Origin of the sequence: Pseudomonas sp. 1 R 17 (assembly GCF_900067035.1) — a bacterium.
GTDB classification, from domain to species: Bacteria; Pseudomonadota; Gammaproteobacteria; order Pseudomonadales; family Pseudomonadaceae; genus Aquipseudomonas; species Aquipseudomonas marginalis.
Genome location: NZ_FKLB01000029.1, coordinates 1 through 57,671, shown reverse-complemented (window position 1 = coordinate 57,671; position 57,671 = coordinate 1). Strand labels below are relative to the sequence as shown.

General features: G+C 60.2%; 48 protein-coding genes (1 of these 48 running past the window's edge). 23 read left to right on the top strand and 25 right to left on the bottom strand.

Going from position 1 to position 57,671, the window contains the following annotated elements:
* A protein-coding gene (locus tag BFP99_RS08895; RefSeq protein WP_027604836.1) for an aldehyde dehydrogenase family protein crosses the window boundary here: on the bottom strand, positions 1-872 show its 5' portion. It extends 574 nt beyond the left edge of the window; the window shows 872 of its 1,446 coding nt (coding positions 1-872); its start codon is at positions 870-872; its stop codon lies off the left edge, out of view.
* A gap of 54 nt (positions 873-926) precedes the next feature.
* The gene (gene kdgD / locus BFP99_RS08890; protein ID WP_027604837.1) at positions 927-1,838 is read right to left on the bottom strand and encodes a 5-dehydro-4-deoxyglucarate dehydratase; all 912 of its coding nucleotides are present in this window, start codon (positions 1,836-1,838) and stop codon (positions 927-929) included.
* Positions 1,839-2,080: 242 nt separating this feature from the next.
* Between kdgD and BFP99_RS08885 the strand changes: the two genes are divergently transcribed.
* Positions 2,081-3,235, top strand: a complete 1,155-nt coding sequence (locus BFP99_RS08885) for a phospholipase (protein WP_065947111.1) — start codon at positions 2,081-2,083, stop codon at positions 3,233-3,235.
* Positions 3,236-3,510: 275 nt separating this feature from the next.
* Positions 3,511-3,753: a hypothetical protein gene (locus tag BFP99_RS08880; RefSeq protein ID WP_065924309.1), complete on the top strand. Its 243-nt coding sequence runs from the start codon at positions 3,511-3,513 to the stop codon at positions 3,751-3,753.
* Positions 3,754-3,789: 36 nt separating this feature from the next.
* Here BFP99_RS08880 and BFP99_RS08875 read toward each other — a convergent pair whose 3' ends face one another.
* The 8 genes from BFP99_RS08875 to rplM all read right to left on the bottom strand — a co-directional run bounded on the left by BFP99_RS08875 (position 3,790) and on the right by rplM (position 9,582).
* A complete protein-coding gene (locus BFP99_RS08875; protein ID WP_027604839.1) occupies positions 3,790-4,536 on the bottom strand; it encodes a FadR/GntR family transcriptional regulator in 747 nt (248 codons plus the stop codon).
* Between the two features lie 157 nt (positions 4,537-4,693).
* A complete protein-coding gene (locus BFP99_RS08870) occupies positions 4,694-5,113 on the bottom strand; it encodes a ClpXP protease specificity-enhancing factor (protein WP_065924310.1) in 420 nt (139 codons plus the stop codon).
* A 17-nt stretch (positions 5,114-5,130) separates the two neighbouring features.
* On the bottom strand, positions 5,131-5,748 hold the full coding sequence (locus BFP99_RS08865; RefSeq protein WP_027604841.1) for a glutathione S-transferase N-terminal domain-containing protein: 618 nt from the start codon (positions 5,746-5,748) through the stop codon (positions 5,131-5,133).
* Between the two features lie 148 nt (positions 5,749-5,896).
* Complete coding sequence (locus BFP99_RS08860) at positions 5,897-6,676, bottom strand: cytochrome c1 (RefSeq protein WP_027604842.1); 780 nt, start codon at positions 6,674-6,676, stop codon at positions 5,897-5,899.
* Complete coding sequence (locus tag BFP99_RS08855) at positions 6,676-7,887, bottom strand: cytochrome b (RefSeq protein WP_003171746.1); 1,212 nt, start codon at positions 7,885-7,887, stop codon at positions 6,676-6,678. The genes BFP99_RS08860 and BFP99_RS08855 overlap by 1 nt, the downstream gene beginning before the upstream one ends.
* Positions 7,887-8,480, bottom strand: a complete 594-nt coding sequence (gene petA / locus BFP99_RS08850; RefSeq protein ID WP_027604843.1) for a ubiquinol-cytochrome c reductase iron-sulfur subunit — start codon at positions 8,478-8,480, stop codon at positions 7,887-7,889. Before petA ends, BFP99_RS08855 begins: the two co-directional genes overlap by 1 nt.
* Positions 8,481-8,746: 266 nt before the next feature.
* A complete protein-coding gene (gene rpsI / locus BFP99_RS08845; RefSeq protein ID WP_003171743.1) occupies positions 8,747-9,139 on the bottom strand; it encodes a 30S ribosomal protein S9 in 393 nt (130 codons plus the stop codon).
* A 14-nt stretch (positions 9,140-9,153) separates the two neighbouring features.
* Positions 9,154-9,582 carry a 50S ribosomal protein L13 gene (gene rplM, locus BFP99_RS08840; protein WP_003171742.1) on the bottom strand — a complete coding sequence of 143 codons (429 nt, stop codon included), beginning with the start codon at positions 9,580-9,582 and terminating at the stop codon, positions 9,154-9,156.
* Between the two features lie 248 nt (positions 9,583-9,830).
* On the opposite strand from rplM, the gene BFP99_RS08835 reads away from it, so the two are divergent.
* Positions 9,831-10,871: an NADP(H)-dependent aldo-keto reductase gene (locus BFP99_RS08835; protein ID WP_065924311.1), complete on the top strand. Its 1,041-nt coding sequence runs from the start codon at positions 9,831-9,833 to the stop codon at positions 10,869-10,871.
* A 60-nt stretch (positions 10,872-10,931) separates the two neighbouring features.
* Here the strand turns inward: BFP99_RS08835 and BFP99_RS08830 are convergent, their stop codons facing one another.
* Positions 10,932-12,068: an acyl-CoA dehydrogenase family protein gene (locus BFP99_RS08830; protein ID WP_065924312.1), complete on the bottom strand. Its 1,137-nt coding sequence runs from the start codon at positions 12,066-12,068 to the stop codon at positions 10,932-10,934.
* A 220-nt stretch (positions 12,069-12,288) separates the two neighbouring features.
* Here BFP99_RS08830 and BFP99_RS08825 point away from each other — a divergent pair, with 220 nt between their 5' ends.
* Entirely contained in the window at positions 12,289-13,209 is a 921-nt protein-coding gene (locus BFP99_RS08825) for a GlxA family transcriptional regulator (protein ID WP_169899207.1), read from the top strand.
* Positions 13,210-13,339: 130 nt separating this feature from the next.
* On the opposite strand, the gene zapE is transcribed toward BFP99_RS08825, so the two are convergent.
* The 3 genes from zapE to BFP99_RS08810 all read right to left on the bottom strand — a co-directional run bounded on the left by zapE (position 13,340) and on the right by BFP99_RS08810 (position 16,523).
* A complete protein-coding gene (zapE, locus tag BFP99_RS08820) occupies positions 13,340-14,434 on the bottom strand; it encodes a cell division protein ZapE (RefSeq protein WP_065947110.1) in 1,095 nt (364 codons plus the stop codon).
* Between the two features lie 79 nt (positions 14,435-14,513).
* The gene (locus BFP99_RS08815) at positions 14,514-15,869 is read right to left on the bottom strand and encodes a tryptophan--tRNA ligase (RefSeq protein ID WP_065924313.1); all 1,356 of its coding nucleotides are present in this window, start codon (positions 15,867-15,869) and stop codon (positions 14,514-14,516) included.
* 24 nt (positions 15,870-15,893) lie between these two features.
* A complete protein-coding gene (locus tag BFP99_RS08810) occupies positions 15,894-16,523 on the bottom strand; it encodes an alpha/beta hydrolase (protein ID WP_065924314.1) in 630 nt (209 codons plus the stop codon).
* A 147-nt stretch (positions 16,524-16,670) separates the two neighbouring features.
* Between BFP99_RS08810 and BFP99_RS08805 the strand changes: the two genes are divergently transcribed.
* Positions 16,671-17,108 carry a YhcB family protein gene (locus tag BFP99_RS08805; RefSeq protein ID WP_003171734.1) on the top strand — a complete coding sequence of 146 codons (438 nt, stop codon included), beginning with the start codon at positions 16,671-16,673 and terminating at the stop codon, positions 17,106-17,108.
* 114 nt (positions 17,109-17,222) lie between these two features.
* On the opposite strand, the gene BFP99_RS08800 is transcribed toward BFP99_RS08805, so the two are convergent.
* The 3 genes from BFP99_RS08800 to BFP99_RS08790 form a co-directional block, all read right to left on the bottom strand.
* Positions 17,223-18,947, bottom strand: a complete 1,725-nt coding sequence (locus BFP99_RS08800) for an ABC transporter ATP-binding protein/permease (protein ID WP_065947109.1) — start codon at positions 18,945-18,947, stop codon at positions 17,223-17,225.
* A 97-nt stretch (positions 18,948-19,044) separates the two neighbouring features.
* On the bottom strand, positions 19,045-19,605 hold the full coding sequence (locus BFP99_RS08795; RefSeq protein ID WP_010565532.1) for a response regulator transcription factor: 561 nt from the start codon (positions 19,603-19,605) through the stop codon (positions 19,045-19,047).
* Entirely contained in the window at positions 19,598-20,860 is a 1,263-nt protein-coding gene (locus BFP99_RS08790; protein ID WP_027604851.1) for an ATP-binding protein, read from the bottom strand. The genes BFP99_RS08795 and BFP99_RS08790 overlap by 8 nt, the downstream gene beginning before the upstream one ends.
* Positions 20,861-21,108: 248 nt before the next feature.
* On the opposite strand from BFP99_RS08790, the gene BFP99_RS08785 reads away from it, so the two are divergent.
* The 11 genes from BFP99_RS08785 to BFP99_RS08735 all read left to right on the top strand — a co-directional run bounded on the left by BFP99_RS08785 (position 21,109) and on the right by BFP99_RS08735 (position 38,012).
* Entirely contained in the window at positions 21,109-21,819 is a 711-nt protein-coding gene (locus BFP99_RS08785) for an SIMPL domain-containing protein (RefSeq protein ID WP_065924316.1), read from the top strand.
* 190 nt (positions 21,820-22,009) lie between these two features.
* On the top strand, positions 22,010-25,315 hold the full coding sequence (locus BFP99_RS08780) for a dermonecrotic toxin domain-containing protein (protein ID WP_256098112.1): 3,306 nt from the start codon (positions 22,010-22,012) through the stop codon (positions 25,313-25,315).
* Between the two features lie 95 nt (positions 25,316-25,410).
* Complete coding sequence (locus tag BFP99_RS08775; protein ID WP_065947108.1) at positions 25,411-27,012, top strand: ABC transporter substrate-binding protein; 1,602 nt, start codon at positions 25,411-25,413, stop codon at positions 27,010-27,012.
* A gap of 258 nt (positions 27,013-27,270) precedes the next feature.
* Entirely contained in the window at positions 27,271-28,899 is a 1,629-nt protein-coding gene (locus tag BFP99_RS08770) for an ABC transporter substrate-binding protein (RefSeq protein ID WP_027604854.1), read from the top strand.
* A gap of 364 nt (positions 28,900-29,263) precedes the next feature.
* Positions 29,264-30,808 carry an ABC transporter substrate-binding protein gene (locus BFP99_RS08765; protein ID WP_370671244.1) on the top strand — a complete coding sequence of 515 codons (1,545 nt, stop codon included), beginning with the start codon at positions 29,264-29,266 and terminating at the stop codon, positions 30,806-30,808.
* A gap of 171 nt (positions 30,809-30,979) precedes the next feature.
* Positions 30,980-32,377 (top strand): OprD family outer membrane porin, encoded by a 1,398-nt coding sequence (locus BFP99_RS08760; protein WP_065947107.1) that lies wholly within the window; start codon positions 30,980-30,982, stop codon positions 32,375-32,377.
* Positions 32,378-32,457: 80 nt separating this feature from the next.
* Entirely contained in the window at positions 32,458-34,053 is a 1,596-nt protein-coding gene (locus BFP99_RS08755; RefSeq protein ID WP_027604857.1) for an ABC transporter substrate-binding protein, read from the top strand.
* 76 nt (positions 34,054-34,129) lie between these two features.
* Positions 34,130-35,140 carry an ABC transporter permease subunit gene (locus tag BFP99_RS08750; protein WP_003215992.1) on the top strand — a complete coding sequence of 337 codons (1,011 nt, stop codon included), beginning with the start codon at positions 34,130-34,132 and terminating at the stop codon, positions 35,138-35,140.
* A 10-nt stretch (positions 35,141-35,150) separates the two neighbouring features.
* Positions 35,151-36,062, top strand: a complete 912-nt coding sequence (locus BFP99_RS08745; RefSeq protein WP_027604858.1) for an ABC transporter permease subunit — start codon at positions 35,151-35,153, stop codon at positions 36,060-36,062.
* A gap of 10 nt (positions 36,063-36,072) precedes the next feature.
* Positions 36,073-37,041 (top strand): ABC transporter ATP-binding protein, encoded by a 969-nt coding sequence (locus tag BFP99_RS08740; protein ID WP_065938502.1) that lies wholly within the window; start codon positions 36,073-36,075, stop codon positions 37,039-37,041.
* The gene (locus tag BFP99_RS08735; protein WP_016971590.1) at positions 37,041-38,012 is read left to right on the top strand and encodes a peptide ABC transporter ATP-binding protein; all 972 of its coding nucleotides are present in this window, start codon (positions 37,041-37,043) and stop codon (positions 38,010-38,012) included. Before BFP99_RS08740 ends, BFP99_RS08735 begins: the two co-directional genes overlap by 1 nt.
* Before the next feature lie 208 nt (positions 38,013-38,220).
* Here BFP99_RS08735 and BFP99_RS08730 read toward each other — a convergent pair whose 3' ends face one another.
* Together BFP99_RS08730 and BFP99_RS08725 are read right to left on the bottom strand one after the other, a co-directional pair.
* Entirely contained in the window at positions 38,221-38,466 is a 246-nt protein-coding gene (locus BFP99_RS08730; protein ID WP_065924323.1) for a hypothetical protein, read from the bottom strand.
* A gap of 132 nt (positions 38,467-38,598) precedes the next feature.
* Entirely contained in the window at positions 38,599-40,182 is a 1,584-nt protein-coding gene (locus BFP99_RS08725) for a peptide chain release factor 3 (protein WP_053131660.1), read from the bottom strand.
* Between the two features lie 331 nt (positions 40,183-40,513).
* Here BFP99_RS08725 and BFP99_RS08720 point away from each other — a divergent pair, with 331 nt between their 5' ends.
* The 5 genes from BFP99_RS08720 to BFP99_RS08700 all read left to right on the top strand — a co-directional run bounded on the left by BFP99_RS08720 (position 40,514) and on the right by BFP99_RS08700 (position 45,600).
* The gene (locus BFP99_RS08720; protein WP_027604862.1) at positions 40,514-41,230 is read left to right on the top strand and encodes an ABC transporter permease; all 717 of its coding nucleotides are present in this window, start codon (positions 40,514-40,516) and stop codon (positions 41,228-41,230) included.
* Between the two features lie 20 nt (positions 41,231-41,250).
* Positions 41,251-42,144: a glycine betaine ABC transporter substrate-binding protein gene (locus BFP99_RS08715; protein ID WP_065947106.1), complete on the top strand. Its 894-nt coding sequence runs from the start codon at positions 41,251-41,253 to the stop codon at positions 42,142-42,144.
* Between the two features lie 12 nt (positions 42,145-42,156).
* On the top strand, positions 42,157-42,810 hold the full coding sequence (locus BFP99_RS08710) for an ABC transporter permease (protein ID WP_027604864.1): 654 nt from the start codon (positions 42,157-42,159) through the stop codon (positions 42,808-42,810).
* Positions 42,807-43,964, top strand: coding sequence for an osmoprotectant ABC transporter ATP-binding protein OsmV (locus BFP99_RS08705; RefSeq protein WP_053131666.1), 1,158 nt, complete (start codon positions 42,807-42,809; stop codon positions 43,962-43,964). The genes BFP99_RS08710 and BFP99_RS08705 overlap by 4 nt, the downstream gene beginning before the upstream one ends.
* Positions 43,965-44,436: 472 nt before the next feature.
* Positions 44,437-45,600, top strand: coding sequence for a type III PLP-dependent enzyme (locus BFP99_RS08700; protein WP_014716890.1), 1,164 nt, complete (start codon positions 44,437-44,439; stop codon positions 45,598-45,600).
* 49 nt (positions 45,601-45,649) lie between these two features.
* On the opposite strand, the gene BFP99_RS08695 is transcribed toward BFP99_RS08700, so the two are convergent.
* Together BFP99_RS08695 and BFP99_RS08690 are read right to left on the bottom strand one after the other, a co-directional pair.
* Entirely contained in the window at positions 45,650-46,399 is a 750-nt protein-coding gene (locus BFP99_RS08695) for a tetratricopeptide repeat protein (protein ID WP_065947105.1), read from the bottom strand.
* Between the two features lies 1 nt (position 46,400).
* Positions 46,401-47,081, bottom strand: coding sequence for a Fe2+-dependent dioxygenase (locus BFP99_RS08690; RefSeq protein WP_065947104.1), 681 nt, complete (start codon positions 47,079-47,081; stop codon positions 46,401-46,403).
* A 206-nt stretch (positions 47,082-47,287) separates the two neighbouring features.
* On the opposite strand from BFP99_RS08690, the gene BFP99_RS08685 reads away from it, so the two are divergent.
* Both BFP99_RS08685 and BFP99_RS08680 read left to right on the top strand, forming a co-directional pair.
* Positions 47,288-49,591 (top strand): TonB-dependent receptor, encoded by a 2,304-nt coding sequence (locus BFP99_RS08685; RefSeq protein WP_065947103.1) that lies wholly within the window; start codon positions 47,288-47,290, stop codon positions 49,589-49,591.
* A 132-nt stretch (positions 49,592-49,723) separates the two neighbouring features.
* Entirely contained in the window at positions 49,724-52,249 is a 2,526-nt protein-coding gene (locus BFP99_RS08680) for a PepSY domain-containing protein (protein ID WP_065947102.1), read from the top strand.
* A gap of 55 nt (positions 52,250-52,304) precedes the next feature.
* Here BFP99_RS08680 and BFP99_RS08675 read toward each other — a convergent pair whose 3' ends face one another.
* The 4 genes from BFP99_RS08675 to ptsP all read right to left on the bottom strand — a co-directional run.
* Positions 52,305-53,846 carry an alkaline phosphatase D family protein gene (locus BFP99_RS08675; RefSeq protein WP_065947101.1) on the bottom strand — a complete coding sequence of 514 codons (1,542 nt, stop codon included), beginning with the start codon at positions 53,844-53,846 and terminating at the stop codon, positions 52,305-52,307.
* 44 nt (positions 53,847-53,890) lie between these two features.
* On the bottom strand, positions 53,891-55,606 hold the full coding sequence (locus tag BFP99_RS08670; protein ID WP_065947100.1) for a PTS fructose-like transporter subunit IIB: 1,716 nt from the start codon (positions 55,604-55,606) through the stop codon (positions 53,891-53,893).
* 11 nt (positions 55,607-55,617) lie between these two features.
* Positions 55,618-56,538: a 1-phosphofructokinase gene (pfkB, locus tag BFP99_RS08665; RefSeq protein ID WP_065924095.1), complete on the bottom strand. Its 921-nt coding sequence runs from the start codon at positions 56,536-56,538 to the stop codon at positions 55,618-55,620.
* Positions 56,539-57,671: phosphoenolpyruvate--protein phosphotransferase (gene ptsP, locus BFP99_RS08660; RefSeq protein WP_065947099.1), on the bottom strand; the 1,133-nt coding region annotated here is incomplete at its 5' end.

Here is a 57,671-nt window from a genome sequence, read left to right as displayed (position 1 = left end):
ATCAGGCGGCTGGACGCCGTGCAACGCTGGCCGGTGGAGTAGAACGCGCTCTGTACCGACAACTCGACGGCCTGCTTGAGATCGGCGTCGTCGAGAATGATCTGCGGGTTCTTACCGCCCATTTCCAACTGCACTTTGGCTTGGCGCGATACGCAGCTGACAGCGATCTGGCGACCCACACCGACGGAGCCGGTGAAGCTGATGCCGTCGACTTTCGGGCTGTTGACCAGCACATCGCCCACCACACGGCCGCTGCCCATTACCAGGTTGAACACACCGGCAGGGAAACCGGCCCGGGAGATGATCTCCGCCAGGGCCCAGGCGCAGCCCGGTACCAGTTCAGCCGGCTTGATCACCACACAGTTGCCGTAGGCCAGGGCCGGGGCGATTTTCCAGGCGGGAATGGCGATCGGGAAGTTCCACGGGGTGATCAGGCCGACCACACCGAGGGCTTCACGGGTGACTTCCACGTTGACGCCCGGGCGTACCGACGGCACGTAGTCGCCGGACAACCGCAGGCATTCACCGGCGAAGAACTTGAAGATGTTACCGGCGCGGGTCACTTCGCCGATGGCTTCCGGCAGGGTCTTGCCTTCTTCACGGGCCAACAGGGTGCCGAGTTCTTCGCGACGGGCGAGGATTTCGCTGCCGACTTTATCCAGGGCATCGTGGCGAGCCTGGATCCCGGAAGTGGACCAGGCCGGGAATGCGGCACGGGCGGCGTCGATGGCGGCGTTGACCTGGGTGACGTCGGCCTTGGCGTATTCACCAATGACATCGGACAACTCCGACGGGTTGAGGTTGACGCAGTAGTCGGCGCCGGCAACCCATTCACCGTTGATGTAGTTCTCAAAACGCTTTACTTGGGACACGAATCTTCTCCTGACGCAAAAGGCCGCTGATTGCTCAGCGGCCTTGTGGATAATTTATTGCGGACCTTGCTTGTCGATCAGCGCGGCCAGGGCTTCGTATTCTTCCGGCAGCAGATCGGTCAGCGGCGTGCGCACAGGGCCTGCGTCATAGCCGACGATTTTTGCACCCGCCTTGACGATGCTCACGGCATAACCGGCCTTGCGGTTACGGATGTCCAGGTACGGCAGGAAGAAGTCGTCGATGATCTTGGCGACGGTGGCGTGATCGTCCTTGGCAATGGCGTGGTAGAAATCCATCGCGGTTTTCGGGATGAAGTTGAACACCGCCGAGGAGTACACCGGTACGCCCAGGGCCTTGTAGGCAGCGGCGTAGACCTCTGCGGTCGGCAGGCCGCCGAGGTAGCTGAAACGATCGCCCAGACGGCGGCGGATCGACACCATCAACTCGATGTCACCCAGGCCATCCTTGTAGCCGATCAGGTTCGGGCAGCGCTCGGCCAGACGTTCCAGCAGCGGAGCGGTCAGGCGGCACACGTTGCGGTTGTAGACCACCACACCGATCTTGACCGATTTGCACACCGCTTCAACGTGGGCGGCAACGCCATCCTGGCTGGCTTCGGTGAGGTAGTGCGGCAGCAGCAGCAGGCCTTTGGCGCCCAGGCGCTCGGCTTCTTGCGCGTACTCGATGGCCTGGCGGGTCGAACCACCGACACCGGCGAGGATCGGCACGCTGGTAGCGCAGGTATCAACGGCGGTCTTGATCACTTGGGAATATTCGCTGGCGGCGAGGGAGAAAAACTCACCTGTGCCGCCCGCTGCGAACAAAGCAGTGGCGCCGTAGGGGGCCAGCCATTCCAGGCGCTTGATGTAGCCCGCCTGGTGGAAGTCACCCTGGGCGTTGAAATCGGTCACCGGGAAAGACAGCAGACCGTGGGAGAGGATGGACTTCAGTTCTTGTGGATTCATTATTCGAACACCCTGGGCGAAGACTTTCTATTGAAAGGTTGTTGGTTTTGTTGATGTCGTACGTCATCGTACAACTATAAATAATTTCGTCAACTGCAATTCATCGGCGTTGTGCACTTGAGGGAGTTGAAAGGCTTGGGCAGCGGTGTTCTTGACGTAGGAAATTATTCCTCTATGCTCGGCATGACTGTATATACATACAGTCATCAAGGAAGATTCCTACGACATAGCAAGGAGCTAACATGTCAGGCCCTGAACTTGCGGCACCCCAAAAAAAACCGCCTACCCTGCGCTTCGAAGGCGGTGAACACACCGCCATCGGCGACGATACGTTGTTGCGCTTCAGCAAGGACGCCCCGGCAATCCCCGCGCGGCAAGTCGAACTGCACCTGCCCAACGGGCTGGCACTGACCTACGGCCAAGTGATCGCCCTGGGCGGTGACTTTTATGGCATCCCCGGCCAGCCTATCAACGAGGGCACCTCACCTGCCGATCGTGTGCAACGCTTCAGCGCCGCGTTCAACTCACTGGCCGTGCTGCCAGCCGCGCGGGACGAAGCGCCGAAGATCCTGGCGGTGATGCAAAAAGAGATCAACGCGGTCAACCAGGCGATCAAGGATGGCAAGCAAGCCCATGAAGCCTATGATGCCCTGGCTGATACATTGTCCGAGGAATGGAACCGCATCACCGGTGGCGGCAGCGCGGTGTCGGCATTGATCCCACTTGGACGCTACCTGAAGCTGGCGGCGGACAACGCCGACCACTTCGGCGAATGGGCGATGGCGGCCTACCTGGCGGGGCATACAGCCGCCTTGCAACAGGCTGTAGTGGCCCACCAGACCGGTACCGATCAGGCATTGGAACTGGCCTACGCCATGAACGGCTTTGCCGATCACTTCTTGACCGATCTATTTTCTGCCGGCCACCTGCGCGTGCCGCGCAAACAGCTGGCGGCGGTCGTCACTCCGGGCGAACTGGGCTCGCTGATCAGCCGCTTCATGCACGATGAAGACAGCAAGTTCGGGCTCAAGGTGCGCAATGCCATGGGTGACGAGTGGCATGCCTATGGCGACAAACGCTATTTCGACAGTATCGACGCAGCCAATCGGGCACAGGTCAAACGCGCCGTTCAGGCATCCGCTGATGAGATCTTCGAAACCTTCATCAGTGGCGTTGCGCCCTCCCCGGCCAACTTCAAGGCACCGCTGTATGTGCCGGATCTGAATGCCGCGCAGAACCCGGCGAATAACTTTTCGCCGCTGTTCAAGATGGAGGGAGACAAGGTGCTGCGTCGCAAGGACGTGAATGACCTCAACGACAAGCACTGGACCAATGATTGGTGGGGGTGGAGTACGTATTTGTTGCTCAAGGATTACAAGCCGAATACGCCGGCTTGAGCGGTACCGCCTGTCGATACTGTGAGTTCTAACAGTTATGTACCGTTCATCAAGGGCGGATAACACACCTCAGGGGGCTTAGAAATTGGCTCCTGAGGCGATTTGTTGCAGCACTCCTGATGCCTGAAGCGTCAGGCCACCGCACCATAGGCCGACAAGGGAACGGCCCCCAGGAAAATCAATGCGACTGAATATCAAGGACCCTAACGTTGCGCCAGCTCCGGTCTGTGCTTGATTTTTGCTTCTTTTACTAAGGTTGATGAGAGAGGTGCGTCATGAAAACCACTGATGAAATTTTCGGCCTACTGGCCTCCAGTTTCGAAGCCCATCGGGACAATAAAGATCAAGACTTTGATCCCGATATGCCTTTGGCCGAGCTGATTGCTGACGAGAACGAAAGGCGTCGTGTGATTGACACGTCCGTGAAGGCGCTTCAGTTGAACCTTCCTGATGACGTGGCGAAGAAAGCGACACTGGACTCGTTAGCGTCCTACATCCAATCAATGCAAACGTCATAGAAAACGCTGAACGGCACATAAGCCACCTGCTGACGATCAGCCTGCCCTTTCAGCCTCTTCATGAGCATGGCGCAGCCGCTCACGGCTATTGGTCAGGTGCAAGCGCATCGCCGCCCTCGCCGCATCCGAATCCTGGCGGGCAATCGCCTCATAAATTTCTTCGTGTTCGCGGCTCAGGCGCCCCATGTAGTGCTGGTGGTCATCATGGGCCAGGCGTGCCGAGTTCAGGCGCGTACGCGGGATGATGCTGGTGCCCAGGTGGGTCATGATGTCGGTGAAGTAGCGGTTGCCGGTGGACAACGCAATTTCCAGGTGGAATGCGAAGTCCGAGGCCACTGCATCACCGGCGTGCGCCGCGCTTTCATTCAGGGCATCGAGGGCCGCGCGCATGGCGGCCAGCTGTTCATCGCTACGGCGCAGTGCGGCCAGCCCGGCGGATTCCACTTCCAGGCTGATACGCAGTTCGAGAATCGCCAGCACGTCACGCAAAGTGACTACCGTAGCCGGGTCGATTCGAAAGCCGCTCGGGCTCGGCGTGTCGAGCACAAAGGTGCCGATACCATGACGGGTTTCCACCTGCCCCGCCGCCTGCAAGCGGGAGATGGCTTCGCGGACCACGGTGCGGCTGACGCCATGGGCGTCCATGATCGCCGATTCGGTGGGCAGCTTGTCGCCACGCTTGAGTTGGCCGTCGCGGATCTGCTCGGACAACACCGTGACCAATTCCTGGGCAAGGCTGCGGCGCTTGCGGGGAAGACGAGGGGCGGTGCTGGCGTTTTCCATTTGGAGTCATCTATCTCGGTTGGGTAAAGAGGCATCATAGCCCATGGTGGTTGTACGATCACCGTTCAGTCGCGACTTTCACTCATATCCTGCGTGCAAAAAAATGCCTCGATACGGATCGAGGCATTTTTCCAGCGCACCCGAAGGCGAACGCCGCTTACTTCACCACTTTCAGACTCGGCCGACCGCTTGGACGCGGTGGCTCGCTATCCGGTGGCGGCACATCATCGCCGTCTTCCTCTTCAATCACTTCGTCGTCCTCGAAAGGCGACTCCAGATCGAACACCATGCCTTGGCCGTTCTCCCGGGCATAGATGCCGAGGATAGCGCCAATCGGCACGTACAGCGTGTGCGGCACACCGCCGAAACGCCCTTCGAAGCTGACCGCTTCATTGTCCATGTGCAGGTGGCGCACGGCACTGGGTGATACGTTCAACACAATCTGCCCGTCACTGGCAAACCCCTGCGGTACCTGAACCGCAGGAAACTCGGAATTGACCAGCATGTGCGGGGTGCAATCGTTATCCACAATCCACTCATAGAGCGCGCGGACCAGGTAAGGTCGACTGGAGTTCATCAACGGCTCCTTAAGCCTTAGCGCATATCGCGTTCGACACCAGACAGACTTGCCTGGAAAGCCTCACGCGCAAACTGGCGCTCCATGTAATCAAGCAACGGCTTGGCCGGCCGTGGCAGTTCAATGCCCAGAATCGGCAAGCGCCAGAGTATGGGTAATAGGCAGCAATCCACCAAGCTTTGTTCCTCACTGAGGAAAAAAGGTTTATCAGCGAACAACGGCGAAACACCGGTCAGGCTCTCGCGCAATTCCTTGCGCGCCTGCACCCGAGCGGCTTCTTTGCTGCGGGTATCCAGGATCAAATCCACCAGCCCGCACCAATCTCGCTGGATCCGATGGATCAGCAGGCGGCTGTTGGCACGGGCCACCGGATACACCGGCAGCAAAGGCGGATGCGGGTAACGCTCATCCAGATATTCCATCACCACGGTTGACTCCCACAACGCCAGGTCACGATCGACCAGGGTGGGCAAGCTGCCGTAAGGGTTCACTTCGATCAGTTTCGGCGGATGACGACCCACCTCCACACTGATGATCTCGGCGCTGACACCCTTCTCTGCGAGTACGATGCGTACTCGGTGGGAATAGTGGTCGGCGGGGTCGGAGTAACAGGCCAACCGATTGGTCACGCCCATGGCGGTCCTCCTCGCTTGTTGAAATTATGGAAAGCTCAAAAACGAGCGCGCCCAGAAAGCATCTCTGCAGCCTCTGGAAAGTCCAGGTCGCTACGGGTTAGAGATGCCGCTGGGCGCGCAAGATTAACAGCAATTGCTTACGGTTGGATCAATGCACATCCTTCCAGTATTCGCGTTTAAGCAGATAAGCGAATACGAAGAAGAAAGCCAGGTACAGCAAGACATACGTCCCGATGCGCTGGTGTTGCAGTTTGACGGGGTTGGCCGAATAGGCCAAGAAGGTCACAAGATTCTTGACCTTCTCGTCAAACTGCTCGTCAGTCAACGAACCAGGGGTTTCTATCTTCAGTTGATCGCACGCTTCATGAGTCAAAGGCGTCCCGGTCAACGGATCATATTGCTTCTTGCCGTCTTCGACGACCTGAACCTGCTTGCATCCTACCACTTGCTTGCCTTGCAGGCCGACCAGAACGTTAGGCATGCCGACGTTCGGGAACACACGGTTGTTCACGCCATAAGGGCGCGCCGGGTCCTCGTAGAAGGATTTCAGGTAGCCGTAGAGCCAGTCGGTGCCGCGTACACGTGCCACCAGCGTCAAGTCAGGCGGCGCTGCGCCGAACCAGGTCTTGGCGTCGGCAGGCTTCATGCCGATATTCATGTGGTCGCCGATCTTGGCACCGGTGAACACCAGCTTCTCCAGCATCATTTCATGGGGGATACCGAGGTCATCGGCCACCCGCTCGTAACGCTGGAACTTGGCGCTGTGGCAGCCCATGCAGTAGTTGGCGAACGTACGCGCGCCGTCTTGCATAGCCGCCTTGTCAGACACGTCGATATCGACTTTTTCCAGTTCCGGGCCGCCGTGTTCGGCAGCGAAGGACAGTAGCGGCAGCGCCGCAAGCATCAATGCAACGAATAATTTTTTCATCAGCCAGTCACCCTTTCCGGAACCGGTTTGGTCTTCTCGAGCCGGGTGTAGAACGGCATCAGAATGAAGTAGGCGAAGTACAGGAAGGTGCAGACCTGCGACAGCAGCGTACGCTCAGGGGTCGGCGCCAATACGCCCAACACGCCCAGAATCACGAATGCTATGCAGAACACCCACAGCCAGATTTTGCTCAGCCAGCCTTTGTAGCGCATGGACTTGACCGGGCTTCGGTCGAGCCACGGCAACACGAACAGCACCGCAATGGCCGCGCCCATGGCGATGACGCCCATGAGTTTGTCGGGGATCGCCCGCAAGATCGCGTAGAACGGCGTGAAGTACCAGACCGGGGCAATGTGCTCAGGTGTCTTGAAGGCGTTCGCCTGTTCGAAGTTCGGCTTCTCGAGGAAATAACCACCCATCTCCGGGAAAAAGAACACGATCGAGCAGAACACGAAGAGGAACACGACCACGCCGACAATGTCTTTCACGGTGTAGTACGGGTGGAACGGGATGCCATCCAGCGGGATGCCGTTCTCGTCCTTGTGCTTCTTGATGTCAACGCCGTCCGGGTTGTTGGAACCCACTTCGTGCAGCGCCAGGATGTGCAGCACCACCAGGCCCAGGATCACAATCGGCAGCGCCACGACGTGCAGGGCGAAGAAGCGGTTCAGGGTGATACCGGAGATCAGGTAGTCACCACGGATCCACTGGGTCAGGTCGTTGCCGATGACCGGAATGGCACCGAACAGCGAGATGATCACCTGGGCGCCCCAGTACGACATCTGGCCCCATGGCAGCAGGTAGCCCATGAAGGCTTCCGCCATCAGCGCCAGGTAGATCAGCATGCCGAACACCCACACCAGCTCGCGGGGCTTCTGGTACGAACCGTAGAGCAAGCCACGGAACATGTGCAGGTAGACCACGATAAAGAACGCTGAAGCGCCGGTGGAGTGCAGCAGGCGCAGGATCGAGCCGTACTCGACGTCACGCATGATGTATTCGACGGAAGCAAACGCCTCCTCCGCCGACGGGGTGTAGCTCATCGTCAGCCAGACACCGGTGACGATCTGGTTGACCAGCACCAGCAGTGCCAGGGAGCCAAAGAAGTAGAAGAAGTTGAAGTTCTTCGGGGCGTAATACTTGCTGAGATGGTCTTCCCACATTTTAGTAGCGGGGAAGCGTGCATCGACCCAATCCATGAACTTGCTCATCACGCGTTCTCCTTATCGAGGCCAATGACAATGAGGTCGTCAGTTTCGTAGGTATGCGGAGGCACGGGCAGGTTCAAGGGAGCGGGCTGGGACTTGTAGACGCGACCCGCCAGATCGTAGTGGGAGCCGTGGCAGGGGCAGAAATAACCACCGACCCAGTCTTTACCCAGATCGACTGGGGCAACTTCCGGGCGGAAGGTGGGTGAGCATCCCAAGTGGGTACACAGGCCGACCAGCAGCAGAATCTCTGGCTTGATCGAACGTGCTTCGTTTTTGGCGTAGGCGGGTTGGTCGGATTTCTCAGATTTGGGGTCAGACAGCTGGCCTTCGATCTTTTTCAGATTTCCCAGGATTTCCTCCGTACGACGAACAATGAATACCGGCTGGCCGCGCCACTCAGCAATCATCTGCTGGCCTGGTTCGATCTTGCTGATATTCACCTTCACCGGTGCACCTGCGGCTTTCGCCTTGGCACTGGGAAACCATGACCCCACGAACGGGACCGCAGCCCCCACCGCTCCTGCAGCACCCACCACGGATGTGGCTGCTACCAAGAAGCGACGCCGGCCTGCATTCACGCCGTCATTGCTCATTCAGTCCTCTCCCATCAGCTTTTTGGCCTGTTAAATCAGGCGTCTACTAAGTATTAAATCTGAACTTATAAAAATTTTGCCGAATGGTAATGAAAAGCCCCACGTCTGACAAGGGAATTGCCCGGGGCTCCGCCTCCAGGCCTTGTAGTATAGGGGGTCTACGGATGTGGCAAGTTGTCACGGTGAAAAATGTGCATAAATCGCAGGCAATAAAAAACGCCCAGCTCCGTAAGGAGGCTGGGCGTTTTTGTGGAACGTAAAGCGAATTAACGCTTCGAGTACTGCGGACGCTTACGCGCTTTACGCAGACCGACTTTCTTACGTTCAACTTCACGGGCATCACGAGTCACGAAGCCAGCTTTGCGCAGAGCGCCACGCAGGGTTTCGTCGTACTGCATCAGAGCGCGAGTGATACCGTGGCGGATTGCGCCAGCTTGACCACTTACACCGCCACCGATAACGGTGACGTAGATGTCGAACTTTTCAACAGTCTCGGTCAATTCCAGCGGCTGACGAACTACCATGCGGGCAGTTTCGCGACCGAAGAAGTTGTCCAGAGTGCGGTTGTTGATCGAGATGTTACCAGTGCCCGGACGCAGGAAAACGCGTGCGGTTGCGGTTTTGCGACGGCCAGTGCCGTAATTTTGAGTCGCCGACATAATGAACTATTCCGTTAAAACTTCAGTTCTTGGGGCTGCTGAGCAGCATGAGGGTGTACAGCGCCCGCATAGACTTTCAGCTTGCGAAACATATCGCGACCCAGTGGGCCCTTCGGCAGCATGCCTTTGACCGCGATTTCGATCGGGGCTTCAGGCTTCTTGGAGATCAGGCCTTCAAAGTTGGAAGACTTGATACCGCCTGGGAAACCGGAGTGACGGTAGTACATTTTGTCTTGCGCTTTGTTGCCGGTAACACGTACCTGCTCAGCGTTGATGATCACGATGTAGTCACCGGTGTCAACGTGAGGGGTGTACTCAGGCTTGTGCTTGCCACGCAGACGGCTGGCGACTTCAGTGGCCAGACGACCCAGGGTCTGACCAGCGGCGTCGACGACAAACCAGTCGCGCTGAACTGTTTCCGGTTTTGCAGTAAAAGTTGTCATTCTTTAATAGCCTCAGGGGCCGCCCTGTAAATTAGACGGCGGATCTTACTGAATAGTGCTTACTTTGACAAGTCAAAGGCAGCCGGATACAGACGCTATCGGGGGCTCGGGTCGGCGCGTCCGTTCAACGGCAAGATTCTTCGGCAGGCGGCGCATCACTTCCACTGCAGAAAGAGGTGGGCAATTATGCAGATTGCGAAAAAAAATTCAACCTGCTTTTATGATTGTTTTCCCTGAAGGAGTACCCGATGGATTATCGACAGCTGGGCCGTACGGATCTGAACGTGAGCGCGATAGCCCTGGGCACCATGACGTGGGGCGAGCAGAACAGCGAGGCAGAGGCCTTCGCGCAGATCGAACGGGCCAAGGCGGCGGGGATCAACTTCCTCGATACCGCGGAAATGTACCCGGTGCCGCCCAAGGCCGACACCTATGCCACCACCGAACGCTATATCGGCAATTACTTCAAAAGCCGCGGCGACCGCGGCGACTGGATCCTCGCCAGCAAGATCGCCGGCCCCGGCAACACTATCGACTACATCCGCGATGGCCACCTGCGCCACAACCGCAAGCACATCGTCGAGGCACTGGACGCCAGTCTCAAGCGCCTGCAAACCGACTGGATCGACCTCTACCAGTTGCACTGGCCGGAGCGCAGCACCAACTTCTTCGGCCAACTGAGCTACAAGCACAAGGACGAAGACGACCTCACCCCGCTGGAGGAAACCCTCGAAGCCCTGGACGAGCAGGTCAAGGCCGGTAAGATCCGCCATATCGGCCTGTCCAATGAAACCCCGTGGGGCACCATGAAATTCCTGGCCCTGGCCGAAGCCCGTGGCTGGACCCGCGCGGTATCGATCCAGAACCCCTACAACCTGCTCAACCGCAGCTTTGAAGTGGGCTTGGCCGAAGTGGCCATCCGTGAGCAATGCGGCCTGCTGGCTTACTCGCCCCTGGCGTTCGGCATGCTCAGTGGCAAGTACGAAGGTGGCGCACGCCCGGCCAAGGCGCGCCTGACCGAGTACAGCCGCTTCAGCCGCTACTTCAACCCGCAGTCGGAGGCGGCGTGCAGCCGTTATGTGGCACTGGCGCGGGAGCATGGCCTGGATCCGGCGCAGATGGCATTGGCGTTTGTGACACAACAGCCGTTCGTGACCAGCAACATTATTGGCGCCACGAACCTGGAGCAACTGGACAGCAACATCGCCAGTGCTGATCTGAAGCTGTCGAAGGAAGTACTGGAAGGGATTGAGGCGATTCAGAAGGATCATCCGAATCCTGCGCCTTGATTGATCTGTAGAGCGCTATCGGGGGCCTGCCCCCGATGACGCATTCAAGACCAGCAAAAATCAAAGCGCCCGCGCAATGATCTCCTTCATGATCTCGTTGGTCCCCGCATAAATCCGCTGCACCCGCGCATCCGCCCACGCCCGCGCAATCGGGTATTCCCACATGAAGCCGTAGCCGCCGTGCAACTGCACGCACTCATCCAGCACCTTGCATTGCAGGTCCGTGGCCCAGTACTTGGCCATCGCGGCAGTGGGCACATCCAGCTTGCCTTCCAGGTGCAGCGCCATGCATTTGTCGACGAATACGCGGCCGATCTGAATCTCCGTGGCCATCTCCGCCAGCTTGAAACGGGTGTTCTGGAAGTCGGCAATCGCCTTGCCGAACGCCTTGCGCTCACGGGTGTATTCCAGGGTCCACTGCAACGCCGCCTCGGCAGACGACAGCGCGCCAATCGCGACAGTCAGACGCTCCTGGGGCAATTCCTGCATCAAGTAGGCGAAGCCCATGCCGGCCTGGCCCAGCAGGTTTTCCTTGGGCACCCGCACGTCCTGGAAGAACAGCTCCGAGGTGTCCTGGGCCTTCATGCCGACCTTCTCCAGGCGCTTGCCCTTGGCGAAGCCGGGCGTATCGGACTCCACCAGAAACAGGCTGGTGCCCTTGGCACCGGCCTTGGGATCGGTCTTGGCGACCACGATCACCAGCTCAGCCAAGTACCCGTTGGTGATAAAGGTCTTGGAGCCATTGATCACATACTCATCACCGTCCAGCACCGCGGTGGTCTTGACCCCTTGCAAGTCGGACCCGGCACCCGGCTCGGTCATGGCGATGGCCGTGACCATCTCACCAGAGATCAACTTGGGCAGGTACTTGTGCTTCAGCGCTTCACTGCCGTAATGCAGGATGTAGGGCGCGACAATGTCCGAATGCAGGGAAAAGCCGATGCCGGTCAGGCCCAGGCGACTGATCTCTTCGATCACTACTGCGCTGTAGAGAAAGTCCGCGCCCAGCCCGCCGTATTCCTCCGGCAGATGGGAACACAACATCCCCGCCTCCCCCGCCTTGCTCCACAGGTTACGGTCGATGTAGCCCTGCTTCTCCCATTGCCCGTGAAACGGTGCAGCGTCTTTTTCAAGAAAGGTGCGCACGCTCTGACGGAAGAGTTCGTGCTCCGGGCTGAACAAGGTTCTCGGAATCATGGGTCACCTGCGTGGATTGTCGGACAAGGACGAGCCCACAGAGCCTATGCCCCGATGGCGTCACAGGACACTGGACACATGCGACAAAAAATAAGACGATCCAGCCGTCTGGTGACCACTTTCCCCTATAAGAATAAATGAAATTATGTCTAACCAAATCTCCACGCCATTGCGGCGCGTCAGCATTTTGGCCATTGATCGGGTATTCGCTTCGACCCTGATGCAGGCCAAGGACTTCTTCCATCTCGCCAGCCTGCGTTATGGCAAACAGCAAGGCCTGGGCCTGACCCCAGCGTTCGAAACACGCCTGGTGAGCCCCGACGGAAAATCGGTGCGCAGCTTCAGTGACGTGATCATGCCGGTGGACGGCGGCCTGGAAGACGCCGACATTATCGTGCTACCAGCCTTCTGGGATGACTTCGATGCCCTGTGCGCGCGCTACCCGCAAGTGCTGCCGTGGCTGCGCGAACAGCATGCACGGGGCGCGGTACTCTGCGGCGAAGCCACCGGGGTGTTCTGGCTGGCCGAAGCCGGCCTGCTCGATGGCAAGGAGGCGACCACCTACTGGCGTTTCTTCAACGCGTTCGGCGAACGCTTCCCCAAGGTCCAGCTCAACCAGGACAAGCACCTCACCGACGCCGACAACCTGTATTGCGCCGGCGGCACCACCTCGGCGTGCGACCTGTATATCTACCTGATCGAACGCTTCTGCGGCGCCAACATCGCCCAGGCCGTGGCCCGCGACATCCTCTACGAAGTGCAGCGCAGCTACTCGCCGGGACGTATCGGTTTTGGCGGCCAGAAGCTGCACCAGGACGTGATCATCCTGCAGATCCAGCATTGGCTCGAAGAGCACTTCGCCGACAAATTCCGCTTCGAAGACGTCGCCCGGGAACACGGCATGAGCATCCGCAACTTCATGCGCCGCTTCCAGACCGCCACCGGCGACAAGCCGCTGCATTACCTGCAACGGCTGCGTATCGAGACGGCCAAGGGCCTGCTCTCGGGCAGCCGCAAGAGCATCAAGACCATCAGTTATGAGGTGGGTTACGACGATGCGAGTTTCTTTGCGCGGTTGTTCAGGCAGCACACGGAGCTGTCACCGAACCAATATCGGCAACAGTTTCAGCAAGCCGCATAAAATAGGGGTATACACAGGGTAAATGTGGGAGGGGGCTTGCTCCCGATTGCGATGGATCTGTCAACTTCTACAGTGACTGACACTCCGCGATCGGGAGCAAGCCCCCTCCCACATTTGATCTGCATTGATCTTAAGGTTTGTGACCGCGCGACAGGAACTCGTGGGACTGCATTTCCAGCAAGCGGCTCAGGGTGCGTTGGAACTCGAAATTCAAGCGGCCACCGGTATAAAGATCCTTGAGCTCGACTTCGGCCGAGATGATCAACTTGACGTTACGGTCGTAGAACTCGTCGACCATGTTGATAAACCGTCGTGCGATGTCGTCGGTGGTGACGCTCATCTGCTCCACGCCGCTGAGGATCACTGCGTGGAAGATCTTGCCCAGTTCGATGTAGTCGTTCTGACTGCGTGGGCCGTCGCACAGTTGGCGGAATTCGAACCAGGCCACGTCATCGCAGGTACGCAGGGCGATGATTTCGCGGTTCTCGATCATCAGCTTGTCGTTTTCCACCGCCTGGGTGCATTCCGGCGTGAGGGCGCGGAAGCTTTTGCGCAGGCTTTCGTGCGCCGCTTCGTTCAGCGGAAAATGGAACAACTCCGCCTGTTCGAGGTGACGCAGACGGTAGTCGACGCCGCTGTCGACGTTGACGATCTCGGTGTTCTGCTTGATCAGCGCAATGGCCGGCAGGAAGCGCGCGCGCTGCAGGCCGTCCTTGTACAGGCCCTCGGGCACGATGTTCGAGGTCGCGACCAGGGTCACGCCGTTCTTGAACAGCTCTTCCATCAGGGTACCGAGGATCATGGCATCGGTGATATCGGAGACGAAGAACTCATCGAAGCAAATGACCCGCGCTTCATCGGAGAAACGCTTGGCGATGATGGTCAGCGGGTTTTTCTCGCCCGGCAAGGTCTTCATCTCTTCGTGCACGCGCTTCATGAAGCGGTGGAAGTGTGTCCGTACCTTTTCCTTGAACGGCAGCGCTTCAAAGAACGTATCGACCAGGTAGGTCTTGCCCCGGCCCACGCCGCCCCAGAAATACAGGCCCTTGACCGGCGTGTGGTCTTTCTTGCCGAACAGCTTGCTGAGCATCCCCGGCTTGCTTTGCGAGGCCGCAACCAGGTCGTCGTACAGGCGCTGCAAATGACGCACCGCCGTTTCCTGGGCCGCGTCATGGAAGAATTCAGGGCGTTTCAGATCAGCTTGGTATCGTTCTAGGGGCGTCATAATTTCGTTAGCAAGGCAACAAAAACGGGCCGTCACTGTAACGACGGCCCTGGATAATGGCAATCAACCCTTGGTCGGGTTAATCCTCGATTGGGGTCAACGCAATGCGCAGGGCTGCAATGGCGGCATCACGGGATGCGGCATCGGCGAACTCGGCGCTGTCGGCCACTGCGGCACCGTCCAGCCATACGCTGAAGCTCAGGGCCTCGCTGCGTACGTCCAGCGCAGCACCACTTTGCAGTTGCTTGGTGACTGCGCCGGCCGCTTTACCATCGGCAAAATTGCGCGACAGCAGCAATTGCTCGCCATCGGCGGCCAACAAACGGAAGCGGAAGCTGCCGTCGTCTTCACGGAAGCTCACGAAACGCGCGGCCTTCGCGGCCTTCTTCTTGACCGCGACCGGCGCTGCTGCCTGTTCGACGAACGAACGCAGGCCCACCGCTTCACGCAACTCGGCCAGGAATGGCGCGGCGACGGCACGGGCTTTCCTGGCGCCGACCTGCAACAGGTCTTCCATGTCCGAAGGGCGCGACATCAACTGGTGGTAACGCTCGCGCGCTTCGCCGAGCTGACCATCAAGCAGCTGGAACAGACGGTTCTTCGCCTCGCCCCAGCCCAGGCCTTGCAGCAGTTCGGCGCGGAATTCTTCTTCCTGGGCCTTGCTCGCAAACGCCTGGTACAGGGTGAACAGGTGTGAGTTATCCGGGTCCTTGGCTTCGCCAGGGGCGCGCGAGTCGGTGACGATGCGCGAGATGGCGTCTTTCATGTCCTTGGCGCTGGTGAACAACGGGATGGTGTTGTCGTAGCTCTTGGACATCTTGCGGCCATCCAGGCCCGGCAAGGTGGCAACGCTTTCCTCGATCAACGCCTCGGGCATGGTGAAGAATTCTTTACCGTTGCCGAACAGGTGATTGAAGCGCTGGCCGATGTCGCGGGCCATTTCCACGTGCTGGATCTGGTCGCGGCCCACCGGCACTTTGTGCGCGTTGAACATCAGGATGTCCGCCGCCATCAGCACCGGGTAGCTGTACAGGCCCATGGTGATGCCCGCATCCGGGTCTTCGCCGGTCTCCACGTTCTTGTCCACCGAGGCCTTGTAGGCATGGGCGCGGTTGAGCAGCCCCTTGGCGGCGACGCAGGTCAGCAGCCAGGTCAGCTCGGGGATTTCCGGGATGTCGGACTGACGATAGAAGGTCACCCGGTTCACATCCAGGCCACCGGCCAGCCAGGTCGCGGCGATTTCCATACGCGAGCGCTGGATGCGCTGCGGGTCATCGCATTTGATCAGGGCGTGGTAGTCGGCCAGGAAGTAGAAGGAGTCGGCATTGGCATCCTGGCTGGCCAGGATCGCCGGGCGGATCGCACCAGCGTAGTTGCCCAGGTGCGGCGTGCCGGTGGTGGTGATGCCGGTGAGGATACGGGTACGAGTCGTCATGGGTAATCGCTTATCAGACTGCTATCAATTCGAGAGGCGCGGCAGCACCAGATCCTTGAGATCGGTGAGCTTGCCATGAAAAAAGTGCCCGCATTCTGCCACTTTCAGCAGCTCATGGGGGCGTTTCAAGGCGGCGGACCAGTCGTAGACGGTTTGCGGGTCGACCACTTCGTCGGTTTCCGGCTGGATCAGGGTCAACGGGCAGCTGTGGGGCAGCACATCGGTATCGCGCAGGCGCATCACCGCCGCGGCGACCATGAACAGGTGCGCGAGCTTTTCGCCTTTGGCTTCCAGGCGGCCGCCGAGGCTGGCCGCCACGTAGCCGCCAAAGGAAAAACCGAGCAGGGTGATCGGCAGGTCGGGGTGCTTTTCACGCAGCCAGGTGGCAGCCGCTTCGGCATCGTCCACTTCACCGGTGCTCATGTCGTGGGTGCCGGCACTCGCGCCGACGCCACGGTAATTGAAACGCAAAGTAATCAACCCGGCATCGCGAGCCGTGCGTTGCAGGGTCGAAACGACTTTATTGAGCATGGTCCCGCCCTGCACCGGATTAGGGTGGCAGATCAGCGCCAGGCCACGTGGCTCGGGGTGATCCAGGTACAGGGCTTCCAATTGGCCTACCGGGCCATCGATCAAAACGGGGGTTTCACGCATGAGCAAGGAATGAACTCCGTGACCTCTCAAAGGGTCGACTCGTCTAGCTAAAAGTCTGTGCATGGCATCATTGCGAGCTTAATCGCGGTATACAGCGCAGGTTTGAGCCGTTAACGTAAAGCAAAGCCGTTTATAGAGGAAGGACTCGTGGAACACTCGCTCTTAGTTTGGTTGTTGCCGACTCTCGCCTTGGTTGCCGGTGTCGCCATTGGATTCCTGGTTGCCCGCCTGCTGCCGAATGCCGCGCCTAACCGCACGCAGCGTCAGTTGGATGACATTCAGGAACGTTTTGACAGTTATCAGAACGAGGTTGTTACCCACTTCAACAGCACCGCGACCCTGGTCAAGAAACTCACCCAGAGCTACCAGGAAGTACAGGATCACCTCGCCGATGGCGCAAACCGCCTGGCCCTCGACGACATCACCCGCCAGCGCCTGCTGGCCGCGCTGCATTCCGATGCACCGCAAACTCCACGGGAACGCCTGACTCCCCCCCGGGAAAACCAGGAGCCGCCACGGGACTACGCGCCAAAAACGCCAAACGCCCCAGGCATGCTGGATGAGCATTACGGCTTGAAGAAGTAAGTTATTTTCAAGCAATAGAAAAGCCCGGTTGATCGCTGATCAACCGGGCTTTTTGTTGGCCTCGCTCTTGCGGGAGGGGGGCTTGCCCTCTCCCACATTGACCAATGTCCGGCCTCAGGCCACAGGTTGCTCTTGAAGCCACCCACCCTCGATCCGCACATGCCGCCCATGGAAGCGCTTGAGGCTGCTGCGATGGCCGACGCTGACAATGCTCAACCCCGGCAGCTCATCAATCAACGCCTGATACAACGTCGCCTCATCCTCTTCATCCATGGCCGATGTCGCTTCGTCCATATAGAGCCATTGCGGCGCGAACAACAAGGCTCGGGCAAAGGCCAGGCGCTGTTGCTCGCCGGGCGAGAGCATGCGTTGCCAATGGTTGGCTTCATCCAGGCGACCCACCAGGTGCGGCAGGCGACAGGTTTCCAGGACCTGTGCATAACGTTCTGCCGAATAGACGCTGTCGTCCTGTGGATAACTCAACACCGCCTTGAGTGTGCCGATCGGCAGATAGGGTTTCTGCGGCAGGAACAGGTAACGCCTGGCCGGCAGGCGAATGCTGCCGTGACCAGCCGGCCAGAGATGTCCCATGGCGCGCAGCAAGGTACTTTTGCCGCTGCCGGAACGGCCGCTGAGCATGACGCGCTGGCCCGGCTCAACGATCATGTTGGCGTCGGTCAGCAGGTGGCGACCATCCACCAGGTTCAAGCCCAGCCCTTGCACCACAAGACGCTCGCCCTCTGCGCTGACGTCGATGGCCGCTGGGCGTTGCTCGTTTTCACGCATGGCCTGCTGAAAACTCAGTAGACGATCGCTGGTCGCGCGCCAGCCGGCCAGGTCGGCGTACGCGCTGATAAACCAGCTGAAGTTGCCCTGCACGTTGCCGAACGCCGAGTTGATTTGCATCAGTTCGCCCAGTTCGATCTTGCCGGAAAAGTAGCGCGGGGCAGCCACGATAAACGCAAAGACGATCGCAATCTGTTCATAGCCGGCAGTGAAGAACGTCAGGCGCTTGGACACCTTCATGATGTCCCAGTAGTTATGCCAGACCTTCCCGAACCGCGCGCTCAACCGCTGATGCTCATTAGGTTCGCCGTTGTACAGGGCGATGCTCTCGGCATTCTCCCGCACCCGCACCATGGAGAAACGCAAGTCCGCTTCGAAGCGTTGCTGCTGGTTGCTCAAGCCGATCAAACGACGACCGATCAGATGGGTCAGCCAACTGCCGACACCGGCATAGACCAATGCACACCAGAACATGTAGCCGGGGATGGTGATACCGAACACTTCAATACTGCCCGACACGCCCCACAGGATGATGGAGAACGACACCAGGCTGACCACATTGCGCAGCAGCCCAAGGCCAAGACTCAGGGTGTTCAGGGTAAAGCTGTTGAGGTCTTCGGAAATCCGCTGGTCCGGGTTATCGGTGTAGCCGCCCTGCTCCAGCTGGTAGTAGTTCTTGTTGCCAAGCCAGCGAGCAAAATACTTTTCGGTGAGCCATGCACGCCAGCGAATGGTCAGCATCTGAGTGAGGTAGAGACGGTAGACCGCGCCGAGAATCGCCACCGTGGCGATACCGCAGAAGTAAACGATCTGTTGCCAGAAGGCGGCGGTGTCCTTGTTTTCCAGGGCGTTGTAGAAGTCCTTGTACCAGTGGTTGAGCCACACGGAAATGGCCACGCTGAACAGCGACAGGCCAATCACCACGGCGAGCAACAACCAGGCCTTGCCCTTCTCTTCACTTTGCCAATAAGGCGTGATCATCGCCCAGGTTCGGCGAAAAAATTGCCCACGCACAGCGTCATTGACCGCAGAGTACTCAGCGTTCTGATTCATCGTTCAGGCTCGTAGGGAGGAAGGCAGGCGTTTGAACCGATCATAGGTGATCGGTTCAGGGTTCCGTGCGGCCTGAAGCAGGCTGTTCAGCTTAGGTTCAGCGGCGTACCGGACGCTTCTGCAGTTTGCGTTGCAGGGTGCGCCGGTGCATGCCCAGGGCGCGGGCAGTGGCGGAGATATTGCCTTCGTGTTCGGTGAGGACGCGCTGGATGTGTTCCCACTGCAGGCGGTCCACCGACATCGGGTTTTCCGGCACCAGGGTGTCGAGGTCGGCGTGCTCGGACAGCAATGCGGCCAGCACATCATCGGCATCCGCCGGCTTGCACAAGTAGTTGCAGGCGCCGCGCTTGATGGCCTCGACGGCCGTGGCGATGCTGGAGTAACCGGTGAGGATCACCACACGCATTTCCGGGTCGAGTTCCAGCAGCTTGGGCAACAGCACCAGGCCGGAGTCGCCATCCATTTTCAGATCGAGCGCGGCGTAGTCCGGCAAGTCGGCCTGGGCGATGGCCAGGCCTTCTTCGGCGGAGCCGGCAGTGCTCACGCGAAAACCGCGACGGCTCATGGCGCGCGCCATCACGCGGGTAAACGTGGCGTCATCATCTACCAGCAACAGGTGCGGCAGTTCTTCGCCTTCGACTTGGATCTCGTCACTCATCGATATCTCCTCGTGCGACACGGGGCAGGCGCAGCTCGGTGAGCGTACCGCCTTCCTCATGACTATAGAGCTTCACTGAGCCGCCCGCGCGGGTCACGCTGGCCTTGCTCAAAAACAGGCCCAGGCCGAAGCCTTTGCCCTTGGTGGTAAAGAAAGGTTTGCCGATCTGCTCGGCGATGGCCAGCGGCACGCCTGCACCATGGTCGCGAATGCTGATCGTCAGGTCATCCACATCCCAATCCAGCCGGACTTCCAGGCCTTCGGGGCAGGCGTCGGCGGCGTTGTTCAGCAGGTTGAGCAAAGCTTGAGTCAGGTCCGGCGGTGGCGCCAGGCGCGGCACGGTCCCCTGCCCCAGCAGATGGAAACGGTAGCTGGCTTCGGGGCGCATCAGGTGCCAGCGGTTCAGGGCTTCGTCGAGCCACTGGGTCACGTCCTGCATCTCGACCGCCAGGCGGCGATTGGCTTCAGCCGCGCGTACCAGTTGCTGCAAGGTTTGCTTGCATTGCTTGACCTGTTCGCGCAGCACGCCGAGATCCTCTTGCAGCGCCGGGTCGTGATGGTCCTGGGTCATTTCGTTGAGCAGCACGCTCATGGTCGCCAGCGGCGTGCCCAATTCGTGAGCCGCGCCAGCAGCCTGGGTGGCGACGGCGAGCAGTTGCTGGTCACGCAGGCCTTCTTCGCGGCGAATGGCGCGCAGTTCTTCCTGGCGGCGCAGCTCTTCGGCCATGCGCGCAGCAAAAAAAGTGATCACGGCGGCAGACAGGGCAAAGCTCAGCCACATCCCGTAGATCTGCAGGTTTTCGCGGGCGATGGGGAACGTTTGCAACGGATAGAACCGCGCCAGCAGCAGGGTGTACAGGGTCAGGGCGATACCCGACAGCACCACCGAGTAGCGCCACGGCAAGGTCACCGCAGCGATGGTCAGTGGCACCAGGTAATAAGACACGAACGGGTTGGTGGAACCGCCGGAGAAATACAGCAACACACTGTGGATAAACAGGTCGCAGGCCAATTGCAGGGCGTATTCCAGCTCCGTCACCGGCCAGGTGGTGCGCAACCGAATGGCGGTAAACACACACAGCACGATGGAGAAACCCAAGGTCACGCCCAATTGCAGCCACGGCAGCGGCAGCAGGTCGAACCAATAGGCGAGCCCGACCGAACCAGCCTGCGCGGCCAGTACCAGGGTACGAATGAACGTCAGGCGCCAGAGGTTCTGGCGGGTGGCGGAAGTCAGTTTTACGGCGGCGAGCATGAGCTCTCCCGATGAGCGCTGCAGGCGGATCGGCAGGAGTATAAACGAAGCGGCGCCTCGGGCATTGGGTGTGTGGCTCTTTGACGCATGGGCGCCGCAGCAGCAAGCCCCAAGTCAAAAGCTGCCAGAAACCTCTTCGCCGCTAACTTGCAGCTTGCCGCTTGAAGCTTTTTTTCTAATTCGTAAACCCGAAGAACCCGACACCACCGTCTACAGTCATACCGATACGAACACCCTAAGGAGCTTCCATGTCTCGTTTCACTCGCAGTGCAGTTGTTCTCACCCTCAGCGCCAGCGCCCTGGCCAGCCTTCCGGCACTGGCCGCCGATGCACTGAATTACAACCAGATTTCCCTGCGCGCCGAGGTCAGCCAGGAAGTGGCCCGCGACAAGATGATCGTCACCCTCTACACCGAGTCCCAGAACACCGACCCGGCCAAGCTCGCCGCCGAAATCACCACCACCATGAACACGGCCCTGGGCCAGGCGCGCGAAGTCCAAGGCGTGATCTTGCGCCAGGGCAGCCGTAACAGCTACCCGATCTACGACAACAAGAACCAGAAGATCACCGGCTGGCGCGAGCGCGCCGAACTGCGCCTGGAAAGCGCGGACTTCCCGGCGCTGTCCAAACTCACCGGCGAGTTGCTCAATACCCTGAAAATGGAAAACATGGACTTCGCCATCGCCGACACCACGCGCAAGGCCAGCGAAGACGCCCTGCTCAAGGACGCGGTCGCCGCGTTTAAAGCACGCGCGCAACTGGCCACCGATGCGCTGGGCGGCAAGGGCTACAAGATCGTCAACCTGAACTTCAACACCAATGGTTATCCACAGCCCTATGCACGTGGAGGGATGATGATGAAAGCCGCCATGATGGATTCGGCGCCGGCACCAGAAGTAGAAGCCGGTACCAGCCAGGTGAGCATGAGTGCCGATGGGGTGATCGAAGTGTTGCAATAACCCCGGTTTCGACAAAACAAAGGCGCAGCCCTCACGGCTTGCGCCTTTTTTTGCGCTTGTTCCACACGACCTCGTCATATCCAGCGGCATATTCGGCGGAATCAAGCACCCGGTTTTCGTTACGCAAAGAGTGCCCACGCTAACAGGGAGTGCTGTGGCAGTACTTATTCACTTCACGAGAACTGAAACCATGTACGCACCTTCAAGCAAAACCACCTCCCCTATTCGGCAATACATCGACCCTGTTTCAAGCGGGCCGATAAACAACAGCGAATCAGCCGTCACGCGGGCGTCACAAGATACGCCTGGCCCGTCCACCTCCCCTCACGAAACAGCGCTGCTTAACGAATACCTGGCAGCGGTGCAAAGCAAAGTACTGGGCAACAATCCCGGGCTTATAAAAGTCCCCCCCGAGAGCAATTTGGGCCAGTGGCTCGAAGTCTATCGGGTGCAGTTGCAGCACCCTGTGGTTCAAGGTTGGATGCGCGACCAGAAGATCGACCAGAACACGCTTTTAACCGTCAACCCCCGCACAGGCACTCTGACTGCCATGGCGGACGGAAACATGAAAACGTTCTCCCTCACGGACAACTCCGGTTGGGGCCAAGTCAGCCGCCCGCTTCTTGAGGCGGCCAAAATCATTGCGCCGGGAACTGTTGAGAAGTTGCAGGTACGCTTTGGCGAAGACTACATTCAAGTACGCGCAGGGCTGGTAGCCAACTTCCAGGGTGAGCGCCTTCCCACATCACTGGCCGAGGCGCGGACACAAATCAGGCGACTGGAACACAACAAAGCCTTCGACCCCATCCCGCCGGATGATCCCGTACGCCCAGCCAACCAGCGCTCGGCGCAAGCCCTTGAACAACTCAAGCTCAGTGCCGAAACGTTCTACACCCATGCACCTCAGGCATTGGCCTACAAGCATCTGGCAGTGGAGGTTGCCGAGACACTGCCAAACGTACGTGCACAAGCAAAACAATGGGCGGAGTCCGTCATTTTCAACCTGACAGGCAAACATGTGGATGCCGATACACTTTACTTGAACCGTTTCAATGGCTCGCAAAGCGCTTCAACAGCTACCGGCTGGGAGCATAAGGGCGAGGAGCCGACCGCCTCTCTGCGCCTGCCGGATGCACTGCTGAAAAACTTCTCTGAAAACGACTGGGTCCCCGGCAATCTGGACTCGCAAGCCGGTTTATATATAGACGGCCCCGGTAAAAGTGAAACCGGGGGGTACGGTGCGCATAACCAATTCCCGCTGGCCCCTTCGGTGCTTATGCATACGAGTTGGAAAACCGACTTCCAATCGGTCATGACACAAAAAATCGACGACTTCTGGAACACCCACAGCAATGACTACCAGACGGCGATCAAAGGCGAGTTTGCCTACCAGGCCCGAAAACAACTGAAGACAGCCGCCGCCAGGCCGCCGGCCGAGCAAGCGCTGCAAGCGCCCGAGTATCGGTTCACGCGGGAGGACTACCGCTTGGTCATGGGCGCGGCGTCCAATCTTCCGCTCGACGAAAATGCACCGATCAACGTCGAACAGCTCAAGGCCGAGGCCCCTGTAAAAGGTGCGGTCCAGGCCCACGCCTTCAATATCAAAGGCTTCTTGTCCAACGATATTGTGCGCTTCAGCGCTGCCGACGGTGGCCGCCAGGTCCTCTACATCCCTGGCTCGGAACCCGCATTTCTGCGGTTCGATTCCCTGGAAAAACTGGATCAATGGGTGATCGACCAAACCAAGGACCCGAAAAAGCGCGAATCCTTGATGACTCATTTCCCACTGATCGCCCGCCAGGACCACGAGCCCGGCACTATTGAAAAACTGGCGAAAGTGTTTATGCCCGTATTGTGGTTTACCAACGTGGGCAGCAAAACCGAAGGTCTGGACAGCACTTTCGAAAAACTCGCCAATGGAAAACTGACAGACCCGACGTTCAATGGTGACGGCTCACACCTCAAGGGTGACGTCTTCTCTGCGATGACGTCCGCCAGTAAAGAGCGCATGACCAGTGATGCCGACGTAATGATCAAGTCCAACAGCGAGGTGACGCGGGACACTTGGCTTAACGACATCACCGTGGCGGCGGGCCTGCTGGCAAAGCTGGCGCCTATTGCCGCCCCGGTGGCCGTCGCCGCTGTGGCTACCGGGTTGACCGAATTGGCGCTTGGGGCGGAAAAACAAGCCTCCGGCGATACCCTGGCCGAACGCAATGACGGTGCATCGAAGGCATTCGATGGCTTGCTGAATACGCTGTTCTCGGTGGGCGCCAGTGGCTCGGCTGAAGACCCCTTCATTCCCCCTGGAGAAAAACCGCTCACGCCCACCCCAGAGGAGTCCCCGTGGATTGAACGCCCACGAGCCCTGCCTGGCAGTAACCGCCTGCAGCCCAGCCAAGCGGGCAACATTACCCAATATGGTGTACCGAACGGTGAGCAGCTCATTGAAAGGGCCGTACGCAACGCGAAGGGCATTTACCAGGTCAAGGATGCAACAACCGGCCTGGACCAATGGTTTATTCGCTATACCGACGAGACAGGTATTCGCCAGGTGTTTGAGATAAAAGGCGACTTCAAACTGAGCAATGACTATGTACAGATCATTGACCCCGGTACGGGTAAGCCGGTAATGACGGTGCACGCTAACGGCGAGGGCGACTGGGTCCGCATGAAAACCGATGGCGGAGCCAAGTGGCCGTGGCAGCGCGCGCCTTCGCCGAACCCCAGCAACGACCTCAAAGTAGAGCCAAAACTTTCAGACGGCTTCGAAATCCTGGGCGACCCCAAGACCAGTGGTGCCGATAAGTTTGATGAGATCTTTAAATACAACAGCAACACTGCCTACCAGCAATCGGTGAACAACCTTGAAGAGGCGGGAGTCCTCAAAAGAAAACTCACGGTGTCCTGGACCGTCGAGGAAAACAACTTCGAAGTTTTCCCCGACGAAAGGGCGCAACCCAACGAATATGGCTCAACTGACTATTCGCCAAACTTTATAAAAGACCTGAACCGTGACCGTTATACCGTTCGGATAAAGCAGCCCGAAGGGCACACCACTTTTGAACTGGATGCCACGGGAACTGCCGATGGCGAAACACTGCGTAGGCGCTTGCAGCAGTTCGAGGAGGCAATCCCCGACGCGAACATGCGCTCGCGCATATCCGAAGTCGCTCATCAGGGCAGTGTCGCCCCAGCATCGGTGGAGCTGAAAATGAATCAACTCCAAGAACACGTCGGTTTCAAAGGCAAGGACACCCATTACATCGTCACCTATGACCCGACAACTAAAGAGGCGCAGGTCACCGTCGGAGCCCAAATGACATTGCTCGATCTGGACAAAGATGCTGCCCCCATTCCCAATACCGCCGCCGCCACGGGGCGAACGTTCCACATTCGAGAAAGCAACGACCTGGAAGAAGCGGCAAATCCATACGCCATCGATAAAAGCGCGCCATTCACCCTGAGGACGTCGATTATCACCGACCAGAACTAGCCCTGCGGCTACCTCAAAAACCAGAACGGCGGTAACCTCGGTTACCGCCGTTTTCGTTCGGGCAGCGTTACCTCACTGCCACTTCAGAGGTCTCCATGGAAAGAATCGCCTTCAAACCACTGCTTCTCGCCGCCGGCCTGCTGGCCTTCATGCCGACGGCCCACGCGGCCAGTACCCTGGTCTACTGCTCCGAAGCCAGCCCCGCCGGCTTCGACCCCAGCCAGTACACCAGCGGCACCGACTTCGACGCGTCCGCCGAAACCGTGTTCAACCGCCTGACCCAATTCAAGCGTGGCGGCACTGAAGTCGAACCGGGCCTGGCTACAAGCTGGGAGGTGTCCAAGGATGGTCTGACCTACACCTTCCACCTGCGCGACGGGGTCAAGTTCCACACCACCGATTTCTTCACGCCGACCCGCGACTTCAATGCGGATGACGTGCTGTTTACCTTCAATCGCCTGCTGGATGCCGAGAGCCCGTTCCGCAAGGCCTACCCTTCCGAATCGCCGTACTTCACCGACATGGGCCTGAACACCACGATCAAGAGCGTCGACAAACTCGACGGGCACACCGTGCGTTTCAACCTGAACAACGTCGATGCCTCGTTCGTGCAGAACCTGGCCATGAGTTTCGCCTCCGTGCAATCGGCCGAGTATGCCGCCCAGCTAATGAAAGAAGGCAAGGCCGAAGACATCAACCAGAAGCCGGTGGGCACCGGGCCGTTTGTGTTCAAGCGCTACCAGAAGGACTCGCAGATTCGCTACGTGGCCAATAAACAGTACTGGAAGCCCGAGGATGTGAAACTCGACAACCTGGTGTTCGCCATCACCCCGGACGCTGCGTCGCGCCTGCAAAAACTCAAGGCCGGCGAATGCCAGGTCAGCGGCTACCCGCGCCCGTCGGACATCGAGGTGATGAAGCAGGACCCCAACCTGCGCGTGCTGCAGCAAGCCGGTTTTAACCTGGGCTTCCTGGCTTATAACGTGACCCACCCACCGCTGGACCAACTCAAGGTGCGCCAGGCCCTGGACATGGCCATCGACAAGCCGGCGATCATCAAGGCGGTTTACCAGGGCGCCGGACAATTGGCGCAGAATGCACTGCCACCCGCGCAGTGGTCTTATGACCCGACCATCAAGGATGCCCCGCACGATCCGACCAAGGCCCGCGCGCTACTAAAAGAAGCAGGGGTTGCACCGGGCACTACCATCAACCTGTGGGCAATGACCGTCCAGCGCGCTTCCAACCCGAACGCGCGCATGTCGGCCCAAATGATCCAGCAGGATTGGGAGAAAGTCGGCATCAAGGCCAATATCGTCAGCTATGAATGGGGCGAGTACATCAAGCGCGCCAAAAATGGCGAGCACGATGCGATGATTTATGGCTGGACCGGCGACAACGGCGACCCGGATAACTGGCTCGGCGTGCTCTACAGTTGTGCCGCGGTCAAGGGCAGCAACTACGCCAAATGGTGTAACCCGGCGTACGACAAACTGGTGCAGCAGGCCAAGGTCAGCAGCGACCGCGAGCAACGCATCAAGTGGTATCAGCAGGCACAGAAAATCCTTAAAGAACAAGTACCTATAACACCTATTGCAAACTCGACGGTTTTCCAACCCCTGCGCAAGGAAGTGAAGGACTTCAAGATCAGCCCCTTTGGGCTGACACCGTTCTACGGCGTGAGTCTAGATAAGTAACAGCAATGCCCCAACCGAGTGCGCCAGACGCCTCGGTTGACCCTTCCTGGTGCACCTCCTGCACCGAAAAAAACCTATAAATAAGCTCAAATATGTCAAAACTTTCATAATTGCGACATTCCTGTACGTTCGTACCACTCTTTCCGCCTTGCAACGGTTCAGCATCTTGCAATGGGTATGGCGCCTGCATAAGTATCCGCAGGCCGACTCACGAGGTCGCCCTCACCACCAAAAATGACAACAAATCATGAGGCCAACATGCTTAAACACGCAGTCCTTCCGTTATTAGTGAGCGCTGGCCTTATGGCCGCGGCCCCATTCGCCCAAGCGGCGACTAACCTGGTGTTCTGCTCCGAAGGGAGCCCGGCCGGTTTCGACCCAGGCCAGTACACCACCGGAACAGACTTCGATGCCTCGGCCGAAACCATGTTCAACCGCCTGAGCCAGTTTGAACGAGGCGGCACCGCCGTTGTTCCTGGCCTGGCCACCAGCTGGGACGTGTCCCCGGATGGCCTGACCTACACCTTCCACCTGCGCGAAGGCGTCAAGTTCCATACCACCCCGTACTTCAAGCCGACTCGTGAATTCTCGGCTGACGACGTCCTGTTCACCTTCAACCGGATGATCAACAAAGACGATCCATTCCGTAAGGCCTACCCCACCGAGTTCCCGTACTTCACGGACATGGGGATGGACACCAACATCAAGAACATCGAGAAGGTCGATGCCCACACCGTCAAGTTCACCCTTGGCACCGTGGACGCCGCGTTCATCCAGAACCTGGCGATGAGCTTCGCGTCGATCCAGTCGGCCGAATATGCCGCCCAGTTGCTGAAGAATGGCACGCCTCAGGACATCAACCAGAAGCCAATCGGCACTGGCCCGTTCGTATTCAAGAGCTACCAGAAAGACTCGAACATTCGCTACACCGGTAACAAGGACTACTGGAAACCTGAGGACGTGAAGATCGATAACCTGATCTTCGCCATCACCACCGATCCGTCGGTGCGTATCCAGAAGCTGAAGAAAAACGAGTGCCAGATCACCTTGTTCCCACGTCCGGCCGACCTCAAGGCGCTGGGTGAAGACAAGGACCTGAAACTGCCGCACCAGGCCGGCTTCAACCTGGGCTATGTCGCCTACAACGTCATGGACAAGGTCAAGGGCAGCGACCAGCCCAACCCACTGGCTGACCTGCGCGTACGCCAGGCGCTGGACATGTCGGTGAACAAGCAGCAGATCATCGACTCCGTCTACCAGGGTGCAGGCCAACTGGCGGTCAACGCCATGCCGCCAACCCAATGGTCCTACGACACCACCATCAAGGACGCCAAGTACGATCCCGAGAAAGCCAAGGCGCTGCTCAAGGAAGCGGGTGTCAAGGAAGGTACCGAGATCGTTCTGTGGGCGATGCCGGTTCAGCGTCCGTACAACCCGAACGCCAAGCTGATGGCCGAAATGCTGCAAAACGACTGGTCCAAGATCGGCCTGAAGGTCAAGATCACCAGCTACGAGTGGGGCGAGTACATCAAGCGCTCCAAAGGCGGCGAGAACCAGGCCATGATCATTGGCTGGAGCGGCGACAATGGTGACCCGGACAACTGGCTGAACGTGCTGTTCGGCTGCGACTCCCTGGCCGGTAACAACTTCTCCAAGTGGTGCGACAAGAAATTCGACGGCGTCGTGAAAGAAGCCAAGGCTACGTCGGACGTCGCCAAACGCACCGAGCTGTATAAGCAGGCGCAACATATCCTCAAAGATGCAGTCCCGATGACACCTATCGCGCACTCGACGGTGTATCAACCCATGCGCAACACCGTACAGGACTTCAAGATCAGCCCGTTTGGCCTGAACTCCTTCTATGGCGTGAGCGTAAGCGGCAAGTAAGGACCAATGACGGCGACGTTTCATAACGTCGCCGTTATTGCATCCGCCTCGACCGTAGGAAATAGACCACGCTCGCAATCGCCGCTTCCTACAGCTGCGAACTGCGACAAGTAGCTCTTTTGCCTACAAGGTCAGTCCAATTTGGCGCATTTACTGCGCAGTCCGCGACCCATACCGTCGTAGGACAGCAGAGGCTCCAACCTGGGAAAGGCACTTGCTGTGTGTGGGATCAGTAATGTCCCCCTGGCACTACGCCAGGGTGATTGCTTGCTGATGACAACTACAAACAAGGATCGGGATCGTCATGCGCCATACCACCGTTCTATCCGCAATTTTTGGCACCAGCCTGCTGGCTGTAGCCACGATGGGCCAGGCGGCCGACAAGAAGAGCCTGGTGTTCTGCTCTGAAGGCAGCCCGGCAGGGTTCGACACCGCGCAGTACACCACCGCCACCGATAACGATGTGGCCGAGCCGCTGTACAACCGCCTGGTTGAGTTTGAAAAGGGAGCGACCAACGTCGTACCTGGACTGGCGACCAAGTGGGATATTTCCGAAGACGGCCTGACCTACACCTTTCACCTGCGTGAAGGGGTGAAATTCCACAGCAACAAGGAATTCAAGCCGACGCGGGATTTCAACGCCGACGACGTGCTGTTCACCTTCAATCGCATGCTTGACCCCGACCACCCGTTTCGCAAGGCCTACCCCACCGAGTTTCCGTATTTCAACGGGATGAGCCTGAACAAGAACATCGCCAAGGTCGAGAAAACCGACCCGCATACCGTGGTGATGACGCTGAACTCGGTCGACGCTGCGTTCGTGCAGAACATCGCGATGAGCTTTGCCGCCATCCTGTCGGCCGAATACGCCGAGCAGTTGCTCAAGGAAGGCAAGCCCAGCGATATCAACCAGAAGCCGATCGGCACTGGTCCCTTTGTCTTCCAGCGCTATCAGAAAGACTCGCAGATCCGCTATGTGGGCAACAAACAGTACTGGGACCCGAGCAAGGTCAAGCTGGACCAACTGATTTTTGCCATCAACACCGACGCCTCGGTACGCGTGCAAAAACTCAAGGCCGGCGAATGCCAGGTCACCCTGCACCCGCGCCCGGCCGACGTCGACGCGCTCAAGGCCGACCCGAACCTGCAATTGCTGACCAAGCCGGGCTTCAACTTGGGCTACATCGCCTACAACGTGCGCCACAAGCCGTTCGACCAGCTCGAAGTGCGCCAGGCGCTGGACATGGCGGTGAACAAGCAGAGCATCTTGAACGCCGTGTACCAGGGCGCGGGGCAGTTGGCAGTCAATGCCATGCCGCCGACCCAATGGTCCTACGACGACAGCATCAAGGACGCCGCCTACAACCCGGAAAAAGCCAAGGAACTGCTCAAGGCCGCCGGCGTGAAGGAAGGTACCGAGATCACCCTGTGGGCGATGCCGGTGCAACGGCCGTACAACCCCAACGCCAAGCTGATGGCCGAGATGCTGCAAAGCGACTGGGCCAGGATCGGCCTCAAGGTCAAGATCGTCAGCTACGAGTGGGGCGAATACATCAAGCGCACCAAGAACGGTGAGCACGATGTCAGCCTGATCGGCTGGACCGGCGACAACGGCGATCCGGACAACTGGCTGGGCACCCTCTACAGCTGCGACGCCATCGGCGGGAACAACTACTCCATGTGGTGTGACCCGGCGTACGACAAGCTGATCAAGCAAGCCAAGGTCGTGACCGACCGCGAACAAAGGACTGTTCTGTACAAACAGGCGCAACAACTGCTCAAGCAGCAGGTGCCGATCACACCCGTCGCCCACTCGACGGTCAACCAGCCGTTAAGCGCCAAAGTCGAAGGCTTCAAAGTAAGCCCGTTCGGCCGCAACGTGTTCTCGGGCGTCAGCATTACCCCATAAGAAAATAACCGGATTGCAGGGAGCGAAGTTGGCTCTCTCGCAAACGCGCAGCCTTTTGTTGGGATTTTTCCTACAGCAAACGTTTGCAACAGCTTGATCGAGTTACACACCCAATAGCCGGATCACCAAAAAAGACCGGCATTAAAAAGAGAACCAAAGGAGCTTCAACCCATGAAACTGAGCAGCACAGCGCTTCTGGCCTTGGCCATCAGCAGCATCACGGCCACCGCCTATGCTGAATCCGCAAGCCAGGATTTTGTTCCAACCACCCTGGCCGGGACCAGCGCCCAAAGCGAGGCCAAAGGTTTTGTCGAAGATTTCAGCCTGGGCGGCACCACCCGTAACTGGTACTCCCATGAAAGCAAATACCGTGGCGGCACCTTCGAATACGAGAAACACGGCGTAACCCGTACCGACCGTAACCGCACCAACTGGGTACAGGGCACCATCATCAACGCCAGCTCGGGCTTCACCCAGGGCACTGTAGGCGTCAAGACCGAATTGGCGGTGTACAACGCCCTGGTCCTGGACCGCAGCAAGCGTGATATCAAAGGCGGTTCCAACCGCACCCTGGCCGATTCCGACGGTGATGCAGTCGATCAATGGAGCAAACTAGGCCTGGCCAACGTGCAGTTCCGCGTGTCCAACACAACCTTGACCGCAGGTCGCCAGAACTTCAGCAGCGGCATCGTCGACACCATCGGCAACCGTGCTTTGCCATCGAGCTTCGAAGGTGTGAGCTTCAATAGCGAAGAGTTCAGCAACCTGTCGTTCCAGGGCGGTATCTTCGATCGCGTTTCGCCACGTACCGAACAAAGCCTGTCGAAATTCCGTAGCGAATACGGCAACGGCACCCAGGAAACCGACAAGGTATCGACCCTGGGCGTGAACTACCAGCCGTTGAAAAGCCTGAAAACCAGCTTCTTCGCCGCCAACGTAAAAGACTTCTGGAACCAGTACTACTTCGGCGCAACCCACGAGTTGGGCGACGCCCAGCAACTGGCACTGACCACCGGTTTCAACTACTACAAAACTGTCGATGAAGGCAAAAAAGAGATGGGGGAAATCGACAACGATACCTACTCCCTGTCCCTGGGCCTGGCTCACCAGGCACACAGCCTGACCTTCGCGTACCAGCAAGTGAACGGCAACGAGTACTTCGACTACCTGCACGAAACCAACGGCATCTACCTGGCCAACTCCCTGACCTCGGACTTCAACGGCCCGAACGAGAAGTCCTTCCAGATCGCCTACGCCATCAACATGGCCGAATACGGTGTGCCAGGCTTGAAGTTCAACGCCTACTCGGCCCGCGGCTGGGACATCGACGGTACCCACTACACCGGCAACAATGGCCGTGCCAAGTTCGCCTACGACGGCATCCAGAAACAAGACGGCGAAAAACACCAGGAATACGGTGTAGGCGCCTCTTATGCGATCCAGAGCGGCGCGCTCAAGGCCACCACTGTGCGAGCAACCTACGTTGAGCACCGCGGCAGCGAGTTCCAGTCCGACGGCAGCATCAAAGAGTTCCGCCTGGTCACCACCATCCCGTTCAACATTCTTTAACTAGCACCAGGTAGACGGCAGGCTCAGGACGAGCCTGCCGTCTACGCTTGTCTGGTCCCATCGATTGCAGAGGGCTCTGAATGAAAATGCTCCCGCTACAAGCTGCCGTTGCCGCTGCGCTGTTAAGCGTGGCTATCGGCGTATCGGCCAAACCCCTGGTGGTCTGCACCGAAGCCAGCCCGGAGGGTTTTGACCCGGTCCTGTACACCACCGCCGTCACCGCCGACGCCGCCGCGGAAACCATGTTCAACCGCCTGGTGGACTTCAAGCCCGGCACCACCGAGATCGTGCCAGCGCTCGCCACTTCCTGGGAAATCAGTGACGACGGCCTGACCTATACCTTTCATCTGCGCGACGACGTCAAGTTCCACACCACCGACTACTTCAAACCCACGCGCAACATGAATGCCGACGACGTGCTCTGGAGCTTCCAGCGCCAACTGGACCCGAAACACCCGTGGCACAACAAATCCAGCGTGGGCTACCCGTACTTTGAAAGCATGGGCTTCAAGGAACTGCTCAAGAGCGTGGAGAAGACCGATGACCATACCGTGGTCTTCACTCTGACCCGCCCTGAGGCACCGTTCCTGGCCGATGTCGCGATGCCGTTCACCGCCATCCACTCCGCCGAGTACGCCGACAAGCTACTCGCCGCCGGCAAGACCGAAGAGCTCAACAGCAAGCCGATCGGCACCGGCCCGTTCATTTTCACACGCTACCAGAAGGACGCTCAGGTGCGCTTCAAGGCCAACCCGGAGTACTTCCGTGGCAAGCCTCCGGCCGATCCGTTGATCCTGGCCATTGCGGTCGACAACAACGTGCGCCTGCAGAAGCTCAAGGCCAACGAATGCCAGATCGCGCTGTATCCCAAGCCCGACGACCTTCCCAGCATCAAGAAAGACCCAAACCTGAAGGTCGCCGAACTGGCGGCGATGACCACCGCATACACCGCCCTGAACACCACCCACAAGTACATGAGCGACGCGCGGGTGCGTCACGCGATCAACATCGCGTTCGACAAGAAAGGCTACAACGAATCCCTGTATGGCAAAGGCAACGCCGTGGACGCCACCGGGCCGTATCCGCCGACCCTGCTGGGCTTCAACGATAAGCTGAAAAACCCTGAACGCGACCTGGACAAGGCCCGTGCCCTGCTCAAGGAAGCCGGTGTACCGGAAGGCACCGAGTTCACCCTGTTTACCCGTAACGGCGGTGGCCCGACCAACCCCAACCCGATGCTCGGCGCCCAGCGCATGCAGGCGGATCTGGCGCAGATCGGCCTGAAAGTGAACATCAAGGTCATGGAATGGGGCGAGATGCTCAAGCGCGCCAAAGCCGGCGAGCACGACATGGTTTCCGCCGGCTGGGCCGGTGACAACGGCGATCCGGATAACTTCCTTACGCCGAACCTGAGTTGCGATGCAGCGAAAAACGGCGAAAACTACGCCCGCTGGTGTAACAAAGAGTTTCAGGACTTGATCGATAAGGCCCGCGCCGACGCTGAACCCCAGCAGCGGGCCGCACTCTATCAACAAGCCCTGGAGGTTTTCGACAAGGACCAACCGTGGATTCCCATGGCGTACCCGAAAATGTTCACCGCCATGCGCAAGAACGTCGAGGGTTATACCCAAAGCCCTCTGACGAACAATAACTTCGCCACCACCCAGGTGAAGTAAATAAGAGAAACGCTCGGCACCGCCCACCAGGACGGTGCCGAACCTGCCTAACCGGCTGATTGAGGTACACCACAAGATGTTTAGTTTTATTGCCCGCCGACTGGGGTTATTGATCCCCACGTTTTTCGGCATCACGTTGCTCACGTTTGCGTTGATACGCATGATCCCTGGCGACCCTGTCGAAGTCATGATGGGCGAGCGGCGCGTCGACCCCGAGATGCACGCACAGGCAATGGAACGCCTTGGCCTTAACAAGCCGCTGTACGCGCAATACCTGGACTACGTCGGCAAGCTCGCCCACGGCGACCTTGGCGAATCCCTGCGTACCCGCACCAGCGTGTGGACCGAGTTCACCGCCCTCTTCCCGGCAACCCTGGAACTGTCCATGGCCGCCCTGTTGTTCGCCGGCATCCTGGGCCTGTTGGCCGGGGTGATCGCGGCACTCAAGCGAGGATCCCTGTTCGACCATGGGGTGATGGGCATCTCCCTGGCGGGCTATTCGATGCCGATCTTCTGGTGGGGCCTGATCCTGATCATGTTCTTCTCGGTGAGCCTGGGCTGGACCCCGGTTTCCGGGCGAATAGACCTGCTCTACGACATCGAGCCGCGCACCGGCTTCATGCTGATCGACACCCTGCTGGCTGACGAGCCGGACGCGTTCTGGGATGCGCTGCACCACCTGATCCTGCCGGCCATCGTGCTCGGCACCATCCCGTTGGCAGTGATCGCGCGGATGACCCGTTCATCCATGCTCGAGGTGCTGCGCGAAGACTACATCCGCACCGCCAAGGCCAAGGGCCTGTCGCCGGCGCGCGTGGTGTTCGTGCACGGCCTGCGTAACGCGCTGATCCCGGTACTCACCGTGGTCGGCCTGCAAGTCGGCACCCTGCTGGCCGGTGCGGTGCTGACCGAAACCATCTTCTCGTGGCCCGGCATCGGCAAATGGCTGATCGAGGCCATCGGCGCGCGAGACTACCCGGTGGTGCAAAACGGCATCCTGCTGATCGCCTGTCTGGTGATCCTGGTGAACTTCGTGGTGGACATCCTCTACGGCTTCGCCAACCCACGCATCCGTCACCAGCGCTGAGATCATGACCATGACCACACCTACTCAAGTGTCAGCAGTCGATCAAAGCCTGCTGTACCCGTCGCCGTACAAAGAATTCTGGCAAGCCTTTTCCAAGAACAAGGGCGCGGTTGCCGGCCTGCTGTTCATGTTGCTGATCGTGTTCTGCGCGATCTTCGCCCCCTGGGTAGCGCCGCATAACCCGAGCGAGCAATACCGCGATTTCCTGTTGACCCCGCCGTCGTGGCTGGAAGGCGGGCAGATCCAGTTCCTGCTCGGCACCGATGAGCTGGGCCGCGACCTGCTCTCGCGTCTGATCCAGGGCTCGCGCCTCTCGTTGCTGATCGGCTTGTCGTCGGTAGTGATGTCGCTGATCCCGGGCATCCTGCTGGGCCTGTTCGCCGGCTTCTTCCCGCGCCTGCTCGGGCCGACCATCATGCGCCTGATGGACATCATGCTGGCCCTGCCCTCGCTGCTGCTGGCGGTTGCCATTGTCGCGATCCTCGGCCCTGGCCTGATCAACACCGTGATCGCCATCGCCATCGTGTCGCTGCCTTCCTACGTACGTCTGACCCGCGCTGCGGTGATGGGCGAGCTGAACCGTGACTACGTGACTGCCGCCCGCCTCGCCGGTGCCGGCCTGCCCCGCCTGATGTTCATCACCGTTCTGCCTAACTGCATGGCACCGCTGATCGTGCAGGCGACCCTGAGTTTCTCTTCGGCGATCCTCGATGCCGCGGCCCTGGGCTTCCTTGGCCTTGGCGTACAACCGCCAACCCCCGAGTGGGGCACCATGCTGGCTTCGGCCCGTGACTACATCGAACGCGCCTGGTGGGTGGTGAGCCTGCCTGGCCTGACCATTTTGCTCAGCGTGCTGGCAATCAACTTGATGGGTGACGGCCTGCGCGACGCGCTGGACCCGAAACTCAAGAACGCCGCCTGAGGAGATTCCCATGTCACTGTTAGAAATCAAGAATCTCAACGTCCGCTTCGGCGACAAGACCGCCGTGCCGGTGGTCGATGGCCTCGATATTGCCGTCGACAAGGGCGAAGTCCTGGCCATCGTTGGCGAGTCGGGCTCGGGTAAATCCGTGACCATGATGGCGCTGATGGGGCTGATCGAGCACCCTGGCATCGTCACCGCCGACGCCCTGAACTTCGACGGCAAGGACATGCTCAAGCTGAGCAACCGCCAGCGCCGCCAGATCGTCGGCAAAGACCTGGCGATGGTGTTCCAGGACCCGATGACCGCGCTGAACCCTAGCTACACCGTGGGTTTCCAGATCGAAGAAGTGCTGCGCCTGCACCTGAAAATGTCCGGCAAGCAAGCCCGCAAGCGCGCCATCGAGCTGTTGGAAAAAGTCGAGATCCCAGGCGCCGCCAGCCGTATGGACGCCTACCCGCACCAGTTGTCCGGCGGTATGAGCCAGCGTGTGGCAATCGCCATGGCGATTGCCGGCGAGCCGAAACTGCTGATCGCCGACGAACCGACCACGGCGTTGGACGTCACCATTCAAGCGCAAATCATGGACCTGCTCCTGGCCCTGCAAAAAGAGCAGAACATGGGCCTGGTACTGATCACCCACGACCTGGCAGTGGTGGCTGAAACCGCCCAGCGCGTGTGCGTGATGTACGCCGGACAAGCCGTGGAAGTCGGCCAGGTGCCGCAGTTGTTCGATATCCCGGCGCACCCGTACAGCGAAGCGCTGCTCAAGGCGATCCCCGAGCACAGCCTCGGCGCCACGCGCCTGGCCACGCTGCCGGGTATCGTGCCCGGCCGCTATGACCGCCCGCAGGGTTGCCTGCTGTCGCCACGCTGCCCGTATGTGCAGGAAAGCTGCCGTGCCCAGCGGCCCGGCCTTGATCCGAAAAGCAACAGCCTTGCGCGCTGCTTCTACCCCTTGAACCAGGAGGTGGCGTAATGGCCGTCGTTCTTACTGCCCGCGACCTGACCCGGCATTACGAAGTGTCCCGTGGCCTGTTCAAGGGCCACGCCACCGTGCGTGCCCTCAACGGCGTGTCCTTCGAACTGGAAGCCGGCAAGACCCTCGCGGTTGTAGGCGAGTCAGGTTGCGGCAAATCCACCCTGGCCCGTGCGCTGACGCTGATTGAAGAGCCATCCTCGGGCTCGTTGAAAATCGCCGGCCAGGAAGTCGCCGGTGCCGACAAGGCCCAGCGCAAGCAATTGCGCAAAGACGTGCAGATGGTGTTCCAGAGCCCGTATGCCTCGTTGAACCCACGCCAGAAGGTTGGTGATCAACTGGGCGAGCCGCTGCTGATCAACACCAACCTGTCCGCCGCCGAACGCCGCGAGAAAGTGCAGGCGATGATGAAGCAAGTGGGCCTGCGCCCTGAGCATTACCAGCGCTACCCGCACATGTTCTCCGGTGGCCAGCGTCAGCGCATTGCCCTGGCGCGCGCGATGATGCTGCAACCGAAAGTGCTGGTGGCGGATGAACCCACCTCGGCGCTGGACGTGTCGATCCAGGCCCAGGTGCTCAACCTGTTCATGGACCTGCAGCAGGAATTCAACACCGCCTACGTGTTCATCTCCCACAACCTGGCGGTGGTGCAGCACGTCGCCGACGATGTGATGGTGATGTACCTCGGTCGCCCGGTGGAAGTGGGCCCCAAGGAAGACATCTACGCCCGCCCCCTGCATCCGTACACCCAGGCGCTCCTCTCGGCCACCCCGACCATTCATCCGGATCCGAACAAACCGAAGATCAAAATCGTTGGCGAGTTGCCCAACCCACTGAACCCGCCGCCTGGCTGCGCGTTCCACAAGCGTTGCCCGTATGCGACGGCACGTTGCAGCAGCGAGGAACCGCAGTTGCGCGCGCTGGATAACCGTCAGGTGGCTTGCCACTACGCGGAGCAGTTCGTTGCTTGAGTAAAACATCTGCCACGTAGCAGCTGCCGAGCCTTGGCGAGGCTGCGTCAGCGGTATGTCAGACACACCGCGAACGCAGCCTCGCCAAGGCTCGGCAGCTGCTACGGAACATCAGATTAAAAATGTGTAAGCAGTGATACAGCGTTCTACAGCCCTTCCCGTCAGGTTGCGCATCAGCTTGGTGGGAGGGGCTTTCTTTTGGCCACGGTTAACTGTCGCCGTCGTCATAGGTTTCGCTGTCTTCCCCTTCGTTATAGGGGTTTTCTGCATCTTCCTTGGGCGCAGGCTGGGCCTGGGGTTGCCAACTGCCGGAGTTGACCTCGTTCTGCTTTTTCTTGGTGACCGGGCCGGTGTCTTTCCACTGCGGCGCTCCTGCGCCCGCCAGTGCCGGAAGGGACGTCAGCCCCAGGACGGCCAGCAACACCAGGGGAATGACGCGTTGAGCATTTCGCACGGTGATCTCCTTTGCAGTCGGTAGATAAACGCTAGACCCGATGCCGGGTTCTCGCCAATCTAACGGCTGGTGAAGAAAAAAATGTGGGGAGGGGCAAGCCCCCTACCACATTTTGTTTTCGGCGCTCAGACCTTAGTGGTGCTCGCGGGTCGCGCGGAATTTCACATCCGGCCAGCGCTCTTCCATCAGCGCCAGGTTGACCCGGGTCGGGGCCAGGTAGGTCAGGTGACCACCGCCGTCGACTGCAAGGTTTTCCACAGCCTTGTTGGAGAACTCTTCCAACTTCTTCTTATCGCTGCAATCGATCCAGCGCGCGGAGTACACGGTGATCGGCTCGTAGGAGCATTCGACCTTGTATTCCTCTTTCAAGCGGCTGGCGACCACATCGAACTGCAGCACACCCACGGCGCCGAGGATGATGTCGTTGCTGCGCTCGGGGAAGAACACCTGGGTGGCGCCCTCTTCCGCCAGTTGCTGCAGGCCTTGGCGCAATTGCTTGGATTTCAGCGGGTCACGCAGGCGCACGCGGCGGAACAGTTCCGGGGCGAAGTGCGGGATACCGGTGAAGCCCAGCGCTTCGCCTTCGGTGAAGGTGTCGCCGATCTGGATGGTGCCGTGGTTGTGCAGGCCGATGATGTCGCCGGCGTAGGCCTCTTCGAGCTGTTCACGCTCGGAGGAGAAGAACGTCAGGGCGTCGCCGATGCGCACGTCCTTGCCGGTGCGCACGTGACGCATCTTCATGCCTTTTTCGTACTTGCCCGAGCAGATGCGCATGAAGGCAATACGGTCGCGGTGCTTGGGGTCCATGTTCGCCTGGATCTTGAACACGAAGCCGGTGAATTTCTCTTCCACCGGTTCCACGGTGCGCTCGTTGGCGACACGGGCAAGGGGCTTTGGCGCCCAGTTCACGACAGCGTCGAGCACATGGTCGACACCGAAGTTGCCCAGGGCGGTCCCGAAGAACACCGGGGTCAGCTGGCCGTCGAGGAATTCCTGCTGGTTGAACTCGTGACAGGCGCCCTGCACCAGTTCCAGTTGGTCGACAAAGCGGTCGTACTCGTCACCCAGGTGGGCGCGGGCTTCGTCGGAGTCGAGCTTCTCGATGATTTTCACATCGGTACGTTCGTGACCATGGCCGGCGGTGTAGACAATGATGTAGTCATCGGCCAGGTGGTACACGCCCTTGAAGTCGCGGTAGCAACCGATCGGCCAGGTGATCGGCGCAGCCTTGATCTTCAGGACGGCTTCGATTTCATCCAGCAATTCGATCGGGTCGCGGATATCACGGTCGAGTTTGTTGATGAAGCTGACAATCGGCGTATCACGCAGCCGGCATACGTCCATCAGCGCGATGGTACGCGGCTCGACGCCCTTACCGCCGTCGAGGACCATCAGTGCCGAGTCCACCGCGGTCAGGGTGCGGTAGGTGTCTTCGGAGAAGTCTTCGTGGCCCGGGGTGTCGAGCAGGTTGACCATGTGGTCGCGATACGGGAACTGCATGACCGACGTGGTAATGGAAATACCCCGTTGTTTTTCCATTTCCATCCAGTCAGAGGTGGCATGGCGGTCGGATTTGCGCGATTTCACCGTGCCGGCCACTGCGATCGCCTTGCCCATCAGCAGGAGCTTCTCGGTGATGGTGGTTTTACCGGCATCGGGGTGGGAAATAATGGCGAAAGTGCGGCGTTTCGCGACTTCGGCGGCCTGGTGGGTCATGGGAAATCGCCTGGCAGGTGAGTCAAAAAAGGGCGGCGAGTATAGCGCAAACCGCAGGTGCCGGACCACCGTTCACCCCATTGGGGGTGGCTAAATGCTGCCAAGTATGGAACCTTTTAAAAGGTAGAGACGTCCACTCCCCTGCTACCGCACTCGGAACAGGGGCTGATAAATCAGCAAGTTAGCCTGACGAGGCTGCGCTCATGGCTCGATTTGATACCGCGTTGCCGGTATTGGCGAGCTGCTTTTCGCGACCACATTTGCCGACAGCCAGGAATGGCACTGCCGCTCGGAAATGTGTTCGCCGACAAAAGAAAAAAGGAGTCCGCCTGTGGCTATTCGCTATGGCAAAGGGCTGATAGGAGGAGTGGTTGTCGTCGCTCTCCTGGCCCTGCTGGTCCACTGGATCGGCATCAACACGATCGAACTGTACCGCGACGATTTGTTGTTTTACCTGCAAGCTCATTTGATCCTGGTTCTAGTCTCCATGCTGGCCGCCCTCGTCGTGGGCATCCCCGCCGGTATCCTGCTTAGCCGACCAAACATGGTCGGGCGCGCAGAACGCTTCATGCAGATCTTCAACATCGGCAACACCGTCCCGCCCCTGGCCGTACTGGCCATCGCCCTCGGCGTCCTCGGCATCGGCAGTGGCCCGGCCATCTTCGCGCTGTTCCTCGCCTCCTTGTTGCCCATCGTGCGCAACACCTACGAAGGCCTCAAAAACGTTCAAGGCTCGTTGAAAGAAGCCGCCACCGGCATCGGCATGACCCCGCGGCAGGTGCTGTTTCGCGTCGAATTGCCCAACGCCGTGCCAATCATCATCGGCGGTGTGCGCGTGGCCCTGGCGATCAACGTGGGTACCGCGCCGCTGGCGTTCCTGATTGGTGCCAACAGCCTGGGCAGCCTGATTTTCCCCGGCATCGCCCTGAACAATCAGCCGCAATTGCTGCTGGGTGCCGCATGCACCGCGTTGCTGGCGTTGCTGCTCGACGGCCTGGTGACCATGGCCAGCCGCCTCTGGCTGGAACGCGGGTTGCGTCCGTCTTAAGGCTTGGCAAAGGAATACACATGAAAAAAATCACCTTGATACTGAGCTGCGTCCTGCTGTTTGCAGGTTTTGCGCAAGCTGCCGAAAAACCCGTGATCCGCATTGGCGCGCGGGTGTTCACCGAACAGACCCTGCTGGCCGAAATCACCTCCCAGTACCTGCGCACCAAGGGCTATGACACCCGGGTGACCGGCGGCCTGGGCAGCAACCTGGCGCGCAGTGCCCAGGAAAGCGGGCAACTGGACCTGATCTGGGAATACACCGGCGTGTCGCTCGTGGCCTACAACCATGTCGATGAGAAGCTCGACAGCGAACAGTCCTACGCCCGAGTGAAAGAACTCGACGCGAAAAAAGGCCTGGTCTGGCTGTCGCCGTCGCGCTTCAGTAACACCTACGCCCTGGCACTGCCGGAGAAAGTCGCTGAAGAACATCCCGAGATCAACAGCATCAGCGACCTCACCAAGGCCATGGCGGCAGATACCAAGGAACACCGCCTGGTGGCCCTGGACACCGAGTTCGCCAACCGCTCCGACGGCCTGGCCGGCATGGTCAAGCTGTACGACATGAACCTCACGCGCAAAAAAACCCGGCAGATGGACGCCGGTCTGGTCTACACCGCCCTGCGTAATGGCCAGGTGTTTGCGGGCCTGGTCTACACCACTGACGGTCGTCTGAACGCCTTCAAGCTCAAGCTGCTGGCGGATGACATGCACTACTTCCCGGACTACACCGCCGCGCCGGTGGTACGTCAGGAATACCTCGACAAGCACCCGCAATTGGCTGCTGAGCTCAAGCCGCTGGCCAATCTGTTCGACGACGAAACCATGCGTCGGCTGAACGCGCGGGTCGACGTCGACCATGAAAGCCCCTCCGCTGTTGCCGCCGATTTCCTGCGCCAACATCCGATCAACTAAGAAGGAGAAGACATGGAATTCCTGAACGCCTTTTCCCATCTTGATTGGGCCCAGGTCCTGCACCTGACCTGGCAGCACATCACCCTGGTCGGTATCGCGGTGATCCTGGCGATTGTCGTCGGCGTGCCCCTCGGCGTGCTGATGACCCGCTTCCCGACCCTCGCCGGCCCGTTGCAAGCCAGCGCCACGGTGCTGCTGACCGTGCCGTCCATCGCCCTGTTCGGCCTGCTGCTGCCGTTCTACTCCAAGTTTGGCCAGGGCCTGGGGCCGATGCCGGCGATCACCGCCGTGTTCCTCTACTCCCTGCTGCCGATCATGCGTAACACCTACCTGGCCCTCACCGGCGTTGAACCGGGCATTCGCGAAGCCGCCAAAGGCATCGGCATGACCTTCGGCCAGCGCCTGCGCATGGTCGAGTTGCCCATCGCCGTGCCGGTGATCCTCGCCGGTGTGCGTACCGCCGTGGTGATGAACATCGGCGTCATGACCATCGCCGCCACCATCGGTGCCGGTGGCCTGGGTGTACTTATTCTGGCTTCCATCAGCCGCAGCGACATGTCGATGCTGATCGTTGGCGCCGTGCTGGTCAGTCTCCTGGCCATCTTCGCCGACCTGCTTCTGCAATGGCTGCAACGCTCGCTGACTCCAAAAGGACTGCTCAAATGATCGAACTTCAAAACCTGACCAAGACTTTTCAAAGCAACGGCAAAACTGTTTCGGCCGTGAACGACGTAAGCCTGACCGTCAACGAAGGCGAGATTTGCGTATTCCTCGGCCCTTCGGGCTGCGGCAAGAGCACCACGCTGAAAATGATCAACCGCCTGATCAAGCCGACCTCGGGCAAGATCCTGATCAACGGCGAAGACACCACCGACCTCGATGAAGTGACCTTGCGTCGCAACATCGGCTACGTGATCCAGCAGATCGGCCTGTTCCCCAACATGACCATCGAGGAAAATATCGTGGTCGTGCCCAAGCTGCTCGGTTGGGACAAGCAGAAATGCCACGACCGCGCCCGCGAGTTGATGAGCATGATCAAGCTGGAACCCAAGCAGTACCTGCATCGCTACCCGCGTGAACTGTCGGGCGGCCAGCAACAGCGGATCGGCGTGATCCGCGCACTGGCGGCCGACGCCCCGCTGCTGCTGATGGATGAGCCGTTCGGCGCGGTCGACCCGATCAACCGCGAGATGATCCAGAACGAGTTCTTCGAGATGCAACGTGCGCTGAACAAGACCGTGATCATGGTCAGCCACGACATCGACGAAGCCATCAAGCTGGGTGACAAGATCGCCATCTTCCGCGCTGGCAAGCTGCTGCAGATCGACCACCCGGACACCCTGCTGGCCCATCCAGCCGATGAGTTCGTCAGCAACTTCGTGGGCCAGGACAGCACCCTCAAGCGCCTGTTGCTGGTGAAGGCTGAAGATGCGGCGGACAACGCCCCATCGGTGAGCCCAGAAACTCCGGTGGCCGAGGCCCTGGAGCTGATGGACGAAACCGACCGCCGTTATGTGGTCGTCACCTGTGCCGAGAACAAAGCGCTGGGCTATGTACGCCGTCGCGACCTGCACCGTCAGACCGGCACTTGCGGCCAGTACCTGCGCGAGTTCAACGCCACGGCGGCGTATGACGAGCATTTGCGCATCCTGTTGTCGCGCATGTACGAGTTCAACCGCTCGTGGTTGCCGGTGATGGATGCGGAACGGGTGTTCCTGGGTGAAGTGACCCAGGAGTCGATTGCCGAGTACCTGAGTTCCGGTAAGTCCCGTGGAGGCAAGACCAGCATCGTGTCGCCTGCCGAGACCGCACTGGCCTGACACAACGCGGTAAAAAATGTGGGAGGGGGCTTGCTCCCGATAGCGGTGGATCAGTGACAGATGAAGTGACTGACACACCGCCATCGGGAGCAAGCCCCCTCCCACATTTCCCCTTCGGTGAGTCAGGGAAATCGCCTCGATTACCACTCAGCGGGGAACATCAATCCGTCACACCTGTCGGTTACATAAGTAGCTGCACGCCATCGCGCGACGAACGCGTGCAAAAACGCGACATTTTTAGTTGATCTATGGCCCCTCACGTCCTAAAGTTCGCGCCGAACGTCCATGCTGGAAACGATCCATCCGGCTCAAGTACTGACGACGAGACAGCAAGGCCAAGGGAAGCGACTATTCCCATGGCCTTTTTGCTTTCGGCGACATGCCTTGGGAAGTAGGCGAACCAAAGTGGGGATACGGAGGACGTTCATTTGCACCCATTGATCAATTTAGTTTGCCCTTAGGAGTTCCCAGCATGTCGATCAACGTCGAAGATTATTTCGCGCGCGCCACTTTTGACAAAATGAAGGCGTTCGCCGACAAACAGGAAACCCCGTTCGTGGTGATCGACACCGCGATGATCAGCCAGGCCTACGATGACCTGCGCGCCGGTTTCGAATTCGCCAAGGTGTATTACGCGGTCAAGGCCAACCCGGCCGTCGAGATCATCGACCTGTTGAAAGACAAAGGCTCGAGCTTCGATATCGCCTCGATCTACGAGCTGGACAAGGTCATGGACCGCGGCGTCAGCGCCGACCGTATCAGCTACGGCAACACCATCAAGAAATCCAAGGACATCCGCTACTTCTACGAGAAGGGCGTGCGCCTGTTCTCCACCGACTCCGAAGCCGACCTGCGCAATATCGCCAAGGCCGCGCCGGGGTCGAAAGTGTATGTACGTATCCTCACCGAAGGCTCGACCACGGCTGACTGGCCTCTGTCGCGCAAATTCGGCTGCCAGACCGACATGGCCATGGACCTGCTGATCCTCGCTCGTGACCTCGGCCTGGTGCCCTACGGCATTTCGTTCCACGTTGGCTCGCAGCAACGCGACATCAGCGTGTGGGACGCGGCAATCGCCAAGGTCAAGGTGATCTTCGAGCGCCTGAAGGAAGAAGACGGCATCCACCTCAAGCTGATCAACATGGGCGGCGGCTTCCCGGCCAACTACATCACCCGCACCAACAGCCTGGAAACCTACGCCGAAGAAATCATCCGCTTCCTCAAGGAAGACTTCGGCGATGACCTGCCGGAAATCATCCTCGAGCCAGGCCGTTCGCTGATCGCCAACGCCGGCATCCTGGTCAGTGAAGTGGTATTGGTTGCACGTAAATCCCGTACCGCCGTCGAGCGTTGGGTGTACACGGATGTGGGCAAGTTCTCCGGCCTGATCGAAACCATGGACGAAGCCATCAAGTTCCCGATCTGGACCGAGAAGAAAGGCGAGATGGAAGAAGTGGTCATCGCCGGCCCGACCTGCGACAGCGCCGACATCATGTACGAAAACTACAAGTACGGCCTGCCGCTGAACCTGGCGATCGGTGATCGCTTGTACTGGCTGTCGACCGGTGCCTACACCACCAGCTACAGCGCGGTTGAGTTCAATGGCTTTCCGCCGTTGAAGTCGTTCTACGTGTAAGACGGCCGCACACAAGAAGCCCATGACATGTCATGGGTTTTTTTATGCCTCAGGCAAGGCTCACGGCCCGTTGGCGGAAGGCCTCGGCCAGCGCTCGAACCCGCGGATCACTCGCCGCCGCCAAGGCCTTGTGGGCTGTTCGCAGGAACTTGAGATTTCCGCCCGCCAGCGCCTTGCGCAACCACTCCAGCGCCGCCTCGACCTGGCCCCTGTCGGCCAACACCGCCGCGTAACTGAACTGCCCGCGAAAATCCCCGGCCTCGGCTGAGCGTCGATACCACTCCACAGCCGCCTCCAGGTCCCTCGGGCAAACCTGAGCGTCTTCCAGGTAGCGCCCCAGCAGGTTCATCGACTTGGCATGCCCCTGTTCTGCGGCTTGCCGATACAGGGCCAGCGCGTGCTGCGGGTTCTCGGCAACACCCCGGCCCGTCGCCAGCAGATTGGCATAGTTGTACTGGCCCCAATCCAATCCCGCGTCTGCCGCCAAGCGGTATTCCCGCGCAGCCGCCGCTTCGTCGATGGCACACCCCCAGCCATGCTCCAGGCAACGCCCGGCCATATTGCGCGCCATTAAATGCCCGCCCTGCGCCGCAATCTGGAACCAACGCAGCGCCAGCGCTTCATCGCGCGCAATACCGCGGCCTTCCAGCAGGATTTGCCCGAGCAAGGCCTGGGCATCCACCACGCCCTCCTTGGCCGCGATCAAAATCGCCTGGGCCGCGCGCACCGGCGAGTCGTCGAGCATGCCCTGCAATTGCTCAACGTTGAGCACTTCTTCGCGGTGCAATAAAAAGCCCATGTCAGACCTCGACCCAGCGACGCAACAGGTTGTGATAGGTGCCGGTGAGCTGGATCAGCCCTGGGTGGTCGGGGACATCACGGCTCAATTGCTGGATGGCGCCGTCCATCTCGAACAGCAGCGTACGCTGGCTGTCTTCACGCACCAGGCTTTGGGTCCAGAAAAACGCGGCATAGCGCGCACCTCGGGTCACGGCGTTGACTTTGTGCAGGCTGGAGCCTGGATACAACACCATATCGCCGGCCGGCAACTTCACGCGCTGCAGGCCGAAAGTGTCCTGGATCTCCAGTTCGCCGCCGTCATAGTCGTCCGGGTCGCTGAAGAACAGCGTGGACGACAGGTCCGTGCGCACCCGTTCATGGCTGCCCCTGGCCTGGCGCACGGCATTGTCGATATGGAAATCGAAGCTGCCACCAGCCGTGTAGCAATTGAGCAGCGGCGGGAAGACCTTGTGCGGTAACGCCGCTGACATAAACAGAGGATTTTTCCACAACCGTTCGAGCATTGCCGCGCCGATCTCCTTGGCCAGCGGGTGGCCTTCGGGCAATTGCAGGTTGTGCTTGGCTTTGGCGGACTGGTGCCCGGCGGTGATTTTGCCATCGGCCCAATCGGCGGTTTCCAGGGCGTGGCGGATGCGCTGCACTTCCTCGCGAGAGAACAGGCCGGGAATGTGCAGCAGCATGGGGCAATACCTGTAGGCAAAGAGGCGCCAATGGTATTGATTCTTATCCGCCCTGTAAAACGCCGGAGACGAACGAGAACGTAAAAACCGTAAGGCAAAAGTGTAAAGAATGTAAATTCAGTGCGAATAGTAATGTATCGCAATTGATAGAAAGTCTTGTTCGCCCTATATTCCGCCGCCTCACCTCCTTGGGGAAAGGACACGTCATGTCGCGCACCACCACAAAAACACCTGTTGGCTCACCCCGTATGCTGGCTTCGGCCATCGGCGTTGCGCTCAGCGCCAGCTCTGTCGCCCATCTGGCGCAGGCGGCCGAAGACACTGAACAAAAAGGCCAGCGCAACAGCATCGCCCTCGGCGCCACCAGCATCACCGGCGAAGAACAGGACAACACCGCGTACCAGGTCGAAAAAGCCTCGTCGCAAAAATACACCGCGCCGCTGGTGGACACGCCGCGCTCGGTGACCGTGGTGCCACAACAAGTCCTCAAGGACACCGCCGCCACCTCGCTGCAGGATGCCCTGCGCACCGTACCGGGGATTACCTTCGGCGCCGGCGAAGGCGGCAACCCCCAGGGCGACCGTCCATTCATCCGTGGTTTCGACGCCCAGGGCGACACCTACCTGGACGGCGTGCGCGATACCGGCGGCCAGAGCCGTGAGATTTTCGACATCGAGTCCATCGAAGTCAGCAAAGGCCCGAACTCCTCCTTCGGCGGTCGTGGCTCGGCCGGTGGCAGCCTCAACCTGGTGAGCAAGACCCCGCAAGCCCGGGACTTCACCAACGGCGGCTTCACTTACGGTTCCGACCAGACCCGCCGCTATGTACTCGACGTGAACCGTCAGTTCCTCGACGACAGCGCCGCGTTCCGCCTGAACCTGATGAGCCACGAACAGAACGTGGCTGGCCGTGACGCGGTCAATTACGACCGCTGGGGCGTGGCCCCATCGCTGACCTTCGGCCTGGGCACGCCGACCCGCGTCAACCTCAGCTACTACCATATGGAAAGCAATGACCTGCCGGACTCGGGCATTCCGTATGGCTACAGCTCTTCGACCGCCACCACTCACGTGCACGACAAACCCACCGACGGCGGCGACAGCAATAACTTCTACGGTCTCAAGGACCGCGACTTCCGCAAGACCCGCGCGGACATCAGCACGTTCTCCATCGAGCACGACCTGAACGACGACATGACGCTGAAAAACACCCTGCGCCATGGCAGCACCGGCCAGGATTACGTGCTCACGCAGCCGGACGATAGCCAACGCAACGTCAACCGTTTCGGCACCGTGTGGCGTCGCGCGAACACTCGCGTCTCCACCACCACGACCACCACCAACCAGACAGATCTGTTCGGCAATTTCCAGGCGCTTGGCTTCAAGCACAGCTACTCCACCGGCCTGGAATTCACCGGCGAAGAAACCCGCGTCAGCGGTTACACCGTCACACCGAACAGCAACCCGACGTGCACCGTGGCCGGCGGCGGCCGCGGTGGACAGTGCACCTCGCTGAGCAACCCGAATCCGGACGACGCCTGGACCGGCAGCATCGCGCGCAATTACAACGGCACCAATACCAAGGCCACCAGCCGTGCCGCCTATGTGTTCGACACCATCGAACTCGATCCGAAATGGCTGCTAAACGTCGGCCTGCGCTACGACACCTTCGACACCGAAGCCAACACCAACGCCGTACCGACCTCGACGGTCAGGGCGCGCAGCAAGGTCAAGGACGACAGCCAGTTCTTCAACTGGCAGGCCGGCCTGGTCTGGAAGCCTTTGGAGAACGGCAGCATCTACACCTCCTACGCGACCTCGGCCTCACCGGCAGGTGGACTGGTGGGCGAAGGAGTCGACAGCAATGCGATTCCTACCGGCATCAACACCAGCGACCTCAAGCCCGAAGAAACCGTCAACTACGAGCTGGGCACCAAGTGGGACCTGTTCCACAACCGTCTGTCCCTGTCTGCCGCAGTGTTCCGTACCGAGAAGAAAAACACCCGCATCCTGGTGGACTCCAACACCTACGAAACGGCAGGCGAGTCGCGGGTCGATGGCCTGGAACTGTCCGCCAGCGGCAAGATCACCGAACAGTGGCAAGTATTCGCCGGCTACAGCTACCTGAAAGCCGAACTGGTTGACCCAGGCAAAAACGGCAACCGCCAGGGCGTCGTCCAGGCCGGTTCCAACAAAGGCAACCAAATGCCCAACACGCCGGAGAACTCGTTCAGCCTGTGGACCACCTATAACCTGACCCCGAAGCTGACCATCGGCGGTGGCGCGTTCTACGTCGATCAGGTTTACGGCGATGCGGCCAACACCGTGTATGTGCCCTCCTACACCCGCTACGACGCCATGGCCAGCTATAAGCTGAGCAAAAACGTCGACCTGCAATTGAACGTGCAGAACCTGACAGACAAGACCTATTACGACAAAGCCTACGCCTCGCACTTCGCCAACCAGGCGGCGGGCCGCACGGCGCTGCTGTCCACAAGCTTCCACTTCTAAACGGTCAGCAGCCCACAAAGCCCCACGCATCGGATGCGTGGGGCTTTTGCATGTCAAACAGAATGTTTCTCGACAACCCACGGCATAATGCGCGCCGTGCCCTACATATTCAGATAGACGAGGCGGTCCGACGTGTTGAAGAAAACCCTGTTCCAGTTGCACTGGTTCTTCGGCATCACTGCCGGGCTGGTGCTGGCCTTGATGGGGATCACCGGGGCTGCGGTCTCGTTTCAGGATGAGATTCTGCGGGCGCTCAACCCGAGCGTGTTGAGCGTGGAGAAACGCGAAGCCGGCGTGCTGCCGCCCGCCGAGCTGGTGCGCAAGCTGGAAGCCACCGAAGGCAAGGCCGTGTCCATGCTGTGGGTGGAAAGCGAAAGCGGCAATGCCGCCCGCGTGTTCTTCACCCCGCCGCCGGGCGAGCGCCGTGGCCAGATGCGCTATTTCGACCCCTACACCGGCGACTACATGGGCGACGCGGTCGGCCAGGATGTACTCGGTTTTATCCTGCAACTGCACCGCTTCCTGGCCATGGGCGAAACCGGCCGGCAGATCACCGGCGCCTGCACGCTGATCCTGGTGTTCTTCTGCCTGTCCGGCCTGTACCTGCGCTGGCCGCGCCAGGTCGCCAACTGGCGTGCCTGGCTGACGCTGGACTGGCGCAAAAAGGGCCGCAGCTTCAACTGGGATTTGCATTCGGTGTTCGGCACCTGGTGCCTGCTGGCCTACCTGCTGGCGGCGCTGACCGGCCTGTCCTGGTCCTACGACTGGTACAGCCAGGGCCTGACCAAACTGCTGTCCGACGCGCCGCAGAATGAACGGATGCGCAAGCGCGGCCCACCGCCCGCAGGTCCGGCACCGGTGGCCAACTACGACGCGATCTGGAGCAGCATCTACAGCAACGCCGGCCCAGACTTGAGTGCCTATAACATCCGCATGCCAGCCGTCGCCGGGCAACCCGCCATCGTCTATTACCTGCTCAAAGACTCCCCCCACGACCGCGCACTGAACCAGATCAACCTGGACCCGGCCACCGGCGAGGTCAAATCCCATGACACGTACGCCGGCAAAACTTTCAAGTCGCAGTTACTCACCAGCATCTACGCGCTGCACACCGGCAGTTATTTCGGCCTGGCGGGGCGCATTATCCTCACTGTCAGCTCGCTGCTCATGCCGCTGTTCTTCATCACCGGCTGGCTGCTGTACCTGGACCGTCGCCGCAAAAAGCGCCAGGTGCGCGACGCGCGCAAAGGCCTCAGTACCAACCACAGTGATGCCCCGGCCTGGCTGATCGGCTTTGCCAGCCAGAGCGGGTTTGCCGAGCAACTGGCCTGGCAGACCGCCGGGCAATTGCAGGCGGCCGGCCTGCCGGTGAAGGTGCAGCCTCTGGGCAGTGTCAGCCAGGACGACTTGCGCCAGTCGGAAAATGCGCTGTTCGTAGTCAGCACCTTCGGCGACGGCGAAGCGCCCGACAGCGCCCGCAGTTTCGAGCGCAGCGTGCTCGGCCAGGATCTGTCACTCAAAGGCCTGAACTACTCGGTACTGGCCCTGGGTGATCGCCAGTACCAACACTTCTGTGGCTTTGCCCGGCGCCTGCATTTCTGGCTGACCCACCAGGGCGGTAACCCACTGTTCGCGCCGGTGGAAGTGGACAGCGGCGACAGTGCCGCCCTGCTGCACTGGCAACAACAGCTTGGACAGCTGACGGGCCAGGCACCCGCCGCCGCCTGGCCGACCGCCCAGTATGAAAACTGGACGCTGAGCCAGCGCACCCTGCTCAACCCCGGCAGCGCCAGCTCGGACGTCTACCTGCTGGGCCTCACATCGCCATCGAAACAAAACTGGCTGGCCGGCGACCTGGTGGAAATCCTGCCGCGCAATTGCCCGTGGGCCATCGAGCACTTCCTCGAAGGCCTGGGGCTGATCGGCACCGACGGCGTGCTGATCGACGGCCTGCCACACACACTCAACCAGGCCCTTGCGACCCGCCAACTGCCGGACAACCGGGCGCACCTGGTCGGCCTGCACGCTCAAGCGCTGGTGAACGCGCTCGCGCCCCTGGGCATGCGCGAATACTCCATCGCCTCGATCGCCAGCGACGGCGTGCTGGAATTGATCGTGCGCCAGGAACGCCACCCCGACGGCAGCCTGGGTGTGGGCTCGGGCTGGCTCACCGAGCATGCGGCCATTGGTTCGGCGATCAGCCTGCGCTTGCGCCGTAACAGTGGCTTCCACCTGCCGGAGGCGCCGGTGCCATTGATCCTGCTGGGTAACGGCACCGGCCTGGCCGGTTTGCGCAGCTTGCTCAAGGCGCGCATTGCCGATGGCCAGCAGCGCAACTGGCTGCTGTTCGGCGAACGCACCATCGCCCACGACTACCTGTGCCGGGACGAGCTGCAAGGCTGGCTGGCCAGTGGTGACCTGGCCCTGCTGGACCTGGCGTTTTCCCGGGATCAGGAGGAGAAAATCTACGTGCAGGATCGCCTGCGTGAATCCGCCGATGTCCTGCGTAAATGGCTCGCGGACGGCGCGGCGATTTATGTGTGCGGCAGCTTGCAGGGGATGGCGACGGGTGTGGACCAGGCGCTGGTCGACATCCTCGGGAGTGAGGCAGTGGAGCGCTTGATCGAACAGGGGCGCTACCGCCGGGATGTCTACTGATGTGATCCAATGTGGGAGGGGCTTGCCCCCTCCCACATTTGGATTGCATTTCAAGTCAGGTGGGTTGCAGCTTCTGTTCGAATACCGAGACCCCATCCAGGTCGCGCAAAATCACGGTCAACTCCGCTGTCTGCCCGTCAATCTGCACTTCGCCAAAAAACTGAAACCCGGCAAACGGCGAGGTGTTCTGCGCAGGCGGGGCCTTCTCGAACACCACCTCAGGGCCAAAGGTTTTATCCAAGGGATTCGGACCGAAGCTGCCCGCATTCAGAGGCCCGGCGACAAACTCCCAGAACGGCTCGAAATCCTGGAACGCCGCCCGATCCGGGTGGTAGTGATGGGCCGCGCAGTAATGCACATCCGCCGTCAACCACACATGGTTGCGTACCTTTTGCGCGCGCAGAAAGCCGAGTAATTCGGCGATTTCCAGCTCGCGGCCTTGCGCCGGGCCTGGATCATTATTGGCGATGGCTTCCCAGCGCGGCACGCCGGGGCTGACTTCGCCGTCGGGCACGCCGAGGCCGATGGGCATGTCGGCGGCGATCACCTTCCACCGCGCCTGGGAGACCTTGAGTTCGCGCTTGAGCCAGTTCAACTGCTCGCGGCCGAGGAAGGGTTTTTCACCGCCCAGGTTGTCGTCGTTGGGGCCGCGATAGCTGCGCATGTCGAGCACGAATACATCCAGCAACGGGCCATAACTGAGCGTGCGATAAATCCGCCCGCCGCCGTCTGCGCTTTGCCGGCGCATGGGTGAATACTCAAGCCAGGCCTGGCGTGCGCGGCTCACCAAGGTGTTGATGTCCTTGGTCTGGTAGCGCTCGTCAAGTTGCTTGCCGGGCGACCAGTTATTCACCACTTCATGGTCATCCCACTGCCAGATCTGCGGCACCTCGGCATTGAAGCGACGCACGTTTTCGTCCAGCAGGTTGTAGCGGTAGTTGCCGCGATACTCGTCGAGGGTTTCGGCGACCTTGCTCTTGGCTTCGGTGGTGATATTGCGCCAGATGCGCCCGCCCTCGGTGGGCAACTGCGCGGGCACCGGGCCGTCGGCGTAGATGGTGTCGCCGCTGTGGATAAAGAAGTCCGGCAGGCGCAGGCGCATGGCTTCGTAGATGCGCATACCGCCGATGTCCGGGTTGATGCCAAAGCCTTGGCCGACGGTGTCGCCGCTCCACACAAAACGGATGTCGCGGCGTTGTTGCGGCACGCTGCGCAGGTGGCCGAACCACGGCTCGCTGGCGACGCCGGTCTGGGCGTCCTCAAAGTGCACGCGGTAGAAAATCGCCTGGTCGGCGGGCAGCCCGGTGAGTTCGACGCGGGCGGTAAAGTCGGTGCGGTTGTCGGCCAGGGACGAGACGAATTTGCGCGGGTTGCTGAACACGCTGCGGGTGTCCCACTCCACCACCATGCGCGCCGGGCGGTCGCTGCGGCTCCAGATCATCGCGCGATCACCGAGCAGGTCGCCGGACTGCACGCCGTCGGTGAGTTGCGGCCGGTCCTTGATCGACGCGATCACCGCCGGGGCCAGGCCCGGCAGCAGCAGACCGGCGCCGACGGCTTGCATCACACGGCGACGGCCGAGATCGAAGTGGCTCATGCAGGTGCCCTCTTGAGTATCAAAAGGGCCACTAAAGCATGCGCTTATGACACCGGTGCGACAGCAAGCTCCACCACTTCCGGACGCTTGATCAGCGCATACACCAAACCGGTCAGCAGGCTACCGGCAACGATTGCCAGCAGGTACAGCAGCGCATGGTTCATCGCATTCGGGATCACCAGCACAAACAGGCCGCCGTGGGGCGCCGCCAGTTTGCAGCCGAAGTACATCGACAGCGCCCCGGTCAACGCGCCACCGGCGATGCTGGCCGGGATCACGCGCAGCGGGTCCTTGGCGGCAAACGGTATCGCGCCCTCGGAGATAAAGCACATGCCCAGGATCATCGCGGCCTTGCCGGCCTCGCGTTCGGTCTGGGCGAACTTGCGTCGCGCCAGGAACGTGGCGATGCCCATGCCGATTGGCGGCACCATGCCCGCCGCCATGGTCGCGGCCATCGGTGCGCCGCTCTGTGCCGCCAGCAAGCCGACGGAAAACGCATACGCCGCCTTGTTGATCGGCCCGCCCAGGTCGACACACATCATGCCGCCCAACAGGATGCCCAGCAGCACCGCATTGGTGGTGCCCATGGTCGCGAGAAAATCGGTCAGGCCCGTGAGCATGCGCGCCACCGGCGGTCCCACCAGGTAGATCATCGCCAGGCCCGTGAACAGGCTTGCCAGCAGCGGAATGATCAGGATCGGCTTGAGTGCTTCCAGGCTCTGCGGCAACTTCACCACACGGGTGATCAGCTTGACGCAATAACCGGCGAGAAACCCGGCGAAGATCCCGCCGATAAAACCGGCCCCCAGCGTACCCGCCAGCAGGCCACCAATCATGCCGGGGGCAATGCCCGGACGGTCGGCAATCGAGTACGCGATATAACCCGCCAGCAGCGGCACCATCAGCATAAAGGCGCGGTCGCCGACGGTTTTCAGCGCAGCCGCCAACGTGCCTTCCTGCTCAAACGCATGGATGCCGAACACGAATGACAAGGCGATCAGCAAACCGCCCGCCACCACCATCGGCAACATGAACGACACACCGGTCAGCAGGTGTTTGTAGACGCCGGTTTTTTCTTTCTTGGCCACGGCACCGCTGCCCGCACTTTCCACCGCGCCTTCGGCCAGGGCCTTGTTGAGGGTGGCCTCGGATTGCTTGAGCGCAATACCGGTGCCGCAACGGTAGATCTTCTTGCCGGCGAAACGCTCGGTGGCCACTTCGATGTCGGCCGCCAGCAGCACCACGTCGGCATTGGCGATGGCCTCGGGGCTCAACGGCGTACGCGCACCGACCGAGCCCTGGGTCTCGACCTGCAAGTCATAGCCCAGGCGCTTGGCGGTCTGTTGCAAGGCTTCGGCGGCCATGAAGGTATGGGCCACGCCGGTCGGGCATGCGGTAATCGCGACGATGCGCGGGGCATGCTTCGACGCAGCCGCTGCCTGGCTGACGACATACTCTTGGGCTTCTTCAGCGCCCCGGCGCAACACCGCCTCGACATCCGCCAGCGCCTGGGCCGGTGTGCTCTGGAACACCCGCTTGCCGACAAACCGCTGCATATCCACCGCCGTGCTGCTGACCAGCAACACCCATTCGGCGGCGTCGATGGTGGCCTGGGACAACTGGCGCTCCGGGCGCTGTACATCCACCACCTCGACGCTGGTGCTCCAGCCCTGGCGTTGAGCGGCGGCGTCCAACAAGCGGGCGCACAGCACACTGGTGACCATGCCGTTCGGGCAGGCAGTAACAATGGCTAACTTCATGACAAACCCTCTTATTGTTCTGTCAGCGGGCGTACAGCGACGCCGCTTTCAAGACGCGCCAGCTGCGCGGCGTCGCGGATGCCGAAACCGATCTGTGTCACCGCCATGGCGGCAATTGCCGTGGCGCGACGCAGGGTTTGTTCAGGCGCTTCAGACTCAAGCAAACCATGGAGCATCCCGGCCAGCAGCGAATCGCCGGCACCTACCGTACTGGCCACCGTCACCTTGGGCGGCGTGGCATGCAGGGTGGTGGCCCGGCTGTACCAGCTCACGCCCGCGGCACCGTCGGAGACGACCACATGTTCAACACCCTGCTGATGCAGTTGGCTGATGACGTTGGTGGCATTGCCCAGGGCATCGGCGAGCTCTTCGGTATTGGGTTTGATCAACCACGGGGCCGCCTTGAGACCGGCACGCAGCGCCTCGCCGCTGGTGTCCAGGGCGACTTTCAAGCCCAGACGCTTCAGGTGTTCCAACAGCCCCTGCAACCACTGCGGGCTGACGCCACACGGCAAGCTGCCGGCGACGACCACCGCATCATGGCCCGGCGCAATGCGCGTCAATTGGTCGAGCAACGCTTGCTGCGCCTGCTCACTGACCAACGGCCCCGGCGCATTGATGTCGGTGACCCGGCCGTCCTGCTCGGCAATCTTGATATTGCTGCGGGTTTCGCCGGGCACGCGGATAAACGCGTCGGCAAAACCACGTTGTGCAATCAGCGCCTCGAAGGCTTGGGGATTGTCCTCGCCGAGAAAACCGCCCACGGTCACTTGATGGCCCAGGTCGGCCAAGACTTGCGCCACATTCACGCCCTTGCCGGCGGCATGGGTGAGCAGGGTTTCGCTGCGGTTGACTTCACCCGGTTCCAGGCGCGCCAGGCGTACCGTCAGGTCCAACGCCGGGTTCAGCGTCAGGGTCAGAATCCTTGCCATCTACACGGCCTCCACAAGGGCACGCACTTCGGCGGGCGAACCCACCGCCAGTGCTTTTTGCGCCAGGCCCTGGGCCTCGCTCAGACTGAATTCACGCACCCGCGCCTTCACTTCGGGAATGCTGCGGGCCGACACGCTCAACTCATCCACACCCAGGCCGACCAGCACCGGCACCGCCAGCGGGTCCGCCGCCAGTTCGCCGCACACGCCGACCCATTTGCCATGGGCATGGGCCGCACGCACGGTGATGTCGATCAGTTGCAATACCGCCGGGTGCAGGCCATCGGCCTGGGCCGACAAGGTCGGGTGGCCACGGTCGATGGCCAGGGTGTACTGGGTCAGGTCGTTGGTGCCGACACTGAAGAAGTCCACTTCCTTGGCCAGCACCGGCGCCAACAGTGCGGCGGACGGCACTTCGATCATGATCCCCAGTTGCAGGTCGGCCACCGGGATTTCCAGGCGCAGGCGTTCGGTCATGTCGCGGGCGGCACGCCATTCATCCACGCTGCCGACCATGGGGAACATGATGCGCAACGGGCGGTTATCCGCCGAGCGCAGCAGTGCGCGCAATTGCGCTTCCATGATCTGCGGGCGTTGCAGGGTCAGGCGAATACCGCGTACGCCGAGGAAGGGGTTTTCTTCCTCGGCAATCGGCCAATACGGCAGCGGTTTGTCGCCGCCCACATCGAGGGTGCGCACCACCAGCGGGCGGCCACCGAGGCCGTCGAGCACACGACGGTACTCGGCTTCCTGGGTGGCTTCGTCCGGGGCTTGGGGGTGGGCCATGAAAATCAGTTCGGTGCGCAGCAAACCAATGCCTTCGGCGCCCTGCTCCACGGCGCTGGCCACACCGGCGCTTTCGCCGATATTGGCGAACACTTCCACGGCGTGACCATCACGGGTCAGCGCCGGTTCGTGGCGCTGGGCCGAGGCGGCCTGCAAGCGTTGCTCACGGGTATCGCGCTCGACGGTGGCACGTTGCAGGGTGGCTGCATCGGGGTCTACATGCAGGCGACCGCGCTGGCCATCCAGCAACAACGGCGTGCCGGCGGCCAGCAGCAATACCGCCGGGCCGGCACCGACCAACGCGGGAATACCGAGGGCCCGCGCGACAATAGCGCTGTGGGCCGTCG

Bases quoted from the DNA above. Each gene is read 5' to 3' on its own strand.
- kdgD (WP_027604837.1), bottom strand. From the start codon at position 1,838: ATGAATCCACAAGAACTGAAGTCCATCCTCTCCCACGGTCTGCTGTCT.
- BFP99_RS08885 (WP_065947111.1), top strand. From the start codon at position 2,081: ATGTCAGGCCCTGAACTTGCGGCACCCCAAAAAAAACCGCCTACCCTG.
- BFP99_RS08880 (WP_065924309.1), top strand. From the start codon at position 3,511: ATGAAAACCACTGATGAAATTTTCGGCCTACTGGCCTCCAGTTTCGAA.
- BFP99_RS08875 (WP_027604839.1), bottom strand. From the start codon at position 4,536: ATGGAAAACGCCAGCACCGCCCCTCGTCTTCCCCGCAAGCGCCGCAGC.
- BFP99_RS08870 (WP_065924310.1), bottom strand. From the start codon at position 5,113: ATGAACTCCAGTCGACCTTACCTGGTCCGCGCGCTCTATGAGTGGATT.
- BFP99_RS08865 (WP_027604841.1), bottom strand. From the start codon at position 5,748: ATGGGCGTGACCAATCGGTTGGCCTGTTACTCCGACCCCGCCGACCAC.
- BFP99_RS08860 (WP_027604842.1), bottom strand. From the start codon at position 6,676: ATGAAAAAATTATTCGTTGCATTGATGCTTGCGGCGCTGCCGCTACTG.
- BFP99_RS08855 (WP_003171746.1), bottom strand. From the start codon at position 7,887: ATGAGCAAGTTCATGGATTGGGTCGATGCACGCTTCCCCGCTACTAAA.
- petA (WP_027604843.1), bottom strand. From the start codon at position 8,480: ATGAGCAATGACGGCGTGAATGCAGGCCGGCGTCGCTTCTTGGTAGCA.
- rpsI (WP_003171743.1), bottom strand. From the start codon at position 9,139: ATGTCGGCGACTCAAAATTACGGCACTGGCCGTCGCAAAACCGCAACC.
- rplM (WP_003171742.1), bottom strand. From the start codon at position 9,582: ATGACAACTTTTACTGCAAAACCGGAAACAGTTCAGCGCGACTGGTTT.
- BFP99_RS08835 (WP_065924311.1), top strand. From the start codon at position 9,831: ATGGATTATCGACAGCTGGGCCGTACGGATCTGAACGTGAGCGCGATA.
- BFP99_RS08830 (WP_065924312.1), bottom strand. From the start codon at position 12,068: ATGATTCCGAGAACCTTGTTCAGCCCGGAGCACGAACTCTTCCGTCAG.
- BFP99_RS08825 (WP_169899207.1), top strand. From the start codon at position 12,289: ATGCAGGCCAAGGACTTCTTCCATCTCGCCAGCCTGCGTTATGGCAAA.
- zapE (WP_065947110.1), bottom strand. From the start codon at position 14,434: ATGACGCCCCTAGAACGATACCAAGCTGATCTGAAACGCCCTGAATTC.
- BFP99_RS08815 (WP_065924313.1), bottom strand. From the start codon at position 15,869: ATGACGACTCGTACCCGTATCCTCACCGGCATCACCACCACCGGCACG.
- BFP99_RS08810 (WP_065924314.1), bottom strand. From the start codon at position 16,523: ATGCGTGAAACCCCCGTTTTGATCGATGGCCCGGTAGGCCAATTGGAA.
- BFP99_RS08800 (WP_065947109.1), bottom strand. From the start codon at position 18,947: ATGAATCAGAACGCTGAGTACTCTGCGGTCAATGACGCTGTGCGTGGG.
- BFP99_RS08795 (WP_010565532.1), bottom strand. From the start codon at position 19,605: ATGAGTGACGAGATCCAAGTCGAAGGCGAAGAACTGCCGCACCTGTTG.
- BFP99_RS08790 (WP_027604851.1), bottom strand. From the start codon at position 20,860: ATGCTCGCCGCCGTAAAACTGACTTCCGCCACCCGCCAGAACCTCTGG.
- BFP99_RS08785 (WP_065924316.1), top strand. From the start codon at position 21,109: ATGTCTCGTTTCACTCGCAGTGCAGTTGTTCTCACCCTCAGCGCCAGC.
- BFP99_RS08780 (WP_256098112.1), top strand. From the start codon at position 22,010: ATGTACGCACCTTCAAGCAAAACCACCTCCCCTATTCGGCAATACATC.
- BFP99_RS08775 (WP_065947108.1), top strand. From the start codon at position 25,411: ATGGAAAGAATCGCCTTCAAACCACTGCTTCTCGCCGCCGGCCTGCTG.
- BFP99_RS08770 (WP_027604854.1), top strand. From the start codon at position 27,271: ATGCTTAAACACGCAGTCCTTCCGTTATTAGTGAGCGCTGGCCTTATG.
- BFP99_RS08765 (WP_370671244.1), top strand. From the start codon at position 29,264: ATGGGCCAGGCGGCCGACAAGAAGAGCCTGGTGTTCTGCTCTGAAGGC.
- BFP99_RS08760 (WP_065947107.1), top strand. From the start codon at position 30,980: ATGAAACTGAGCAGCACAGCGCTTCTGGCCTTGGCCATCAGCAGCATC.
- BFP99_RS08755 (WP_027604857.1), top strand. From the start codon at position 32,458: ATGAAAATGCTCCCGCTACAAGCTGCCGTTGCCGCTGCGCTGTTAAGC.
- BFP99_RS08750 (WP_003215992.1), top strand. From the start codon at position 34,130: ATGTTTAGTTTTATTGCCCGCCGACTGGGGTTATTGATCCCCACGTTT.
- BFP99_RS08745 (WP_027604858.1), top strand. From the start codon at position 35,151: ATGACCACACCTACTCAAGTGTCAGCAGTCGATCAAAGCCTGCTGTAC.
- BFP99_RS08740 (WP_065938502.1), top strand. From the start codon at position 36,073: ATGTCACTGTTAGAAATCAAGAATCTCAACGTCCGCTTCGGCGACAAG.
- BFP99_RS08735 (WP_016971590.1), top strand. From the start codon at position 37,041: ATGGCCGTCGTTCTTACTGCCCGCGACCTGACCCGGCATTACGAAGTG.
- BFP99_RS08725 (WP_053131660.1), bottom strand. From the start codon at position 40,182: ATGACCCACCAGGCCGCCGAAGTCGCGAAACGCCGCACTTTCGCCATT.
- BFP99_RS08715 (WP_065947106.1), top strand. From the start codon at position 41,251: ATGAAAAAAATCACCTTGATACTGAGCTGCGTCCTGCTGTTTGCAGGT.
- BFP99_RS08710 (WP_027604864.1), top strand. From the start codon at position 42,157: ATGGAATTCCTGAACGCCTTTTCCCATCTTGATTGGGCCCAGGTCCTG.
- BFP99_RS08705 (WP_053131666.1), top strand. From the start codon at position 42,807: ATGATCGAACTTCAAAACCTGACCAAGACTTTTCAAAGCAACGGCAAA.
- BFP99_RS08700 (WP_014716890.1), top strand. From the start codon at position 44,437: ATGTCGATCAACGTCGAAGATTATTTCGCGCGCGCCACTTTTGACAAA.
- BFP99_RS08695 (WP_065947105.1), bottom strand. From the start codon at position 46,399: ATGGGCTTTTTATTGCACCGCGAAGAAGTGCTCAACGTTGAGCAATTG.
- BFP99_RS08690 (WP_065947104.1), bottom strand. From the start codon at position 47,081: ATGCTGCTGCACATTCCCGGCCTGTTCTCTCGCGAGGAAGTGCAGCGC.
- BFP99_RS08685 (WP_065947103.1), top strand. From the start codon at position 47,288: ATGTCGCGCACCACCACAAAAACACCTGTTGGCTCACCCCGTATGCTG.
- BFP99_RS08675 (WP_065947101.1), bottom strand. From the start codon at position 53,846: ATGAGCCACTTCGATCTCGGCCGTCGCCGTGTGATGCAAGCCGTCGGC.
- BFP99_RS08670 (WP_065947100.1), bottom strand. From the start codon at position 55,606: ATGAAGTTAGCCATTGTTACTGCCTGCCCGAACGGCATGGTCACCAGT.
- pfkB (WP_065924095.1), bottom strand. From the start codon at position 56,538: ATGGCAAGGATTCTGACCCTGACGCTGAACCCGGCGTTGGACCTGACG.